Origin of the sequence: Candidatus Glomeribacter gigasporarum BEG34 (assembly GCF_000227585.1) — a bacterium.
Lineage (GTDB): Bacteria > Pseudomonadota > Gammaproteobacteria > Burkholderiales > Burkholderiaceae > Glomeribacter > Glomeribacter gigasporarum_B.
In genome coordinates this window covers 1-56053 of record NZ_CAFB01000039.1, presented here as the reverse complement: position 1 = coordinate 56053, position 56053 = coordinate 1, and the positions used below count along the sequence as shown (strand labels likewise).

At 56.1% G+C, this 56053-nt stretch carries 59 protein-coding genes and 2 pseudogenes (1 of these 61 cut by a window edge); 22 read left to right on the top strand and 39 right to left on the bottom strand.

The window, feature by feature from the left end:
* Both rho and trxA read right to left on the bottom strand, forming a co-directional pair.
* Window positions 1-461, bottom strand: partial view of a transcription termination factor Rho gene (gene rho, locus CAGGBEG34_RS03805; protein WP_006682538.1) — the start only. 802 nt of this gene lie to the left of the window's left edge; only the first 461 of its 1263 coding nucleotides appear in the window; the start codon lies at window positions 459-461; its stop codon lies off the left edge, out of view.
* A 143-nt stretch (window positions 462-604) separates the two neighbouring features.
* Window positions 605-940, bottom strand: coding sequence for a thioredoxin (gene trxA, locus CAGGBEG34_RS03800; protein WP_006682537.1), 336 nt, complete (start codon window positions 938-940; stop codon window positions 605-607).
* A 102-nt stretch (window positions 941-1042) separates the two neighbouring features.
* On the opposite strand from trxA, the gene CAGGBEG34_RS03795 reads away from it, so the two are divergent.
* The 11 genes from CAGGBEG34_RS03795 (at window position 1043) to lysA (ending at window position 12211) form a co-directional block, all read left to right on the top strand.
* On the top strand, window positions 1043-1951 hold the full coding sequence (locus CAGGBEG34_RS03795) for an NAD kinase (protein ID WP_006682536.1): 909 nt from the start codon (window positions 1043-1045) through the stop codon (window positions 1949-1951).
* Window position 1952: 1 nt separating this feature from the next.
* Entirely contained in the window at window positions 1953-3614 is a 1662-nt protein-coding gene (recN, locus tag CAGGBEG34_RS03790; protein ID WP_006682535.1) for a DNA repair protein RecN, read from the top strand.
* Between the two features lie 24 nt (window positions 3615-3638).
* On the top strand, window positions 3639-4454 hold the full coding sequence (gene pyrF / locus CAGGBEG34_RS03785; RefSeq protein WP_006682534.1) for an orotidine-5'-phosphate decarboxylase: 816 nt from the start codon (window positions 3639-3641) through the stop codon (window positions 4452-4454).
* 42 nt (window positions 4455-4496) lie between these two features.
* Window positions 4497-5237, top strand: coding sequence for a carbonic anhydrase (locus tag CAGGBEG34_RS03780; protein ID WP_238984952.1), 741 nt, complete (start codon window positions 4497-4499; stop codon window positions 5235-5237).
* A gap of 31 nt (window positions 5238-5268) precedes the next feature.
* Window positions 5269-5652: a flagellar biosynthetic protein FliO gene (fliO, locus tag CAGGBEG34_RS03775; RefSeq protein WP_006682532.1), complete on the top strand. Its 384-nt coding sequence runs from the start codon at window positions 5269-5271 to the stop codon at window positions 5650-5652.
* A 249-nt stretch (window positions 5653-5901) separates the two neighbouring features.
* Entirely contained in the window at window positions 5902-6603 is a 702-nt protein-coding gene (locus CAGGBEG34_RS03770; RefSeq protein WP_006682531.1) for a Bax inhibitor-1/YccA family protein, read from the top strand.
* 284 nt (window positions 6604-6887) lie between these two features.
* A complete protein-coding gene (gene rpoD, locus CAGGBEG34_RS03765) occupies window positions 6888-8984 on the top strand; it encodes an RNA polymerase sigma factor RpoD (RefSeq protein WP_006682530.1) in 2097 nt (698 codons plus the stop codon).
* 69 nt (window positions 8985-9053) lie between these two features.
* Complete coding sequence (locus CAGGBEG34_RS03760; protein ID WP_006682529.1) at window positions 9054-9461, top strand: PaaI family thioesterase; 408 nt, start codon at window positions 9054-9056, stop codon at window positions 9459-9461.
* The gene (locus tag CAGGBEG34_RS03755) at window positions 9433-10146 is read left to right on the top strand and encodes a biotin--[acetyl-CoA-carboxylase] ligase (protein ID WP_006682528.1); all 714 of its coding nucleotides are present in this window, start codon (window positions 9433-9435) and stop codon (window positions 10144-10146) included. Before CAGGBEG34_RS03760 ends, CAGGBEG34_RS03755 begins: the two co-directional genes overlap by 29 nt.
* Entirely contained in the window at window positions 10110-10733 is a 624-nt protein-coding gene (gene yihA, locus CAGGBEG34_RS03750; RefSeq protein ID WP_006682527.1) for a ribosome biogenesis GTP-binding protein YihA/YsxC, read from the top strand. Before CAGGBEG34_RS03755 ends, yihA begins: the two co-directional genes overlap by 37 nt.
* Window positions 10734-10870: 137 nt before the next feature.
* Window positions 10871-12211, top strand: coding sequence for a diaminopimelate decarboxylase (gene lysA, locus CAGGBEG34_RS03745; protein ID WP_006682526.1), 1341 nt, complete (start codon window positions 10871-10873; stop codon window positions 12209-12211).
* 4 nt (window positions 12212-12215) lie between these two features.
* Here lysA and rpsT read toward each other — a convergent pair whose 3' ends face one another.
* From rpsT to CAGGBEG34_RS03725, 4 genes are read right to left on the bottom strand one after another with little or no spacing between them, the layout of a single operon-like run.
* On the bottom strand, window positions 12216-12497 hold the full coding sequence (rpsT, locus tag CAGGBEG34_RS03740; RefSeq protein WP_006682525.1) for a 30S ribosomal protein S20: 282 nt from the start codon (window positions 12495-12497) through the stop codon (window positions 12216-12218).
* A gap of 50 nt (window positions 12498-12547) precedes the next feature.
* A complete protein-coding gene (gene proC / locus CAGGBEG34_RS03735; RefSeq protein ID WP_006682524.1) occupies window positions 12548-13360 on the bottom strand; it encodes a pyrroline-5-carboxylate reductase in 813 nt (270 codons plus the stop codon).
* Window positions 13357-13839: a Dps family protein gene (locus CAGGBEG34_RS03730; RefSeq protein ID WP_006682523.1), complete on the bottom strand. Its 483-nt coding sequence runs from the start codon at window positions 13837-13839 to the stop codon at window positions 13357-13359. The genes proC and CAGGBEG34_RS03730 overlap by 4 nt, the downstream gene beginning before the upstream one ends.
* A 12-nt stretch (window positions 13840-13851) precedes the next feature.
* Window positions 13852-14130 carry an HU family DNA-binding protein gene (locus CAGGBEG34_RS03725; protein ID WP_006682522.1) on the bottom strand — a complete coding sequence of 93 codons (279 nt, stop codon included), beginning with the start codon at window positions 14128-14130 and terminating at the stop codon, window positions 13852-13854.
* Between the two features lie 145 nt (window positions 14131-14275).
* On the opposite strand from CAGGBEG34_RS03725, the gene mutM reads away from it, so the two are divergent.
* Window positions 14276-15106, top strand: a complete 831-nt coding sequence (gene mutM, locus CAGGBEG34_RS03720; RefSeq protein ID WP_006682521.1) for a bifunctional DNA-formamidopyrimidine glycosylase/DNA-(apurinic or apyrimidinic site) lyase — start codon at window positions 14276-14278, stop codon at window positions 15104-15106.
* Between the two features lie 287 nt (window positions 15107-15393).
* On the opposite strand, the gene CAGGBEG34_RS03715 is transcribed toward mutM, so the two are convergent.
* Window positions 15394-16956, bottom strand: a complete 1563-nt coding sequence (locus CAGGBEG34_RS03715) for an ABC transporter substrate-binding protein (protein WP_238984951.1) — start codon at window positions 16954-16956, stop codon at window positions 15394-15396.
* The gene (locus CAGGBEG34_RS11235) at window positions 16953-17285 is read right to left on the bottom strand and encodes a hypothetical protein (RefSeq protein ID WP_006682519.1); all 333 of its coding nucleotides are present in this window, start codon (window positions 17283-17285) and stop codon (window positions 16953-16955) included. Before CAGGBEG34_RS11235 ends, CAGGBEG34_RS03715 begins: the two co-directional genes overlap by 4 nt.
* 155 nt (window positions 17286-17440) lie before the next feature.
* On the opposite strand from CAGGBEG34_RS11235, the gene dusA reads away from it, so the two are divergent.
* On the top strand, window positions 17441-18445 hold the full coding sequence (gene dusA, locus CAGGBEG34_RS03710) for a tRNA dihydrouridine(20/20a) synthase DusA (RefSeq protein WP_006682518.1): 1005 nt from the start codon (window positions 17441-17443) through the stop codon (window positions 18443-18445).
* On the opposite strand, the gene rsgA is transcribed toward dusA, so the two are convergent.
* From rsgA to CAGGBEG34_RS03670, 8 genes are all read right to left on the bottom strand, one after another.
* Window positions 18403-19311 carry a ribosome small subunit-dependent GTPase A gene (rsgA, locus tag CAGGBEG34_RS03705; protein ID WP_006682517.1) on the bottom strand — a complete coding sequence of 303 codons (909 nt, stop codon included), beginning with the start codon at window positions 19309-19311 and terminating at the stop codon, window positions 18403-18405. The two genes, dusA and rsgA, sit on opposite strands and share 43 nt — an antisense overlap.
* Window positions 19312-19320: 9 nt before the next feature.
* Window positions 19321-20292, bottom strand: a complete 972-nt coding sequence (locus CAGGBEG34_RS03700) for a CobD/CbiB family protein (protein ID WP_006682516.1) — start codon at window positions 20290-20292, stop codon at window positions 19321-19323.
* 87 nt (window positions 20293-20379) lie between these two features.
* Window positions 20380-20748 carry a 50S ribosomal protein L19 gene (gene rplS, locus CAGGBEG34_RS03695; RefSeq protein WP_006682515.1) on the bottom strand — a complete coding sequence of 123 codons (369 nt, stop codon included), beginning with the start codon at window positions 20746-20748 and terminating at the stop codon, window positions 20380-20382.
* On the bottom strand, window positions 20735-21523 hold the full coding sequence (gene trmD, locus CAGGBEG34_RS03690) for a tRNA (guanosine(37)-N1)-methyltransferase TrmD (protein ID WP_006682514.1): 789 nt from the start codon (window positions 21521-21523) through the stop codon (window positions 20735-20737). The genes rplS and trmD overlap by 14 nt, the downstream gene beginning before the upstream one ends.
* 30 nt (window positions 21524-21553) lie before the next feature.
* The gene (gene rimM, locus CAGGBEG34_RS03685; RefSeq protein ID WP_006682513.1) at window positions 21554-22162 is read right to left on the bottom strand and encodes a ribosome maturation factor RimM; all 609 of its coding nucleotides are present in this window, start codon (window positions 22160-22162) and stop codon (window positions 21554-21556) included.
* Complete coding sequence (gene rpsP / locus CAGGBEG34_RS03680; RefSeq protein ID WP_006682512.1) at window positions 22159-22443, bottom strand: 30S ribosomal protein S16; 285 nt, start codon at window positions 22441-22443, stop codon at window positions 22159-22161. Before rpsP ends, rimM begins: the two co-directional genes overlap by 4 nt.
* A gap of 200 nt (window positions 22444-22643) precedes the next feature.
* Window positions 22644-23708, bottom strand: a complete 1065-nt coding sequence (locus CAGGBEG34_RS11610; protein WP_006682511.1) for an OmpA family protein — start codon at window positions 23706-23708, stop codon at window positions 22644-22646.
* Between the two features lie 70 nt (window positions 23709-23778).
* On the bottom strand, window positions 23779-25092 hold the full coding sequence (locus tag CAGGBEG34_RS03670; protein WP_042688010.1) for a YadA family autotransporter adhesin: 1314 nt from the start codon (window positions 25090-25092) through the stop codon (window positions 23779-23781).
* A gap of 211 nt (window positions 25093-25303) precedes the next feature.
* Here CAGGBEG34_RS03670 and CAGGBEG34_RS03665 point away from each other — a divergent pair, with 211 nt between their 5' ends.
* The 3 genes and pseudogenes from CAGGBEG34_RS03665 to CAGGBEG34_RS10610 form a co-directional block, all read left to right on the top strand.
* On the top strand, window positions 25304-26812 hold the full coding sequence (locus tag CAGGBEG34_RS03665) for an amino acid permease (protein WP_006682510.1): 1509 nt from the start codon (window positions 25304-25306) through the stop codon (window positions 26810-26812).
* Between the two features lie 12 nt (window positions 26813-26824).
* Entirely contained in the window at window positions 26825-27394 is a 570-nt protein-coding gene (dcd, locus tag CAGGBEG34_RS03660) for a dCTP deaminase (RefSeq protein ID WP_006682509.1), read from the top strand.
* Window positions 27391-27534 (top strand): annotated as a pseudogene (locus CAGGBEG34_RS10610) (carbamoyl-phosphate synthase small subunit); the annotation flags it as partial. The gene dcd and the pseudogene CAGGBEG34_RS10610, both read left to right, overlap by 4 nt.
* 21 nt (window positions 27535-27555) lie before the next feature.
* Here the strand turns inward: CAGGBEG34_RS10610 and CAGGBEG34_RS03655 are convergent.
* Window positions 27556-28887 carry a type II toxin-antitoxin system HipA family toxin gene (locus tag CAGGBEG34_RS03655; protein ID WP_006682508.1) on the bottom strand — a complete coding sequence of 444 codons (1332 nt, stop codon included), beginning with the start codon at window positions 28885-28887 and terminating at the stop codon, window positions 27556-27558.
* The gene (locus tag CAGGBEG34_RS03650) at window positions 28884-29189 is read right to left on the bottom strand and encodes a helix-turn-helix domain-containing protein (RefSeq protein WP_006682507.1); all 306 of its coding nucleotides are present in this window, start codon (window positions 29187-29189) and stop codon (window positions 28884-28886) included. Before CAGGBEG34_RS03650 ends, CAGGBEG34_RS03655 begins: the two co-directional genes overlap by 4 nt.
* Window positions 29190-29276: 87 nt before the next feature.
* Here CAGGBEG34_RS03650 and CAGGBEG34_RS11935 point away from each other — a divergent pair, with 87 nt between their 5' ends.
* The gene (locus CAGGBEG34_RS11935; protein ID WP_275226124.1) at window positions 29277-29408 is read left to right on the top strand and encodes a hypothetical protein; all 132 of its coding nucleotides are present in this window, start codon (window positions 29277-29279) and stop codon (window positions 29406-29408) included.
* Window positions 29409-29629: 221 nt separating this feature from the next.
* On the opposite strand, the gene radC is transcribed toward CAGGBEG34_RS11935, so the two are convergent.
* Window positions 29630-30343, bottom strand: a complete 714-nt coding sequence (gene radC / locus CAGGBEG34_RS03645) for a RadC family protein (protein WP_042688075.1) — start codon at window positions 30341-30343, stop codon at window positions 29630-29632.
* A gap of 87 nt (window positions 30344-30430) precedes the next feature.
* Here radC and CAGGBEG34_RS10050 point away from each other — a divergent pair.
* The 5 genes and pseudogenes from CAGGBEG34_RS10050 to CAGGBEG34_RS03620 form a co-directional block, all read left to right on the top strand.
* A pseudogene (locus tag CAGGBEG34_RS10050) lies at window positions 30431-30688 on the top strand (FKBP-type peptidyl-prolyl cis-trans isomerase); the annotation flags it as partial.
* Between the two features lie 46 nt (window positions 30689-30734).
* Window positions 30735-31676, top strand: a complete 942-nt coding sequence (gene ispH / locus CAGGBEG34_RS03635; protein WP_081463729.1) for a 4-hydroxy-3-methylbut-2-enyl diphosphate reductase — start codon at window positions 30735-30737, stop codon at window positions 31674-31676.
* A 26-nt stretch (window positions 31677-31702) separates the two neighbouring features.
* A complete protein-coding gene (locus CAGGBEG34_RS03630) occupies window positions 31703-32119 on the top strand; it encodes a phage holin family protein (RefSeq protein ID WP_006682504.1) in 417 nt (138 codons plus the stop codon).
* Window positions 32120-32237: 118 nt separating this feature from the next.
* Window positions 32238-33026 (top strand): hypothetical protein, encoded by a 789-nt coding sequence (locus tag CAGGBEG34_RS03625; RefSeq protein WP_006682503.1) that lies wholly within the window; start codon window positions 32238-32240, stop codon window positions 33024-33026.
* Complete coding sequence (locus tag CAGGBEG34_RS03620) at window positions 33010-34632, top strand: ABC transporter substrate-binding protein (RefSeq protein ID WP_081463728.1); 1623 nt, start codon at window positions 33010-33012, stop codon at window positions 34630-34632. The genes CAGGBEG34_RS03625 and CAGGBEG34_RS03620 overlap by 17 nt, the downstream gene beginning before the upstream one ends.
* A gap of 80 nt (window positions 34633-34712) precedes the next feature.
* Here the strand turns inward: CAGGBEG34_RS03620 and bfr are convergent, their stop codons facing one another.
* The 20 genes from bfr to CAGGBEG34_RS03520 all read right to left on the bottom strand — a co-directional run.
* Window positions 34713-35189 carry a bacterioferritin gene (gene bfr / locus CAGGBEG34_RS03615; RefSeq protein WP_006682501.1) on the bottom strand — a complete coding sequence of 159 codons (477 nt, stop codon included), beginning with the start codon at window positions 35187-35189 and terminating at the stop codon, window positions 34713-34715.
* A gap of 122 nt (window positions 35190-35311) precedes the next feature.
* A complete protein-coding gene (ubiE, locus tag CAGGBEG34_RS03610) occupies window positions 35312-36043 on the bottom strand; it encodes a bifunctional demethylmenaquinone methyltransferase/2-methoxy-6-polyprenyl-1,4-benzoquinol methylase UbiE (protein ID WP_006682500.1) in 732 nt (243 codons plus the stop codon).
* A gap of 168 nt (window positions 36044-36211) precedes the next feature.
* The gene (locus CAGGBEG34_RS03605; protein ID WP_006682499.1) at window positions 36212-37279 is read right to left on the bottom strand and encodes a PDDEXK family nuclease; all 1068 of its coding nucleotides are present in this window, start codon (window positions 37277-37279) and stop codon (window positions 36212-36214) included.
* Between the two features lie 12 nt (window positions 37280-37291).
* Window positions 37292-38107 (bottom strand): DNA-methyltransferase, encoded by an 816-nt coding sequence (locus CAGGBEG34_RS10045; RefSeq protein ID WP_006682498.1) that lies wholly within the window; start codon window positions 38105-38107, stop codon window positions 37292-37294.
* 115 nt (window positions 38108-38222) lie between these two features.
* Window positions 38223-39380: a cell division protein FtsZ gene (gene ftsZ / locus CAGGBEG34_RS03595; protein WP_042688063.1), complete on the bottom strand. Its 1158-nt coding sequence runs from the start codon at window positions 39378-39380 to the stop codon at window positions 38223-38225.
* A 75-nt stretch (window positions 39381-39455) separates the two neighbouring features.
* Entirely contained in the window at window positions 39456-40688 is a 1233-nt protein-coding gene (gene ftsA / locus CAGGBEG34_RS03590) for a cell division protein FtsA (protein WP_006682496.1), read from the bottom strand.
* 22 nt (window positions 40689-40710) lie between these two features.
* A complete protein-coding gene (locus CAGGBEG34_RS03585) occupies window positions 40711-41487 on the bottom strand; it encodes a cell division protein FtsQ/DivIB (protein ID WP_006682495.1) in 777 nt (258 codons plus the stop codon).
* On the bottom strand, window positions 41477-42451 hold the full coding sequence (locus CAGGBEG34_RS03580; protein WP_006682494.1) for a D-alanine--D-alanine ligase: 975 nt from the start codon (window positions 42449-42451) through the stop codon (window positions 41477-41479). The genes CAGGBEG34_RS03585 and CAGGBEG34_RS03580 overlap by 11 nt, the downstream gene beginning before the upstream one ends.
* Window positions 42432-43865 carry a UDP-N-acetylmuramate--L-alanine ligase gene (gene murC, locus CAGGBEG34_RS03575; RefSeq protein WP_006682493.1) on the bottom strand — a complete coding sequence of 478 codons (1434 nt, stop codon included), beginning with the start codon at window positions 43863-43865 and terminating at the stop codon, window positions 42432-42434. The genes CAGGBEG34_RS03580 and murC overlap by 20 nt, the downstream gene beginning before the upstream one ends.
* Complete coding sequence (gene murG, locus CAGGBEG34_RS03570) at window positions 43862-45019, bottom strand: undecaprenyldiphospho-muramoylpentapeptide beta-N-acetylglucosaminyltransferase (protein WP_006682492.1); 1158 nt, start codon at window positions 45017-45019, stop codon at window positions 43862-43864. The genes murC and murG overlap by 4 nt, the downstream gene beginning before the upstream one ends.
* Window positions 45020-45165: 146 nt before the next feature.
* The gene (gene ftsW, locus CAGGBEG34_RS03565) at window positions 45166-46368 is read right to left on the bottom strand and encodes a putative lipid II flippase FtsW (RefSeq protein ID WP_006682491.1); all 1203 of its coding nucleotides are present in this window, start codon (window positions 46366-46368) and stop codon (window positions 45166-45168) included.
* Window positions 46365-47996, bottom strand: coding sequence for a UDP-N-acetylmuramoyl-L-alanine--D-glutamate ligase (gene murD / locus CAGGBEG34_RS03560; protein ID WP_006682490.1), 1632 nt, complete (start codon window positions 47994-47996; stop codon window positions 46365-46367). The genes ftsW and murD overlap by 4 nt, the downstream gene beginning before the upstream one ends.
* Before the next feature lie 5 nt (window positions 47997-48001).
* A complete protein-coding gene (gene mraY, locus CAGGBEG34_RS03555) occupies window positions 48002-49171 on the bottom strand; it encodes a phospho-N-acetylmuramoyl-pentapeptide-transferase (protein ID WP_006682489.1) in 1170 nt (389 codons plus the stop codon).
* A 4-nt stretch (window positions 49172-49175) separates the two neighbouring features.
* A complete protein-coding gene (locus CAGGBEG34_RS03550; protein WP_006682488.1) occupies window positions 49176-50582 on the bottom strand; it encodes a UDP-N-acetylmuramoyl-tripeptide--D-alanyl-D-alanine ligase in 1407 nt (468 codons plus the stop codon).
* Entirely contained in the window at window positions 50579-52207 is a 1629-nt protein-coding gene (locus tag CAGGBEG34_RS03545; protein WP_006682487.1) for a UDP-N-acetylmuramoyl-L-alanyl-D-glutamate--2,6-diaminopimelate ligase, read from the bottom strand. The genes CAGGBEG34_RS03550 and CAGGBEG34_RS03545 overlap by 4 nt, the downstream gene beginning before the upstream one ends.
* Window positions 52204-53973, bottom strand: a complete 1770-nt coding sequence (locus CAGGBEG34_RS03540) for a peptidoglycan D,D-transpeptidase FtsI family protein (protein WP_006682486.1) — start codon at window positions 53971-53973, stop codon at window positions 52204-52206. The genes CAGGBEG34_RS03545 and CAGGBEG34_RS03540 overlap by 4 nt, the downstream gene beginning before the upstream one ends.
* Window positions 53970-54305, bottom strand: a complete 336-nt coding sequence (ftsL, locus tag CAGGBEG34_RS03535) for a cell division protein FtsL (RefSeq protein WP_006682485.1) — start codon at window positions 54303-54305, stop codon at window positions 53970-53972. Before ftsL ends, CAGGBEG34_RS03540 begins: the two co-directional genes overlap by 4 nt.
* A 16-nt stretch (window positions 54306-54321) precedes the next feature.
* Window positions 54322-55293 carry a 16S rRNA (cytosine(1402)-N(4))-methyltransferase RsmH gene (rsmH, locus tag CAGGBEG34_RS03530; RefSeq protein WP_006682484.1) on the bottom strand — a complete coding sequence of 324 codons (972 nt, stop codon included), beginning with the start codon at window positions 55291-55293 and terminating at the stop codon, window positions 54322-54324.
* Between the two features lie 6 nt (window positions 55294-55299).
* A complete protein-coding gene (gene mraZ / locus CAGGBEG34_RS03525) occupies window positions 55300-55728 on the bottom strand; it encodes a division/cell wall cluster transcriptional repressor MraZ (RefSeq protein ID WP_006682483.1) in 429 nt (142 codons plus the stop codon).
* Window positions 55729-55849: 121 nt separating this feature from the next.
* On the bottom strand, window positions 55850-56053 hold a 204-nt coding region (locus tag CAGGBEG34_RS03520; RefSeq protein WP_042687996.1), incomplete at its 5' end, for a tyrosine-type recombinase/integrase.

Sequence of the window (56053 nt, the reverse complement as noted above, 5' to 3'; positions counted from 1 at the left end):
TCGCCGCGCAAATCGCGTTCGAGAATCAAAGGCGTATCTGGATGCAGCGGTGTGAGGTTCTCAAACATGATTTTATGTTTTGAGGCCTCAGGCGGAAAACCGTTGATCTTGTCAACCTTGACCAGCGCGAAATAGCGCTCGCCGTCTTTAGGCGTGCGCACTTCGCCCTCAATCGTATCGCCGGTATGCAGATTAAAGCGCCGGATTTGCGACGGGCTGATATAAATATCATCAGGGCTTGCCAGATAGGAAGTTTCCGGCGAACGCAGAAACCCAAACCCGTCGGGCAGAACTTCAAGCGTGCCATCGCCGAAAATGGTCTCGCCAGTGCGCGCGCGTTTTTTCAGAATGGCAAACATCAGTTCCTGTTTGCGCAGGCGATTGGCGCTCTCGATCTCCAAGCGATACGCCATTTCGATCAATTGCGACACGTGCAAAGACTTCAGCTCGGATAAGTGCATAGAATTGGGCAGGGAAGATGGAGGGAAGAAGATAGAAAAAGAGAACCGAGCGAGCGCTCGAAATTCAGAATAAACAGAATTCTACCGCTGGGCACAAACAGGAACAAGAAGTAGCAGCATCCGATGAAATCAAGCAGCCGCCTTTATAGCGATAAATGCTGCTCAAGAAAAGCCTCCAGTTTGGCCTTTGAAGGCGCGCCTACAATCTGTTCGACAACTGCGCCGTTCTTGAACAGGATGAGCGTTGGAATGCCGCGCACGCCAAATCGCGCCGCCGTGGCTGGATGCTGTTCAACATTGATTTTCGCGATCTGCACGCCTTGATAAGTCTGCGCAAGTTCTTCAAGAATGGGGGCGATCTGCTTGCAGGGAGCGCACCACTGCGCCCAGAAATCCAGCAGAACGGGCTGGCTGGCCTGGAGCACATCACTCTCAAAGGAGGCATCACTGACGGTTTTAACCGCGTTGTGTTCACTCATAGTATTCCGTTTTTTCACTCGTAAGCAGATGAGATAAATCTATCACAATACATCCATACAATACATCAAAAAAGCTCTGAAAGGCATGGCTCATGCAGAGAGATGAAAAACATCCGTTCGTTTAAAACCATTGCACTCATTGGCCGCGCCGATATTCCGGATTTGCGCGAATTGCTTATCCTGCTTGCGCGTTGCATCCGGAAGCGCGGATTTGAAGTGGTGTGCGAAGCGCAAACTGCACAGGCCGCCCGCCTGACTGAGTATTCCCTGCTTTCAGCCAGCGAAATCGGCACGCGCGCGGATGTGGCAGTGGTCATTGGCGGAGATGGCACGATGCTGGGAATGGGGCGTCAGTTGGCGCCGTATGGCACGCCATTAATTGGCGTGAACCGCGGACGGCTCGGCTTTGTCACCGATATTCCAATCCGTGACATGTTGCGCGTGGTGCCCGTTATGCTCGAAGGGCGGTTTGAGCGCGAAGAACGCACGCTGCTCGACGCGCGCGTGCTGCGCAAAGGCAGCCCGGTTTATCATGCGCTTGCTTTTAATGATGTCGTCGTGAACCGCAGCGGCATCTCCGGCATGGTGGAACTCAGCGTATATGTGGACGACTGCTTTATGTATCGGCAACGTTCGGATGGACTGATTGCCGCAACGCCGACGGGTTCAACCGCCTATGCCTTATCGTCGCAGGGGCCAATTCTGCATCCGCAGTTGGCGGGCATTGTACTGGTTCCAATTGCGCCGCATACTTTATCGAACCGCCCGATCGTCTTGCCAGATCATGCGCGGATTGCGATCCAGATCGTCGACGGGCGCGAAATGAACGTGAATTTCGATACCCAATCGTTGACTCAACTTCAGCTGAAAGATGTGGTGGAAGTAAGCCGCTCGCGTTATACCGTGCCCTTTCTGCATCCGGCCGGCCATAGTCATTACGCCACCCTGCGCAACAAACTGGGCTGGCATGAACATCCTGCGCGCGGGGCGCGTTGTCCCGATTTGAACTGACATGCTGCGCCGCCTATCGATTCAGGATTTTGTGATTGTGACCGCGCTTGACATGGAATTTGAGGCGGGATTGACCGTATTCTCCGGCGAGACGGGCGCGGGCAAATCCATTCTGATCGATGCGCTTTCTCTCCTCTGCGGCGCGCGCGCCGAAGCCGATGTCATCCGCGCAGGCTGCGCGCGCGCGCAATTGAGCGCGGAGTTTGAGCTGACTGAACCGGCCCGCCGCTGTCTGGCCGCGCAGGCGCTGGATACAGAGACCGAGCCTAACGCCATTCAATTGCGGCGCGCAATTGACTGCAATGGCCGTTCGCGCGCGTTCATCAACGGCACGCCGGTGGCGCTCGCACAACTGCGTGAAATCGGCGCTTTTCTGGTCGATATTCACGGCCAGCACGCGCATCAGCAGGTGCTGCGCGCGCAGGTGCAGCGCGCGCTGCTGGACGATTATGCGAATGCGTGGACGCTCGCGGAGGAAACGGCCCATGCGTGGCGCGCCTGGCGGGCGGCGCTTGACGCTTTGCGGCGCGCCGCCGACGCGGTGCGCGAGACACAACTGGAACGCGAGCAGCTTGTCTGGCAATTGTCTGAACTGGACGCGCTCGCGCCCGCTCCCAACGAATGGGAGACGGTCAATGCCGAGCACCGGCGTCTATCGCATGCGGCGGATTTAAGCGCCGGCCTGCACGGCGCGCTCGATGCGCTTTCCAATGCCGATCACGCGCTGCTTGCGCGCCTGGGCGCATGGATTGCGCGCATACGCGAACTGGCGCAGATAGACGAGGCATTGAATGAGGCGCTCGCAGCGCTGGAGTCGGCTGAAATCCAGTTGCGCGAAGCGGTCTATGTATTGAGCCATTATTCGCGCCGCGTCGAACCCGATCCGCAGCCACTCGCGCAACTGAGCGCGCGGCTTGAGGCGCTTCATATGTGCGCGCGCAAACTGCGCATACCGCCAGGAACACTGTCCGCCGAACACGCGGCGCGTCGGGCGCGTCTGGCTGTGCTTGACGCGGCGGTCGATACCGATGCGTTGCAAACGGCGTGCACGCAGGCGAAGGAGCGGTACAACGCAGTTGCCCAACGTTTATCCAATGCACGCGCGCAGGCTGCACGCACGTTAAGCGCAGCCGTGACCCAGAGCATGCAGACGCTCGCAATGCCCGGCGGATGCTTTGAAGCGGCGCTGATTCCGCTGCCCGAAGGCAATGCGCACGGGCTGGAACAGATTGAGTTCCGCATCGCCGCGCATCCAGGCGCGCCGTTGCGTCCACTTGCAAAAATCGTGTCCGGCGGCGAACTGGCTCGCATTGGTTTGGCGCTGGCGGTGATTGCCCGTTCTGTCAATCCAAACCCGACGCTGATCTTTGACGAAGTCGATAGCGGTATCGGCGGCGCCGTCGCTGAAGTCGTAGGACGATTACTGCGCCAGCTCGCGCAGCGCCAGCAGATATTATGCGTCACGCATCTGCCGCAGGTCGCGGTGTGTGCAGATACGCATTGGCGCGCCGCCAAGGAACGCGCAGACGGCCAAACGGTCAGCGATATCGTCCGGCTAGACCAAAGCGGACGGATTGAGGAAATCGCCCGGATGCTCGGCGGCATCCAGATCACTCAAACGACTCGCCAGCATGCGGAAGAAATGCTCAGAGCAGGGAAATAGCAGCCATTTATGAAATGACTTCTCATGAACTTTATTCAAATGCTTAATGCAGCATGGCGGCGAACCGACTCCATGCTATGCGTCGGTCTTGATCCGGAACCGGCGCGTTTTCCGCCGCCGCTCACGGGCCGCGCCGATACCATTCTTGAATTTTGCCGCGCCATTGTCGATGCAACCGCCCCCTATGCATGCGCCTTCAAGCCGCAAATCGCGTATTTCTCGGCGTATCGCGCCGAGGCGCAGTTAGAGAAACTGATTGCGTATATCCATACGCAATACCCAGGCGTTCCGGTCATTCTGGATGCGAAACGCGGCGATATTGGCAGCACGGCGGCGCTCTATGCGCGCGAAGCCTTTGAACGCTACCGCGCTGATGCGCTCACGGTGAATCCCTATCTGGGCACAGATTCAATCGCGCCGTATTTTGCGCATCCGGATAAAGGGGTCATTGTTTTATGCCGCACCTCCAATGAGGGCGGCGCTGAGGTACAGTTGCAAAGAGCGGGGAATGCTTACATTTACCAGATCATTGCACAGCGCGCGGTTAAGCAGTGGAATGCGAACGGGCAATTGGGCTTGGTCATGGGCGCCACTTTTCCCAAAGACATCGCTATCGTACGCCGGATTGCGGGCGATAAGGTGCCGCTGCTGATACCGGGCGCCGGTGTGCAAGGGGGAGAGATCAGAGCAGCGGTTCAGGCGGGTTGCACGCGGCAGGGAAACGGTCTGTTGATCAATGCGTCGCGCGCAATTCTGTATGCGGGAAATGACGCAGACTTTGCGCTTGCCGCCGCGCGCGCCGCGCAACGGATGCGCGATACGATTAGAAGCCATATTTGATTTGCACACTTGCCAATAGGGAGAACTGTTATGCACTCTGTGATGTCATCCGTTTCCCGCCGCCATTTCCTGCTGACAGGCGCGGCTGCTCTATCCGTCTCTGTGTTGCCCTTAGGCCGCGCTTTTGCGGCGCAAGAAGAAGGCTCGACGCCGCAAAATGCAATCACAACGGATGCGGCCTTGCAGCGCTTAATGGAAGGCAATGCGCGTTATGTGTCGAACATATCGAAGCACAAGGACTTTTCTGCCGGTCGCGCCGCCCGCGCGAAAGCGCAGCATCCGATTGCGGCGATTCTGGCGTGCGCTGATTCGCGCGTTGCGCCTGAGCTGATGTTTGATCAAGGCCCAGGAGATCTTTTTCTGGTCCGTCTGGCGGGCAATTTTGTGAATGAGGATGGCCTGGCCAGTCTGGAATATGCGATCCAGTTTTTATCCGTCCCTCTGGTGATGATTCTGGGACATAGCAACTGCGGCGCGATCAAGGCGGCCCTGCAAGTCATCCAGGAGAATACCGCGCTGCCGGGACACTTGCCTCATCTGATCCAGTCCCTCAAGCCAGCGGTCAGGAATGTAAAAAAAACAGACCCTTCCGCGCCCGATCTGGTTGAACGCGCAATAGTTGAAAATGTCCGGCTGAATGCGCAACGTCTCAAAACCGCCGAACCGGTCTTCAAGCGCTTTGTGCAGCAAGGGAAGGTGAAAGTGGTCGGGGCTGTGTATGATATTGGAACAGGCAAAGTCAATCTGATGGATGCGGCGGCGCATCAGCGCCCTTCGTCTTGATGGGCCATTTGTCGCGCTTCAATTGTGCTGCATGCTCAAACTCCTGTCCAAATTTTCGTCCTGCTGGAAAATAGGCGCGCTCAGCGCCTGCCTTTTTTCATCTCCCCTCCTTGCCGAGCCATCCAGCGCGTTGATGGTTGAAACAGGCGCCGGCGCAATGGTACGCACGGTGATTGGCTTATTGACCGTATTGGGGCTGATTTTCGTCTGTGCATGGATAGTGCGCCGTTTCGGGCTCCGGCCTGGTTTGCGGCGCACCGGCCTTATCAAATGGATAGACGCAATGGCACTCACGCAGCGGGAAAGGGTCGTGATCGTCGAAGTGCGCAACACCTGGCTGGTGCTGGGCGTTGCCCAGGGCAGCGTCCGTCTCTTGCATCAGTTTCCAGCCGCGCCGGAGCATAAAAATGGATAGAAATCATTTCATCAATAGACGAAAGGCTGTCAATGACTTCTGAGAACCTGTTCACGATCTGTGACGAGCGCCTGTCAGCCAAGGAGGACGGAGCGCAGGAACCGGAGCATATACGTAATATGTGAGGATTCCGAGCACCGCCCGACGCGGGCTCACGGGCGCGCAGTAAGATCGTGAACAGGTTCTGAGATTGGAAATTGGATTGAGAACAAGGTATGCTGCGTCATTATATTTTTGTGAGGAGGGGAAATGAGGAATGATCAAATCTATGATCTAAGCGGCAATGGCGTGATCTCAAACGTCACTGCGCGTAATACAGTATTGCGGAATACCTACTGGTTGTTGGCTGCTTCGATGGCGCCGACCGTTTTCGGCGCGTGGCTCGGCGTCTCGGCCGGGTTTTCCCTGCTATCCGCCACAAGCCCAGGCATGAGCATGCTGTTGTTTATGGGCATTGCGTTCGGTTTCATGTTTGCGATTGAGCGCTTTAAAAATAGCGGCATTGGCGTTGCCTTATTGCTGGGGTTCACTTTCTTCATGGGCCTGATGCTCTCACGCCTGCTCAGCTTCATACTGGGTTTTTCAAATGGCGCATCGCTCATCATGCTGGCATTTGGCGGCACCGGCGCGATTTTTGCAACGATGGCAACCATCGCAACCGTTTCAAAACGGGATTTTTCCGGCCTGGGTCAATGGCTCTTTATGGGCGCGATTGTGCTGATCATTGCCTCTGTCGCCAATATCTGGCTGAAGCTGCCCGCTTTAATGCTGACGGTATCGGTGATGGCCATCGTCATTTTCTCCGCTTTCATGCTGTTCGACGTGCAGCGCGTCGTCAGTGGCGGGGAAACAAACTACGTGCGCGCAACGCTGGCGATCTATCTCAATCTATATAATGTATTCACCAACCTGTTGGCGCTTCTGGGCATTTTCGGCGGCCATCGCGAATAAATACGATACATAAATCTGGTAGACATAGAGGGCCTGAGCACAAGCCCTCTTCATGTATAGCCAAGCGCATTTCATCTGATACGGCGGCTTCAAAGCTCGCCGTATTTATATACTGTCTTCGCGGCTGCTTCCTTGTCTCAAATTAAATGCGCTTGGCTATAGCAATGGGCGCCGCCTTAAAGTCATGCAATCTCTACAGAATAAACCACTCTCAATAGCGCGCGCATGTTATACTTTGAAAATTTTGATGGGCAGCGCATTATTTCGGGTCAGGGCAGATCGCAATGGCAAAAACGGCGGATGGAAAATTAGCGCAAAGGAGCGCGGCGGGTAAAACGCGCGTTGCGCGTCATACTGTGTTGAAAACCGCCAAAAGCGCCGCAGCCGCGGGGCATCCGGTTAAAGCCGCTAAGGATTCAAAAAAGGGCGCGGACATCAAGCGGCGCGCGCGCTCCAATATACCTGCAAAAACTGAAAAATTAAAAGCGCGGGAACGGCGCGCCCGTGAAAAGGCGCTTCTAAAAGAAGCATTCGCATTGCATGCAGCGAACAACGCCGCCGGACTTGAGGAGCGGCGCGCCAAATTACGCGCCCTAATCAAGCTAGGGAAAGAACGTAGCTTCTTGACCCACGCTGAAATCAACGATCACTTGCCGGAAGATATTGTTGAAACTGAAGCGATCGATACAATTATCGGCACATTCAGTGATATGGGCATTGCCGTGGTCGATCAAGCGCCCGATGCTGAAGCATTGCTGCTCAATGATAACGCGCCCGCGGCGACCAGCGATGATGAGGTTGAGGAAGCCGAAGTTGCGCTGACTCACGTCGACTCGGAATTTGGACGAACGACCGATCCAGTGCGCATGTACATGCGCGAGATGGGTTCTATCGAACTGTTGAACCGGGAAAGCGAGATCGAAATCGCCAAACGCATCGAAGACGGCCTGAAACATATGATTCAGGCGATTTCCGCATGCCCGACCACCATCGCCCAGATTCTCGAACTCGCCGCGCATGTCAAACAGGACCAACTACGCATTGAGGAACTGGTCGACGGTTTAATCGATCTGGAAGAGGATGCGGACGGGTTCTCGGCTGACTTCTCGGAAGATGAAAATGAGGACGATGAAGAGGCGGCTGAACGCGCCAATGCCGCGCAACTGGCCGAATTGAAGCGCGTCTCGCTGGATAGATTCACTCGCGTCGGCCGCTGGTTCGACAAAATGCGCCGCGCGTACGAGAAAGAAGGTTATCAATCCAAAGCGTATTTAAAAGCGCAGAAGACCATTCAGAATGAACTTGAATTGATCCGCTTTACTGCGCGCACCATTGAACGTCTGTGTGATACCTTGCGCGCGCAGGTGGAGGAAGTGCGCGTGATCGAACGGCGCACCCTGCATACCGTGGTCGATAAATGCCGGATGCCGCGCGATGAATTTATCGCCAGCTTCCCGGACAATGAAACAAATCTTGACTGGGCGCCTTCGCTGATTCATGCCCGCCGCCCTTATAGCGTCGCGCTTGAGCGCTATCTTCCGGAAATTCATGAGCATCAGCAAAAGCTGATTGAACTGCAAGCGCGTATCGTGTTGCCGCTGAAAGATCTGAAGGAAATTTCGCGTCAAATGAACGCCGGGGAATTAAAGGCGCGTCGGGCGAAACGCGAAATGATCGAGGCGAATCTGCGTCTGGTGATTTCCATTGCAAAAAAATATACCAACCGCGGTCTGCAATTTCTCGACCTGATTCAGGAAGGCAACGTAGGCTTGATGAAGGCGGTCGATAAATTTGAATACCGTCGCGGTTATAAATTCTCAACCTATGCCACCTGGTGGATTCGCCAGGCCATTACGCGCGCGATTGCCGATCAGGCGCGCACCATCCGGATTCCGGTTCATATGATCGAAACGATCAACAAAATGAACCGTATTTCCCGCCAGATTCTTCAGGAGACGGGGGCTGAACCCGATTCTTCGACGCTGGCGGCGCGCATGGAAATGCCGGAAGACAAAATCCGCAAAATCCTGAAGATCGCAAAAGAGCCGATCTCGATGGAAACCCCAATCGGAGATGATGAAGACTCGCACCTGGGCGATTTCATTGAAGACACCCATACCGTTGCGCCAGCGGATGCCGCGTTGCAGGCGGGTCTACAGGATGCTGTGAAGGAACTGCTCGAGACGCTTACCCCGCGCGAAGCGAAAGTATTGCGGATGCGCTTCGGTATTGAGATGAGTACAGACTATACGCTCGAAGAAGTCGGCAAGCAATTTGATGTCACGCGCGAGCGGATTCGTCAGATTGAAGCCAAGGCGATGCGTAAATCGCGTCATCCAAGCCGTTCTGATAAATTGAAGCCTTTTCTCGAAGGCGGTTAAGCGCCTGTTCACGATCTATATCCGAGCGCCCGGAAGCCTGGAGGATGGAGCGCAGGAAGCGGAGCTATTATGGCGCTATCGATTCACATCTCAGACGAAAATTCATTTACAGAAGCGCTCGGCATTCAGTTTCTGCGCGCTGAAAATGGCGAGAGCGAATTGATGCTGATGCTCAAGGCACATCATATGAACAGTTTAGGCATAGCACACGGCGGCGTGATTATGTCTGTGCTTGATTGCGCGCTTGTCGCCGCCGCAAGTAGCCTTTCAGTCACGCACGCCAATGTGGTTACCGTTGAACTGAAAACGAATTTCATGCAGCCTGGGCAAGGGTGTCTGCACGCGCTGGCGCGCGTGTTGCATAAAACCGCCACGCTGGCTTACTGTGAAGGCGAAGTGCGCAATCCCCAGAAAGCATTGATCGCAAAAGCGCTGGGAACGTTCAAATATGTACGGAAGCGCCGGGCGGAGCATTGATCCAGACCGACTGGCAGCGCAACTTACCGCGCTTCCACATCCTTTCAAGATTGAAATCGTTCCCGAAACAGGTTCGACCAATACGGATTTAATGACGCGCCTTCGCGCATCCAAAATGCTTGAACAACCCATTGCGCGCATTGCCTACCGGCAAACCGCCGGGCGCGGCCAGCGTGGTCGGCGGTGGCTTGCGCAAAGCGGTGACGCGCTGCTTTTTTCAGTTGCATTCTCCATACCCCGCCCGGTCAATACATTGGCTGGGCTGAGTCTGGCCGCAAGCGTGGCGGTTCTGAACGGATTGCGCGCGCTCCCGCTGACCGAACCGCGCCGGCTTGCGCTGAAATGGCCGAATGATCTTTTGCTCGACGGCGCAAAGCTTGGGGGCATCCTAGTCGAAACGATCCAGGTCACACACAAGGCCAGTATCGTAGTGATTGGCGCAGGTATCAATATGGACGGCGAACACGCGCTTGCCGCGCAACTCGACGCGCGCGCTCGTCCGCCGGCGGCGCTCAAGCGCATCCTGGCGGACATCGATTTTACCCAGGCGCTCGCGCACGTGCTTCATGCACTCGCCGACATGCTCGAAATTTTCAGCGCGCATGGTTTTGCGCCTTTTCAACGCGCATGGCGCGCCGATTGCGAATCATGTCCCCTGCCCTGCTCCATACCGCCCGTTTTCTGATGTCGGTAAACCATCCGCACGGCCTTCCAACCTCGGAAGCGCCGGAAATCGCCTTCGCCGGACGCTCAAACGCCGGAAAGTCCAGCGCAATCAATACGCTTTGCCAGCAGAAGCGGCTCGCTTTTACCAGCAAAACCCCAGGTCGAACGCAGCAGATCAATTATTTTTCGCTTGGCGGCGCAGATCGCATTGCCGGGCATTTAGTCGATCTGCCCGGCTACGGTTATGCGCGCGTTCCCGCTGCCGCGAAAGCGCACTGGGCGCAATTGCTGAGCCATTACTTGCGGACACGCAGTCAGTTACGCGGACTGATTCTGCTGATGGATGCGCGTCATCCCTGTACCGCGCTCGATACGCAAATGATCGAATGGTTCATCCCCACTGGAAACCCCATTCATATCCTGTTGACCAAGGCCGATAAACTCAGCCGGCAGCAGGGACTGGCGGCGCAGCGTGCCACGCAACAGCGCCTGGATAAATATGCGCGCTCCGATACACGCAGCATGCTCAGCGTGCAACTCTTTTCCGCTCTGAAGCGCTCCGGCCTGGACACGGTATATCAGGTGATTGAGCGCTGGCTTGCTTAAGCAGGCTTTTCGCACAGCCGCTCTGGCGGCGTTGCGCCTCCTTGCCGTACTGACTTGTACTGTCTGCGTCGGCGCGCCTTGCCAGCGCGGCTGTGCGAAAAGCCTGCCCAGAATTCATTCGCAACTATCCAAATTCTATGCCTTCCGATTTTTTCCGCTTCATCAACGGTCATTTGAGCGTTGAAGATCTCCCGCTCGCGCCGCTTGCCGAACGGTTCGGCACGCCTTTGTACATTTATTCGCGCGCCGCGCTGACCCATGCGTATTGCGCGTATGCCCGCGCATGCGCGGGCCGCAATGCGCGCATTTATTACGCAGTCAAAGCGAACAGCGCCCTGGCCGTGCTGGATGTTTTCGCGCGTCTGGGCGCGAGCTTTGATATCGTATCGGGCGGAGAGCTCGCGCGCGTGCTGGCGGCGGGCGGACGCGCCGGTCAGATCGTGTTCTCAGGCGTTGGCAAACAAAGGCATGAGATACGCGCCGCGCTGTGCGCGAAGGTGCAGTGTTTTAATGTTGAATCCGCGCCGGAACTGCATCGCCTCAATGAAATCGCAGCGCAAACGGGCGCGCAGGCGCGCGTTGCGCTGCGCGTGAATCCCGATATCGATGCGCGCACGCACCCGTATATTGCAACCGGGCTTAAAACCGATAAATTCGGCATCGCTTTTGATGAAGCGCGCGCCGCCGCGCGCATTACCGCCGCGCTTTCCCATCTGACACTGGTTGGACTGGCCTGTCATATCGGCTCGCAAATCACGGCAACCGCTCCCTATCTGGATGCGCTCGACAAAATGCTGGCGCTCATCGAAGCGATTGAAACAGACGGCGCCGCGCTCTCCCATCTCGATATCGGCGGCGGACTGGGCATTCATTATCGCCCCGCAGGAGAGACAAATGCAGAACCGCCGCCTGGAATTGAACATTTCGTCTCGAGCGTGCTCGATCATGTTGCACAACGCGGTCACGCGCACCGCACGCTTTTATTTGAACCAGGACGCTCGCTGGCGGGAAATGCCGGCGCGCTTCTGACGCGGATTGAATATTTAAAGCAGAGTGGAGAAAAGCGTTTCGCGATTGTCGATGCAGCGATGAATGATTTAATGCGTCCAGCGATGTATCAAGCGTACCATGATATCACCCCCGTGATTCAACGGAAGGACGCAATGCCAGCCCTGTACGATGTCGCTGGCCCTATCTGTGAGAGCGGCGACTGGCTGGGGCGAGCGCGGCGGCTCGCGGTACAGCCCGGCGACCTGCTGGCCGTGCACGGCGCGGGCGCTTACGGTTTTGTGATGAGTTCCAACTACAATACACGTCCCCGCGCGGCAGAAGTGATGGTAGACGGCGCACAGGCGTATCTGATACGGGAAAGAGAGACCGTTGAACAGTTGTTTGCGGGCGAGGCGCGTTTACCGGCAGACGCGCTGAGCTATAGCCAAGCGCGACATCACGCCGCACAAGCCGCTAAAATACTCTAGCGCTTCAGGCAGCATTCGCTGCCGGCAAACAACGCTTCAACGCCGCCGCAAGCCGGCTTTTATGGCGCGCCGCCTTATTTTTGTGAATGATATCTTTGTCCGCAATGATATCGATGGTCTTGCAGCTATGTCTGAATACTTCAGACGCTTTAGATGTATCACCCGCTTCTATGGCGCGCCGCGTCGCCTTGATGGCAGTGCGCAGTTTTGAACGCAGCGCGGAATTGTGGACATTGGCCTTGGCAGCCTGGCGCGCGCGCTTACGCGCTTGTGCAGAGTTAGCCATAAAGAATTCCTTGGATTAAAACGTGAAATTGTAACAGTCTGGGGGAAATTTTAATCCTGGCCGGGCGCGCTGGCAATTTCAATGGCGCGCTGGTGCGCCGCCAGAACGCCGCGCACTATGGCCTCTCTCATCCGCTTCGCGTCAAATAAAGCGAGCGCGGCGGCAGTCGTGCCATTTGGCGGGCTAACCTGCGCACGCAAAGCGGAGGCGGCGGCGCCGGACTGCGCGGCGAGCGCTGCCGCGCCAGTGAAGGTCGTCCGCGCCAATGTACGCGCCCGGGTATCATCGAATCCGAGCCGGCGCGCCGCGTCTTCAAGCGCCTCGATAAAATAAAATACATAGGCTGGGCCGCTGCCGCACAGCGCAGTCAAGGCATCCAGCTGGTCTTCGTCCAGGCACCAGACGATTTGGCCGACGCCCGACAGGATACGCTCTGCACAAGCGCGATCTGCCTCCCGCACACTGGGCAGCGCGGCCAGCCCCGTGATGCCAAGACCAATAGAAGCGGGAAGATTCGGCATCGCGCGCACAATGCGCGAATAACCGCCGAGCCAGCGCGCAAGCGCGGCAATCCGGATACCCGCTGCAACGCTGATCACAAGCTGCGTCTGCAAATACGGCGCAATTTGGCGCGCAACATCTGCCAATATATCAGGCTTCACCGACAGAATGAGCGCCTGAACGGCGCGCAGCCCCGCATCTGGCGCTGAGCCGCAATGCAACTTCAACCTCTGTTCAAGCTGCGCGCGCACCCGCTCGTCCGGATCGATGGGAATCAGATGCGCATCGGAAATGCCGCTCTTCAATAGCCCAGCGAGCAACGCGCAACCCATATGGCCGCAGCCAATCACCGCGATTTTCATTCAAGCATTGAGCGCAGCATCCAGGCGGTTTTCTCATGAACCTGCATTCGTTGTGTCAGTAAATCCGCGCTCGGTTCGTCATTGGCAGCCTCGACAAGCGGGAAGACTGCGCGCGCCGTGCGCACGACGGTTTCCTGGGCTTCGAGCAATTGCCGGACCATGTGTTCAGCGCGTGGGACGCCTTCGGCTTCCGGAATCGACGAGAGCTTCGCATACGCCCGATAGCTGCCTGGCGCAGGAAAACCGAGCGCACGGATGCGTTCGGCGATGACATCAACCGCAACGGCGAGCTCAGTGTATTGGGCCTCAAACATCGCATGCAGCGTATTGAACTGCGGGCCGGTCACGTTCCAGTGAAAGTGATGCGTTTTCAGATACAGGGTATAGGTATCGGCCAGCAGGCGGGACAAACCCTCAGCGATATTTTTACGATCCATCTCCCGAATGCCGATATCAATGGCGGGGGCAGTGTTTTGCATGGGACTCTACGCCTAGCGTTTATTGACCGCATCCTTAAATGCCTTGCCGGCAGTAAATTTGACCGTTTTGCACGCAGCAATGCGGATAGACTCTCCGGTTTTGGGATTACGTCCGGTACGCGCGGCCCGTTTACCCAGCGTATAGCTGCCAAAGCCAACCAGCTGCACTGGATTTCCTTTGGAGACGGACTTTTTGATCGTTTCCAGCAATGCGTCCAGTATTTCACCCGTTAAGGCTTTGCTGGCGCCCGTTTTTGAGGAAATGGCTTCGATGAGTTCCTGTTTGTTCATACAATTTCCTTATTCCTTATCGGTGGTTTAAACGACGATCATTCTAAACACTCTCGGTGGCGCAGCGCAGCCGCATGGAGGATTCATATTGCTGCGCCTGTGCAACATCTCAATACGCTGGAAGACTGATGCTCAAGTTTAGCTCATGCCTGAATTGCCAGAAGTCGAAGTGATCCGAAATGGGATTGCAACGTGTCTGATTGCACAGCGCGTTGAACGGGTCATTGTACGCACTGCCCGGCTGCGCTGGCCAATTCCTCCGCAACTGGGTCTGCTGATGACAGGCGAAATTATCCAGGATGTCGGGCGCCGCGGCAAATACCTGTATGTCGAATGCAGCCAGGGTTATCTGCTGATCCATCTTGGCATGACCGGCACGCTGCGGATATGGCCGCGCCATGCGCAGGCCGTCACGGATCGGCACGATCATGTGGACTGGATATTTGAAGATTGCCTCTTGCGTTTCCGGGACCCGCGCCGCTTTGGCGCGCTCTTATGGCATCCGCGCAACGCGGGCGATATTCTGCTGCATCCGCGCCTTTCCAGCATTGGGGTCGAACCTTTATCCGCCGCCTTTCACGGCGTGCATCTTTATCAGCATACGCGTGCACGCCAGATCTCGATCAAGCAAGCGCTACTGTCCGGGAAGATAGTTGCCGGCGTCGGGAATATCTACGCATGCGAAAGTCTGTTCCGCGCAGGTATTCATCCGGCAAAGACCGCTGCGCGCATTTCAGCGCCTCGTTATATAAAACTGGCCGGTGCGATTCGGGCAACGCTGGCGGAAGCGATTGAAAAAGGCGGCAGCACCTTGCGTGACTTTAAGGATAGCTTTGGGGAAGGCGGCTGTTTTCAGCTCGATTGTTTTGTCTATGGCCGCGCTGGACGACTCTGCCGACAGTGCGGCGCTGTGATCCGCAGAATCGTGCAGTGCCAGCGCGTTACTTATTACTGTCCGCGTTGTCAGCGGTTTTAAGATATGTTTTACATATTCACTTCTGCAGGTTGCCTGTTTCAGCACGATCAACCCATATTTTCCTCTGTGTCCCTTTATCCAGATCAAGTTGACGATAGCCACCTGGGCACTCTGTTTTGAACATTGAATCTGGGGGGAAATATGGACTTTCTGCTTGCATCCCTCATTCATCAATATTGGCATGAAGAGGATGTAACGTTTGGGAACCGAATACGCGCAAGGTTTAAGCAAGATTTTTTTAGAGGCTTCACAAATTGAGGCGCTTTGGAAAAATGAAACGCTGGAAATTATTTCAGGCCAACCCCGGAAAAAATCGTCGGGCCAAGCGGATTGATTTTGAAGCCCGTCACATGCTTGTTGACAACCTGGTAGTTGATCGCGTAGGCGAGGGGGGTAACCGGCTGCTCGCGTTTCAACAGCTTTTGTGCTTGTGTATAAAGCTGAGAGCGTTCAGCAATATCCAGTGTTTGAGCGGCGCGCTGAATCAAGTCGTCGAATGATGAATGACACCATCTTGATAGATTAAAACCATGACCTATTTCAGTGCAACTGAACACTTTCAACAGGTTTTCAGGATCAGGAATATTGCTGATTATTCCGATAAGCAATACATCGTGTTTGCCATTGATTGCGCGCTTAATAAACTCTCCCCATTCATAGCCGACGATTTTTGCTTCAACACCCATTTCCTTCCAGTCTGACTGAATGATTTCGGCTGTCAACCGTGGATTTACATTCGTCCCAATTGAAGAATGCGGTATCCACAAAGAAAATTTAAATCCGTTCGGGTAGCCCGCTTGCGCTAACAGGGCTTTTGCCTGTTTCAGATCACGCGGCGCATCTTGCAATGTTTTGTCATACGACCACTGCAACGGCGGCAGCGGCGCAACGGCAATTTGCGCGCGCCCTTCATACACTTGATTTATAAGGGCTTTCTTATCAATTGCCATCTCCAGTGCACGGCGCACCCGCACATCATCCAAAGGTTTATGGGCGGTGTTATATATCAGATAGCGGACATTGAAACCTGGCTGACTGAGCGCCCGAAGACCTGGATCATGTTTAAGCACGGGGATATCCGTCGAACGCAAGCTCGTCACAACCTGACACTCATTCGCCTTGAGCTTCTGCGCACGCACAGCGGCATCTGGCACGATATCAAAGATCAGCCTGGACAACTGCACCTCATCGGGTTTCCAGTACTCAGGGTTGCCCCTAAACCGAATCGTTGCATCCTTTATGTATTCCTGAAAAATAAACGGGCCTGTGCCAATCGGTTTCCAACTGATATCAGAGGGGTTGCCCTCCTTCAGCAATTTCGCGGCGTATTCAGCAGAGAGAATTGAGATCACAGGCGCTGCCAGCTTCACTAAAAAGGGCGCATGCACAGTATTCAAAGTAAATCGTATGGCGTGCCCTTCATCCAGCGCTTCAATCCTGGAAATGAGGTTGTCTAAACCAAGATGATGAAAATCCGTAAATTCGACCGGATAGGCTTTACGGAACGGCATATTCGGATTGCGCATCCGCTCAAAAGTGAAGAGCACATCCTCTGCGTTGAATTCGCGCGTTGGCTTGAACCAGGGCGTACTGTGAAATTTTACGCCGCGTCGTAGATGGAATGTGTAGACTTTCCCGTCCTTTGAAATGTCCCAACTTTCAGCAAGGCCCGGTTCAAGCTTCGTCCCGCCGCGCTCAAATTCAAGCAATCGGTTATAAAGGCTCACCGAGCTTGCCGTGTGATCCGGAATGGTTCTGGCCTGGTTCGCGTCGAACCCTATCGGGCTAGCCTCAGAGCAATAGTTGAGGGTTTTATCCGGTATTGCAGCGATGCTGTTCGATGTATTCATAATGGATGTTTTGTTATAAGAATTTTGTTCTCTATTTTTCTGTGCCATTGCACGGCATTTTTGTGATTGGATAGAATGATTTGGTTTAAATTCAGATTTCTATGACTTGTTTTATTTATCCAGAGGTCATGTCGCTTCATTCCAATAATTTGATCAGTAGATTGCGCTCCACAAAGACTAGCCATGTAATAGTTGACGCATAGATATTTATCTGAACGTGCATCTCTTAGATTGCATGACTCTGGAAAAACTTTTACGAAATCATATAAAAGACTACCGTCAAGACTGATCCGTCTTCTTAAATCCTCAGAATCTAAAACAGTATTCATAGGGAGTGCCTAACCGATGAAAATTCTTTGAGCTGTTGAGGCTACTCCCATTTTTTAGTAATGTTTCAACTTATCATTCAATAATTAACTTTTTGAGTAGAAAAAAGAATGGTTTTACTCTCAATATCTTCTTTCTCTTCTTCCGTACCGACCTGATGCGTCTTTGCATCGCGCCAATGATGGGCTGGACCGACCGGCATTGCCGCTACTTTCACCGATTGCTGACCCGCCGCGCATGGCTTTATACGGAAATGGTGGCGGTGGGCGCATTGTTGCATTCAGACGCGGCCCGTCATCTTGCGTTTGACGAAAGTGAGCACCCGGTCGCGTTGCAGTTAGGCGGCAGCAATCCAGATGAACTGGCTGATTGCGCCAAGCGCGGTGAAGCGGCGGGTTACGATGAAATTAACCTGAATTGCGGCTGTCCTTCCGCGCGCGTGCAACGCGGGGTATTCGGCGCGGCGCTGATGGCACAGCCCTTGCGCGTTGCCGAGTGCGTGCGCGCGATGCGCGATGCAGTGTCGATTCCAGTCACGGTCAAACACCGGATCGGGCTCGATGATATTGAAGAATACGCCTTTGTGCGTGATTTTATCGGCACGGTCGCACACGCGGGCTGCCAAACCTTTATCGTGCACGCGCGCAGCGCCGTATTGCATGGCCTCAATCCAAAAGAAAACCGGAGCGTGCCGCCGCTCCGCTACGAGGTCGCGTACCGGCTCAAGCGCGATTTTCCAGCTCTTGAAATCATTCTGAACGGCGGTGTCACGACGCTTGCGCAGGTTGAACGCCATCTCGCGCATATCGATGGCGTTATGCTGGGCCGCGCGGCGTATCACAACCCGTGGTTACTGGCCGGGATTGACCACCGTTTTTATCAGGCCAATGCGCCAGTTGCGCAGCGCGCGGATGTGATTCCAGCGCTCAAAGCCTATTATGCGCGCGAAAGCGCGCGCGGAGCGCCTTTGAAGGCGGTGACCCGCCACATTCTCGGCCTGTACCACGGCGTGCCCGGCGCGCGCCGCTGGCGGCGCACTTTATCCGACACAGAGCGATGGACAGATGGACCCGCACCATTGCTGGATGCAGCGGCGGGTTTGCAGATCAATCCTGACCGTCAGAAACGAGTCAATTGCGCTTCGCGCAGCAGTTGCGCGTAGAGGGCGTACCTCTGTGTATCGATTTTCCGCGCTACAACCGCAGTCCGCACAGCGCACTCCGGTTCATGCAAATGACGGCAATCCGAAAAACGGCATTGGGATACAAAAGGCTGGAATTCGGTAAAAGCCTGTGCGAACACCTTTTCAGACACATGATGCAAACCAAAGTTTTGAAAGCCGGGCGAATCGATGAGCGCGCCGCCGTTCTTCAGCGGATAGAGCCGCGTAAACGCCGTGGTGTGTTTGCCTGTACGCAGGGCAGTGGAAATCTCTTGTGTTTTGGCCTGCGCGCCGGGCGCGAGCAGATTCACCAGGGTGGATTTTCCCGTTCCGGAGGGGCCGAGCAGAAGCGTGATCTGATGTTTCAGCCGGATTTCAAGTTGTGAACGGGCCGCTTCCGGCTGCGTTTTTGCTGAAATTTCAAGCGCCGTATAGCCGAGACTCCGATACAGATCAAGACGCGCACGGGCAACCCGCGCAGCCGCTTCAAGATCGGTTTTGTTCAACACGATCAACGCACGCACGCGATGCGCATGCGCGGCAACCAGCGCGCGGCCAAGCAGCATTTCGCTCACCCGGGGAACGGCAGCGAGCACAAACAGGAGCTGGTCGAAATTCGACGCAAAGATTCTGGATTTAAACCGGTCTGAACGGCACAGCCAGGCGCGGCGCGGCAAAATTTTGATGATGACGCCTTGATCGCGCGCGCGGCGTTCGATGCTGACGCAGTCACCGACGGCCGCTTCGCTTTTTTTTCCGCGCGGGAAACAATGTAGAAATGGACAGGCGGATTCCGAACGAGCGGGAGCAACCAAATAATGACGGCCATGCGCAGCCACCACAAGGCCATCTTCGCGCGCCGTCATGCAGAAAGGCTACCCAAGCCAGACCGCGCACGTCAACATCAGCAACAATACCATCCACAGAACCACGGCGCGCCAGACCAGACCTGCCGCCCGTTGCAGTGCAGCGGGGGAGTACGTTGCATCGGGAAGCGGTGAGGATACCCATCCGATGGGAAGCGCATCCATATCTGGATACTCAGCAGTATGCGGCGCAGTCAGCGGCGCGCCCAACGCGCCGCCGCCGACCGTCGCCAGAACCGTATCGTTTGCAGCAATCCAGGGCTGGCGCAGAGTGCGCCATGTATGAACGGCATCCTCAAAATTACCCACTACTGCAAAACCGAATGCCGTTAAACGGGCCGGGAGCCAATCGATCCAATAAAAGGCCCGTTGCGCAAAGCGGGAAAATGAAGCGGAGGGCGGCGCGTTCGTGTCATGTGGTGTCAATAAAGCGCCGGAAGGTTTGCTCCATGTGCGCGCCAGAGTCTCCGCAATTCGATACAGGACCGCGCCCGCAGGTCCAAGCGGCATCAGAAACCAGAAAAAAACGCCAAATACGTGGCGGTGTACGGCAATCACAGCATGCGCCAGGGTTTGACGGACAATTTCAGACGCTGGCATATCGCTGATCTTTATGCCTGTCCATATGTGCAGAGTCTCGCGCGCACGCCCGATATCGTCATGATTTAACGCGCGCTGAATATCGGTGAAGTGATGACTGAATTTTCTAAAGCCGAGCGTGAAATACAGAATGACAACATTCCACGCAAAAGCGAACAGAAAATGCAAACGGTACAGCGCGATGTAAATCAGCGCGGCAGCGAGCGTCCAGGGCAGCGCGACGCTTAACCACGCCATCGCCTCATATTTGGATTTGCCAACATCCAGCGCTTGCCGGATGCGCAGCGCGTGGTAGCGCAACAGTCCAGTCACAGGATTATTGAACGGTAATGCGCGCTTCTGCTCAAGAATGAGGGCCAGCAAGACAGATAGGAAAGTCATTTGAATATTCCTAATGGATAGAATCTATTCCGAGCGCCGCCCTACGCAGCATGCTGCCCGCCGCGCAGTAAGATTGTGAACAGGCTCTTAGGCGCGGCGCGGCAATTTCTCCTTAATGCGCGCAGCTTTACCGGAGCGGTGACGCAAATAATACAGTTTCGCGCGGCGCACATCCCCCCGGCGCTTGATCACGATGCTCGCCAGAAGCGGCGAATAGGTCTGAAAGCTGCGTTCGACACCTTCGCCCGAAGAGATTTTCCGGACAATAAACGATGAATTCAGGCCGCGATTGCGTTTTGCAATCACGATCCCTTCATATGCCTGAATACGTTTGCGATTCCCTTCAACCACATTCACGTTAACCACTACGGTATCGCCCGGCGCAAAGTCCGGAATTGATTTGCCGTTTGTCAGGCGCGCTATTTCTTCCCGTTCGAGTTCTTCAATCAAGTGCATTTTCATATTCCCCATTAGGCGCTATTCCACTGCATTGTCCCAACCATGCCTCGTCCGTTTGAGTCAAGCGGCCCTGTACGCGCGCCGCTCTAATCAATTCGGGCCGCCTGAACTGCGTATTGGCCAGCGCCCGTTTGCGCCGCCATTGTCCGATGCGCGCATGATGTCCGCCAAGCAGCACTTCAGGAACGCACATGCCATTGTATTCCTGCGGGCGCGTGTAGTGCGGACAATCGAGCAGCCCATCGCTGAAACTGTCCTGTTGCGCCGATTGTGCATCATTCAGCGCGCCGGGCAATAAGCGGATGACGGCGTCCATCAGCATCATGGCCGGCAGCTCTCCGCCTGACACCACAAAGTCACCGACGCTGATTTCGTCTGTGATCGCGCCATCGATCAAACGTTGATCGATGGCTTCATAACGTCCGCATACCACAATCCACCCGGATTCCGCCGCCAGTTGTACGACATCCGCGTGCGTGAGCGGCTTGCCTTGCGGGCTCATCAAAATGACGCGCGCCGCAACATTGCCGCTTGCCGCTTGCGCGTTTTTTGCCGCCTGAATCGCTGCGGCGAGCGGGGGCGCCCGCATGACCATGCCAGGCCCGCCCCCGTAAGGACGGTCATCCACTGTCCGATGCCGATCCTGTGTGAAATCGCGCGGATTCCAGGTCCGCAAATGATAGCGCTGCCGCTGCGCCGCGCGTCCGGTCACGCCCCAGCCAGTCAACGCGCGGAATATGTCCGGAAAGAGGGTAATGGCATCCAGTTGCATGGTTGAATATCACAGGCGCCTGTTTCTTTCCTATCCATCCCAATCGCTCCGCCAATCCACAATCATCTGATGATGACCTAGATCAACTTCCAGAATATAGGCATTGACAAATGGAATCAGTAATTCCCGGTTTTGTCCAGCGCTGGCTGCGTTGGACGCATGCGGTTCGACGCATAACACCGCATGCGCGCCATGATCGAGTAAATTGCGCACAATGCCGAGTATTTCCCCTGCAGTATTGATGACCTGAAGCCCGATCAAATCGGTCCAGTAATATTCATCCTTTGGCAATTCCAGGAAATCAGCCCGGCGCACGAACACCCTCCCGCCCTTCAGCGTAAGCGCAGTCTCGCGTTCGGCGCATTCAGCGAACTGCGCAATCAGGGCGTCGTGGCGCGGTTTTGCGTTCAATACCGTAACCCTGGAGCCTGTCCACGCATCTACTGCGCGGGCGCTGTGCTGCGCCGGGCGAAGCGGACGCTCTTTGATCAGTTGCCAGCGCTTGGCCGCGAGGAGCGCGCGACCGCTTAAATGGCGCGCTGCATAAGGCTTCACCTTGACCCATCCCCGTATGCCGTACGCGCCGGTAATCCTGCCGACCTCAATGAAGCGATCCGCGCGTGTTCCAGTTGTGTTCAATCCCCTGTTTCAGGCACGCAAACTTCGGATGAAGCCGCCGCTCTGCGCGCCTGTTTCACCAGACGCGCTACCGTTTCGGATAACTGCACCCCGGTATTTTTCCAATAGGCAAGGCGATCTTGCGCAAGGCGCAGTGCGCAGTCGTTTTTGCTTGCAAAGGGATTATAAAAACCGATCCGTTCGATAAAGCGGCCATCGCGGCGGTGGCGCGAATCGGTCACCACAATATTGTAAAAAGGACGTTTTTTTGCGCCGCCGCGCGCAAGGCGAATGGTTAGCATGAAAACTCTTTCGTGTGTTGCATGAATGAAATGGATCGCGGAATTATATCGGATTGCTCAAGAAAAAGCGCCGCATGGCACAATGCCATCCGGCGCTCGAAGCACGCACGTTAGAGCATTTTTCAGCGGCTTGCACTTGTCACTTCGCGCTTTTGCTCCTGTGCAATCTCACTGAAAAATGCTCTAGAACCTGTGCAAGCTTATTCAGAAGCGCTTTTCGTTCCAACCACTTCCACTTCCACCCGGCGATCTGGCGCAAGGCAGGCAATCAACGCTTGACGCTGCGTTTTCAGATTCTGATTGCAGCCCGTCGTCACCGGATTGCGTTTGCCTTTTGCTTCGGTATACGTGCGTTTCGCATCGATGCCTCTGTGGACCAGATAGGCTTTCACTGCCTGGGCGCGCCGCGCAGAAAGCCCGTCATTGTATTTGTCGGTACCAATTCGATCAGTATGGCCCGTCGCCACAATGACTTCAAGATCAATGCCTTTGATTTTTGCGGCAAGATCATCGAGTTTCGCCCGGCCTTCCGGTTTCAGCATGCTTTTATCAAAATCAAACAGGGTCTCCGCCTGATATTTGACTTTCTGGCTGGTGATTGGAGATGGCGGAGGCGGGGCGGGCGGCGTGCAGCTTTGCAGTTCCTGTTCGGCCTGCTGGAGCATCTGTTCAGCCGTGGCAACCCGTTTTTCCGCCGCGGAGAACAAACGCGACCAGGCTTCGTGTCCCGCGTGCGACAGGACAACTTCCGTGCAGGCTAGCGTGCGCTGCGCAGGCAGGCAATCCCGCATTTTGGGATCCTGTTGCAATTGCTGGATTTTCGTCCACAGATCCGGGCGCACCTGCCGGACGGTGCGCAGCGGCGGGTTGCTGAGCTCAGGACTGCGACCGCCTTCCATCGCGGAGATCAGACGGTCGGCTTCGCCCAGCGCTTCCTGCACAAAGCCCCACTGGTTGCGCACCGCGCGTTCAGCGCGCGCCGCGTCAATCCAGCACTGCGCCTTGGCAGAGAAATATGCGGCATCAGGATATTTGGCTTTGAGCGCATCCCAGCGCTGCTGCATCGCGGAAATCGAGCCGGCGGGAACGGAGGTGCCGTATTTGTCAAACCAGACGCGATCGGGCGCGCCGGCTTCAAAACTCTGTTCCGCGCCGAAGCCTCTTTGCAGGACTGTGGGGTCGGTAATCCCCAGCGTGTCCCGGGCCGTTGCGTGCGTAGCGCAGAGCGCCAGCGCGCAGGCCGTGGAAATCAGGGTTCGTTTCATTGGAAATCTCGCTATGAAATAACGGCCCGGCCTTTAGCCGGGCCGCTGGAGGGCCTATGGATGTGCAAAATTATTGTCCAAGCGTAAAGGCAAGCCCGACTCTGACAACGGTATTCGGGCCTCTGGCATGACCTGCGGCCGCATTAAAGTTCACATTGCCTTTTGGACTCCAGTATGAAAGGCCAAGACCGACCGCCTGCTGACCGCGGTAGGTTGCGCCATTCACGCTGACCACAGCGCGGCCAGGCAGATAGGGCGTGACGCTTTGCAGAACCGCAGCCGCCGCAATCCCGCGCCGGGTGTTTCTATCCAGATCAAGCAGGCGATTGTCGGTGTCCTTGAGCACTGCATTTAATTGATCCATATTCGCCGCATCGGTGCCTTGAACGCCCGGCGCGACATTGGAGATGATCCGCTCATGATCTTTGGAACCGACCGAAACCGTGTTGGGACGGTCCGCGACCGAGCCTTGACCCAACGCGACCGAATCCTTCGCGGTTGCCTGTGCGCCCTGGCCAAAGGCGGACGCATTCTTGCCAGATGCGGTTGAATCGTTGCCAACAGTCATGGAGCCATCCGGGCCATTACGCACTCCCCAGCCAATATTGCCGCTGCCCTTACCTTTATTACCGCTGTCCTCACCTTTATTACCGCTGTCCTCATCTTTATTACCGCTGTCCTTGCCGCCGCCACCACCGCCACCGCCGCCCTGCTGTAGCTTGCCAATATCCTGCGTGTTTTTGGCCACCTGGGCCGTGAGGCTGGTGATATCTTTCAAGCCCTGGGTCAGTATGTTGTTGACACCGATCAGTGCAGCGCCGACATCGTGAAAGTTTTCGTTGCCGATGATATAGGTCGGCGCATGGATCGCACCGTCTTTATCGATCGCCGCGCCGCCGCCCAATGCCGTGAGGATGCCGCGCAGCTGACCGACGTTGACAGCATCCTGATCCTCGGTACCGTTCTTCAGTTTGGTAATTTTGTTGTCATTTAAATTCACATCGTAGTAGAAAGTACTTGGAGCTCTGACGTTGAGCTGATTTGTGTTGATCTCAATCCTGTCTTGATAGCCCAGGATCCGCGAAGCGGCAAGGGTAGGGTCGCCCGTGCCATTTGCATTACCGTTCGTTTTCAAAGCAAACTGCGGTGACGCCTCCTTACATTCCAAGGTGACTGTGTGGTCTGCGCCGTCGGGTCCAATTGCTTTTCCTTTTGAGTCTGTTCCGCATAACTGCAATCCCCCATTGGAGGCTAGCGGGGCTGGCTGCGCGGATGCAATCCCCGGCAAGCTCAGCGCGCCTGCGCCTGCCATCCAGGCCGCGATGACGGGAATCGCGCGTAATTTAAAGGGAAGCGCGCCGCGTCCAGAATTCAGTTTTCTCATTGTCAATACCTCGTCCTTTCAAAGTTGATCAATCAAAAATACGTTTAAAACGCACAGGCATCATACGCAATTTATTGCTCAATATGTGCTGAATGCGCACACGGGCGTTGTTGTTAAACAACAGAGACCGCCTGCTGCGCATGAGTCATAATTCGGATGATGCATATTTTGCATTTTCCCTGCGCGTTCACCCATACCTCTTTTCTTGTATATGAAAACACTCTGGCAAAAAAAATCCATTCCAGCATTGGAAACTGAGACGCTAGAAATGCCTGAAGCGTTGTCCGGCGCTGATTCGGCGCACCGGATGCGGCGCACTTTATCGGGTCTGGATGTGGTACTGCTCGGCATTGGCTGCGTGATTGGCGCGGGGATTTTTGTGCTGACCGGACATGCGGCAGCGGCTTTTGCAGGGCCATCGATCATGCTTTCCTTTGCGCTCGGCGCATTGGTCTGCGCGCTTTCCGGCCTGTGCTATGCAGAGATGGCCTCGATTGTGCCAGTCTCAGGCAGCGCCTATACCTATGCCTATGCAACGCTCGGTGAGTTGGTTGCCTGGATGATTGGCTGGGATCTGATTCTGGAATATTGCCTCGGCGCAACGACGGTCGCCATTGGCTGGTCGGGCTACGCGGGAAGTATTTTGAGGAATTTCGGCATTGTATTGCCTGAACGGTGGTCTGAGTCTCCATTTGTCTACGATGCGGTGGCCGGATGGAGCCGCACGGGCGCCTGGCTGAACGTGCCCGCGATGCTGATTGTAGCGGCGGCGACACTGCTGCTGACCCTGGGGGTGCAGGAGTCGACGCGCGTGAATAACTGGATGGTCGTGATCAAAGTGGCGATTGTGCTGATTTTTATCGCGGCAGGCATTGGATATGTGGACACTGCCAATTGGGTGACGCCTTCCAACCCAAATGGCGCCTTTATTCCGCCGAATAGCGGGCAACTCGGCGAGTTTGGCTTCAGCGGCGTACTGCGCGGCGCGGCGGTCGTATTCTTCGCCTATATTGGTTTCGATGCCGTGTCCTGCGTTGCGCAGGAAACAAAAAATCCGCGCCGCAATATTCCGGTTGGACTGCTCGGCTCGCTTGCGATCTGCGCGGTTCTGTATGTGCTCGTGTCCTATGTATTGACCGGGGTGGTGCCCTTCAACCGGCTGCACGTGCCGGACCCGATTGCGGTCGGCATCGATGCCATCGGCATGCCCTGGTTATCGCCATTGGTCAAGCTGGGGGCGCTGGTCGGGCTGAGCTCGGTGATTCTGGTGCTGATTATGGCGCAATCGCGCATTTTCTATGTGATGGCCCAAGATGGGCTATTGCCGGAATTCGCCGCGAAAATTCACCCGCGTTTCCATACGCCTTATTTGACGACATTGTGGATTGGCGCGGCGGTGACAGCGCTGGCAGGCATCTTACCTATCGGGTTGGCGGGCGAACTGGTCAGTATTGGCACTTTATCCGCCTTTGTTCTGGTATGTATCGGCGTTCTGGCGCTGCGCATCAGGCAGCCTGAATTGCCGCGCGCCTTCAGAACGCCGGCGATTTATCTGGTTGCGCCAATGGGCGCGCTCTCGGCGCTGTTTCTGATGTCTGGTCTGCCCGCCGATACTTGGATTCGGCTCGTGCTCTGGATGGCGCTTGGACTGTCGATCTATTTCGCATATGGCCGCCACCATAGCGCGCTGAACACGCATTGCTTGAAGGCTGCTGCTTAAAATGAGGCGCAAATGAGTATCAAATCCGATCAATGGATCCGGCGCATGGCGCACGCGCACGGGATGATAGAGCCATTCGAGGCGGAGCAAGTCCGCGTCGCCCCGAACGGACAAAAAATGATCAGTTATGGCACCTCAAGCTATGGCTACGATATCCGTTGCGCCGATGAATTCAAAATTTTCACGAATATCAACTCGACGATTGTTGATCCTAAGTTCTTTGACGAAAAATCCTTTGTCGATTTTCGCGGTGATGTCTGCATCATTCCGCCGAATTCGTTCGCGCTCGCGCGCACGGTTGAATATTTCCGCATTCCCCGCGATGTGTTGACATTGTGCGTTGGCAAGTCAACCTATGCGCGCTGCGGCATTATCGTCAATGTGACACCTTTCGAGCCTGAGTGGGAAGGCTACGTCACGCTGGAGTTTTCCAATACCACCCCGCTGCCTGCAAAGATTTATGCCAATGAAGGCGTCGCGCAGGTGCTGTTTCTTGAAAGCGATGAAGTCTGCGCGGTGTCGTATCAGGATCGCGGCGGTAAATATCAAGGGCAAAATGGGGTGACACTGCCAAGAACCTAGAGCATTTTTCAGTCGATTTGCCCGCGGAGCGAGCGCGAAGACAGTATGGGGATCGATGCGGGCGGAGCAGGTCTCTATCGCGCAGCGATGGAGGCGACCCCGCAGCGATCCCGAATACACAGAACGGCGAAGCGACATAGGGAAAATCAGTGAAAAATGCTCTAAGCAAATCTTCGCGGTAATGCGGACCTAAGCAGCGCGATGCCATCGATGCGCGCCAGGATTTTCATGCGCAACTCATCCGGTACAGGCAAATCCTTTAACGCCGCCGGCCATACATCACAGATGCGCTCCAGCGTTTGTCTGATCTCCCGCGCAACGGCGCGGGGCGCGAAATGCGCCGCTTTGGCAACGCGCAGAAAATCGTCCAGGCTCATGCTCTGATACATTTTTTCAACCTCTTCGTTCAGCGCATATCGTCCAGCGCCGAGATAGGCAATCACCGGCACCATATCGTATGCGGGAGAAAGGCGGGGATAGCGGCCATCCGGATAAATAAAGGAAAAATTTTTCAAATGGGCGTCGGTATTTCCCATCATCACATTGACCACCTGCCGACGGAAAAACTGCGCCGCATCTTCGTACCGGTTGGGCGAATAGGCGTGAAGGGCTGCCAGCGCGGCGATGTAGGCGGACTGCGGCCCGTATTTGTCTTTGGGGCGCCGGCCGTTGACCTGACACCAATCTTCGATATGAACCGGCGACTGACCGGCAACGCGGTCGAAGCGCGCAACGGCCAGAAAATAGTCGGATGGACATAGTTGCTCAATGCCGCCGATATCGAGGGTATCCGTGCGCTCGATCCAGAAGTCGGGCACATTCACGTGCGCGAGCCGAGCAAGGCGCATCCCCGCGTATTCCACTTCCACGCTGTCGCGGCGCGTAAGCGAAGGCAATTTCGCGACGATCTCCTGGCCAGTATCGGCATGCGTCTTTAAGGTGTAGCGCCGGCCCTTCTCGACCATAGACAGGGCCAGTTTCATTTGTTGGCCGGCCAGGCTGAACGCGCCTTCGACCGGCGCTGCCACCGGCGTTGCAACCACATCGCGGCGGCCGCCTTCCTGCAGGGCGGCTGCGTGACGTTCAAGCCGCGCGCCAAGGCGCTCTATATCGCTGGGCCGGATCACGAGCGCGCCTGGCAGCGAACTTCCGGTCGCCGCCAGAAGCTCGAATGCGTCGTGCGTCGAGACCTGCCGCTGGTCCGCAATCCAGTCGAGCAGCGCGCCCTCAGGCAGCAGGTTCTCAAAGAACGCGGGCACAGCGCCGAGCGAGCGCGTCCAGCGCGTGCCCGATTTGGTGAAAATCTCGCGCGTATCCGCGTCTCCGGTGATCTCGTCCAGGCTGTTGTAGGAAAGCGAAAGCGTGGGACGATGGGGATTTTCCAAATAAGACTCATCGCCTAAAAATTGCACAATATCGCCCGTCTTCGATAGACGGCCAACCAGCGTCGCGCCGAGATACACATCGAGGAACTGAAACCGCACGCTCATCATTTACCGCGTCTGGAAAGCGCGCGTTCAAGCGCTGACGGGGTTTGTTCAACCGCCATCAGCGAGGCGTGGGAAGACAGCAACGACTGCACCAGCGCAACCGATTCTTTCGGGACCACCATGACCCTGGCGTCAAGCGCATCCGCCAGCGCTTCGACGCTGCTCAGGCGCAGGTCAACGGCCTTTGGCCGGTTAAAAATGACCGAAAGCCGAGGCAGTGCAAAACCGGTCCGTTTTTCAAGCGTGGTTAAGCTGAATCCTAAATCCGAGCGGCGCCGGCGGAGCTGCTCGATGAGAGTGCACATGATCGAATTGAATAAGTTTCAAAGAAATCTTATTCAAAAATATAAGGAGAAAACCTTGGAGAGTCAATATAGCCAAGCGACTTTAATTTGAGACAAGGAAGCAGCCGCGAAGACAGTATGGGGACCGATGCGGGCGGAGCAGGTCTCCATCGCGCAGCGATGGAGGCGACCCCGCAGCGGGACCATACGGCGAGCGGCGATGACGCCGGATCGAACTAAAGTCGTTTGGCTATATGGGATCGATGCGGGCGGAGCGGCGAAGTCACAACGCTATGCAAGCCGCTGAAAAAGGCTCTAAGAACCTGTTCACGATCTTACTGCGCACCCGTGATACAGGGTCGGGCGGTGCTCGGAATCCTCACATATATCAAATATGCTCCGGTTCCTGCGCTCCTTCCTTCCCTGTCTGACGGGCGCTCGTGACAGATCGTAAACAGGTTCTAAAGCATCTTCTGTTCGACAAAGGACATGATCGAATTCGCCGAAACAACGAAATGGTCCAGCAATCGAATATCAAATAACGCGAGCGCGGCTTGAAGTTGTTTGGTCAAGTGGAAATCGGAGGGACTCGGCTCAGCGTTTCCAGACGGGTGGTTATGGGCAACAATCAGCGCCACGGCATTGCATAGCAGCGCTTGCCGCGCAATCTTCTGCGGGTAGACAGCCGTGTGCGTCAGCGTGCCGTGCGACGATTCTTCTGCGCGGATCAAACAGTGACGCGCGTCCAGATATAAGCATACAAATACTTCATAGGAACGCGTGCCAATCAGAAGTTTTAAATAATCCCGCACGACATCAGGAGAATCAAAGGATGCGGTGCTGCGCAGCTCCTCCGCGAGCGCGCGCTGGGTGAGCGCTCCGATTGCATGCAATTGGGCAATTTTCGCGGGCCCAATCCCGCGCACCGCGTTCAGTTCATCGCTGGGCGCGGACAGAAGCGCGCGCACTGAGCCAAAACGGCTGATCAAGGCGCGCGCAAGGTCAACCGCACTTTGGCCTTCCACCCCAACGCGCAGGAAAATCGCCAGCAATTCCGCATCCGATAAAGTGCTTGCGCCATTCGTTGCAAGTTTTTCGCGCGGGCGTTCGAGCTTCGGCCAACGGTCAATGGTATGGTTTTGATGCGCCTTCTTGCGCCTGCGCTCATTTACAATGCCATGCGCCTGCGCTTGAGCAGCGCGCCTTTGCTGACGCGCCGCGCTATTGGAGCGCGGATTGACTTCTGGATGTTCGTGCACATCATGATCCGCTCCCGCCCGTTTAAAATCGAACCTGGTTCGCACGTCACCCTTCATGACCGCCTCTCTTTTTCAAGGGGCGCGGATATTCTTCATACCTTTGGGCGCCACCCCGCAACGCTGCTATCAGGCGCGGGACAGTTGGCCCCTTTTCTTGAAGATATTCTGCCGGGGATGAAAGCGGGCGACCATTCGACCGTTCAGCTAAGGCCGGAACAGAGGTTCGGCATGCCTGAACACCCGCTCGCCGGCCAGCGGCTGATTTTTGAAGTACACATCATCGCCGTTCTCCAGATGCGTGATTGCCATGCCAGAATTTTCCTCCACCGACCCTGAGGTTCTGCTCGCGCAGCCGCGCGGCTTTTGCGCCGGCGTGGATCGCGCGATTGAAATTGTCGAGCGCGCGCTCGCGCGTTTCGGCGCGCCGGTCTATGTACGGCATGAGATTGTCCATAACACGGTGGTGGTCAATGAGCTGCGCCGCAAGGGCGTGATTTTTGTGGAAGCGCTTGAGCAGGTCCCAGCAGGCGGCATGCTTATTTTCAGCGCTCACGGCGTATCAAAAAAAATTCAGAAAGAAGCCGAACATCTTGGATTACGCGTATGGGATGCCACGTGCCCGCTGGTGAAAAAAGTACACGTTGAAATCGCAAAAATGCGCGCGGACGGCGATGAAATTGTGATGATTGGCCACCCAGGACATCCAGAGGTTGAGGGTACGATGGGCCAGGTCCAGGACGGCGTTTATCTGGTTGAGGATGTGCACGATGTGGCGGCGCTCCGTATTGCTGATCCCAAGAAACTGGCGTATGTGACGCAGACGACTTTGTCCGTTGATGATACGTGGCGGATTATTGCAGCGCTCAAGGCGCGCTTTCCAGAGATTCGCGCGCCTAAAAAACAGGATATTTGTTATGCCTCTCAAAACCGGCAGGACGCGGTCAAATGGATGGCGCCGCTATGTGATATGGTCATTGTCGTTGGCAGCCCGAATAGTTCAAATTCGAACCGTCTGCGCGAAGTAGCTGGAAAACGCGGCATTCCAGCGTATCAGATCGATGCGCCGGAACAGATCAATCCAGGCTGGCTGACAGGTAAACGCCGGATTGGACTCACGGCCGGCGCGTCAGCGCCCGAAGCGCTTGCGCAGGCGGTGATTCAACGGCTGCGTGAACTGGGGGTTAAGCGCGTGCGTCTGCTGCAGGGCGTGGAAGAAACGATATCGTTTCCATTACCGCGCGGGCTATAGACATAGATTTTGTTTTGGACAATGCGATGAAATGCCTCTTCCGCCATTCATGGCGTCGATGGATCGTCCATTCCGCGATCGGCGCTTTGTATCTGCTCGGTTGCGCGGCGCTGATTGGCTTTATCCGGCGGCGGTGGTTTGGAGTTGAAGCGCTGGGCGCCATGCATTTCGATGATCACGACAAAACGCTGCTGACGTTGGCGGGCGTGGGCGCGGCGATTGCTTTCGGTAAAGTGCTCGCAGGCGGAGAACAAGTCACGCTGCGCTTGATCGCCGGGCGTCTGATCATCGGCGCGGGACTCTCCATGGCAGCGGCAACTGCATTCATGATGATTCCCAATGTACCGCCGGCAGCGCTGGTCGGTCTTGGCTCGGCGCTGGGGGTTCTGGGTCAATCCTTTCTGGAACGGCTGGTTCAGCGTTATTGGAAGAATCCGCAATGAAAGTCACTATTTTCAACCAGAAAAGTGAATTATAGAATGAAGTAGAGCATCCATTACAGAAAAACAGGATTATCCTTAATCGATGACAGCATTTTCATTGCATCGGTTGAGGAAGCTTATGGATACAGCGCAGATTCTGCATGATTTAGGAAGCATCCGTTTTAACGTTAGTTTTTTATATGATCTTGTAGAGCATTTAAACGGATGCGCTCATATAAAAGACGCACAGACAGGAAAATTTATTTATAGCAACTATTCTAATGCAGCCGCTCTAAAACTTGATTCCGTGGATCATCTAATAGGATTAAGCGCTGCAGACATCCTTTCTCAGGATTGTCGTTTTTATGGCAATCTTGATTTGAACGCAAATATATTGTCCTGGATAGATTGTGAGTTAGCAAATACTGAAAAGATCGACCATCAAGTCAAATCAACCAAACGCGCGCTTCAAATTAAACACATTTATTTCACGGTCGGCGGTGCCCTTCAATTTGAGCGCTCTATAAAATTCCCCCTTCAAGATCAGAAGAATCAAAAAACCATTGCGATTCTCACTTATTCTGAAGATATGACCAGCCGACTTGGACTGCATAAACTCCTTCAGTTCTATCAGCAGTTTTATCATGGAAAGGAAGCAATTAAAAAATTCTTGCAGCATCTGAAGATAGATATTTACTTTCATCCATACGACCTACCCACACTCAAAGAAATCCGGATTTTATGCACAATGCGAGCAGACAACTCTATTAAATATGTGGCTCGCGCGATGGATACCTCTCCTGCAACCGCTACGAATCATATTTCCCAATTAAGAAATAAATGTTTGCAACCGCATTATTTGCACGAGATCATCCTCAAATTACGTTCACTGCCAACGGAGGCTGGCCGATATGCGCCGTTTATCTAATCTCGGCGTCATGCTGGGCCTCATCTGTAAGACTTCCCTATTGAGTGCACATACCACATTACCCAATAAGACACTCGTCTATTGCTCTGAAGGCAGCCCGGCAGGCTTTGATCCAGGCCGATACTCCAGCGGAGTGGAATACTCGGCAGTTGCGGAAACCGTTTTTAACAGACTGCTCGACTTTGATCTCAATAGCGAGACGCCGAAAATCCAGCCCAGTCTGGCTGAACGCTGGAAAATTTCAAAAGAGGGACGCGTCTATACCTTTTGGTTGCGTCACGGCGTGAAATTTCACGTCACGCCCTGGTTTATGCCCAGCCGTGAATTCAATGGCGAGGATGTCGTTTTTACTTTTGAACGCATGCGTAACCTGGAGATGCCATTCCGTAAAGCGTATCTGGCTGAGTTTCCGTATTGGCATTACACAGGCTTTGATCAACTGGTTGAGAAAATCGAACTGCCGGATCGGTTCAATCCATATATCGTGCGTTTTACGCTCAAGTCTCCCAACGCCGTTTTTCTATCGAATCTGGCTGCGCCCCCCGCATCGATTCTCTCCGCCGAATATGCGGCGCAATTGCTCAAGTCTGGCGCGCCTTCCGACATGAACCGCAGGCCGGTTGGGACCGGCCCTTTTATCTTCGAAAAATATGTGAAAGATGAATCCATACGCTATGCGGGAAATCCAGAGTATTGGAAACCGGAGGATGTCAAACTGTCGAAACTCGTTTTTTCCATTATCCCCGAAGCCGCCGTGCGCGTACAGAAACTCAAAAGCAATGAATGTCAAATCAGCGTCTATCCGCGTCTGGTCGATATTGCCGCGCTACAGTCTGATCCGAATATTGAAGTGCTGAGCAAACCGGCCTTCGGGATGAGTTATGTCGCCTATAACGTCACGCATCCACCTTTGGACAAGGTTTTAGTGCGTCGTGCGCTGGATATGGCGATCAATAAGAAAGCCATAATCGACGCAGTGTATGAAGGCCGCGCACAAGCAGCGGTCGCGCCCATGCCGCCCGTGCAATGGGCTTACGATAAAAGCTTGAAGGATGCGCCGCGCAATTCTAAACGGGCAAAAGCCTTTTTAACGCAAGCCGGCTATCCAAACGGGTTTAAAATAACGCTGTGGGCGCCTTCTCTACAGAGACCTTATAACCCGAGCCCAAAGCTGATGGCTGAAATGATTCAATCAGACTGGGCAAAGATCGGCGTCAAGGCGGACATCGTTCAGCGCCATGATTTTGCAGATTACATCAAACGCACCGGGAAAGGCGAGCACGATGCAATGCTTGCCGGAAAAATTATTGATAACGGCGATGTTGATAATTGGCTCGGGGAATACGGTTGCCGGGGAGTAGGCACTGCAAATTATTCGCTCTGGTGTTATAAACCCTTTGATGATCTAGTACAACAAGCGGTACACATCACCGATCTCCATCAGCGCACTCAGCGCTATTTAAAAGCACAGAAAATCTTCAAGCAAGAACAGCCGTTTACGCCAATCGCTTACCCCATTGTCTACCAGCCCATCCGAAAGAACGTGACCGGATTCAGAATTCATCCCTTTGGGCCTACACAGTTTAATGGCGTCAGCTTGAGATAGAGCATTTTCAGCGGCTTGCACGGTGTCGCTTCGCGCTCGCACCAGTGGCAATCTTACTGAAAAATGCTCTATAGTCAGGATCAGACGGGCGCACTCATCCCTGACTGCAGATAATTCTGGAGACCCAGCTTGTCCACCAGCTCAAGCTGCGTTTCAAGCCAGTCTATATGCTTTTCAGTATCGTTGAGAATGGCCGCGAAAAGATCGCGCGTCACAAAATCGCGCACCGATTCGCAATACGCAACGGCCTCCTTGCAACAGGCTTGAGACGCTTGCTCAAGTTTTAAATCACAGCTCAAAATTTCGGGAACGTCTTCGCCAATGAGCAGCTTGTGCAAATCCTGAAGATTAGGCAAACCATCAAGCACAAAAATACGCTCAATCAACTGGTCCGCATGTTTCATTTCGCCAATCGACTCCTGATATTCACGCTGTCCCAATTTTTCAAATCCCCAGTTCTTGTACATTCTGGAGTGCAGAAAATACTGATTAATCGCCGTTAATTCATTTTTGAGCTGTGCATTCAAATGTTCAAGGACTTTGGAATCGCCTTGCATAAAATTTCTCCTTCTTCTCGCTAGAAAGGGCTTCAGAAAAGGGCTTCAGAATTAGAGCATTTTTCAGCGAGATTGCACAAGGAGCGAGCGCGAAGCTACCCGTGCAAGCCGCTGGAAATACTCTAATATTTGGTTGCTGTGTGTAACGCTGTAATCCCCGCGGACAGATTGTGATAACGCACATGTGCAAGCCCAGCCGCTTCCATATGCGTTTTCAATATCTGTTGATCGGGATGCCGGCGAATCGATTCAGCCAGATAGCGGTAACTTTGAGCATCGCGCGCAATTTTTTCACCGAGCCAAGGGAGTATTTTGAACGAATATACATCGTAGAGTTGAGTCAGCGGCGCCCAGATTTTGGAAAATTCAAGTATCAGCAATTTGCCGCCTGGTTTGAGTACGCGACGCATTTCCGCGAGCGCGCGCTCTGGGCACGTCATATTGCGCAGGCCAAACGCAACGGTGACCACATCAAAATAATGATCGGCAAATGGAAGCCGCTCAGCATCGCACTGCGCGATTGGCATCATCCAGCCTTGATCAAGCAGCCGGTCGCGACCCATACGCAACATCGACGCGTTGATATCGGTCAGCCAGACTTCTCCGCATTCGCCCGCCTGTTTTGCGAATGCTTTTGCCAGATCGCCGCTGCCGCCTGCGACATCGAGCACCTTGAAGCCCGCGCGCACGCCGGCCTGGGCAATGGCAAATGCCTTCCAGCGCCGATGCAGCCCGGCGGACATCAGATCGTTCATCAGATCATATCTGGACGCAACCGAGTCAAACACGCGACCAACCAGACGGCTTTTTTCCTCTTCATCTACGGTCTGAAAACCAAAATGGGTTTTAGGCATGCATCACAGCCTTAGAGCATTTTTCAGTGAGATTGCACAAGGAACAAGCGCGAAGTGACGTAGTGCAAGCCGCTGAAAAATGCTCTAATCCGCCTGTTTGCGCAAAAAAGCCGGAATATCATAGGTATCCACGCCCAATCTAGATTTAATAGAAAGAGTCGACATTTTTTAAGTTCCTTGCTCTTTTTTAATATCATGGATAAATTGAGACATCGGCCGGACATAATCTTTCATGCCAAGATGATTCCGCGCACTTTCTAAACGGCGGCTATTATCCGGCAAATAGAAAACATGTCTCTGGATTCCCAATAAAGTTAATTTATCGTCGCTTAAATCTTCATCATAAGTAATTAAATGCCACACTTGCCATATTTTAAATTTGTTCAGTACATCATGATGAGCGCTAGAGACTTGCTTCCACCTTTCACGCAGCGTCCTTTTACAGGAAATACCGATAAGCCATTTGTCTCTGCGGAGTATCCACTTATCAATTTCAATATCTGCTTGAAAATGATCAGGCTTATTTTCAGCCTTAATATTGAAATATTTAAATAAGAAACTTGTCACATCTTCAAGACTTCCGCCTGCTCTACCTTTACGTTTTTGTCCCAGTCGCCTTTCGAATTCTTGCACATAGGCTGTCAGAACCGTATCGGATTCATGCTCAGACATGTGTCGAATACTCTGACGTAAATGTGCAAACCCTTGAACAATGCAACCGCGCTCTGCATTCAAGCATCCTATTACACCTGCGTTATCCCATAACTGAACCACTGTAGACAAAGCATCATTACCTAACCGATCAAGATATGCCTTTGCAACCTCTTCCGTATAGATTTTATCGTCATTCGGAATACTTTCCAACGCTACATTAATAGGAATTAAAATATTTTGTACGGTTAAAATGAATACTTTTATATCGCAGATATCTTTTAACTTGACGAATAAATCTTCAAGAAACAATTTGATACGTTCAGTTTTGGCCGTCTTCCTCGAAAACCTTTTTTCGAATAAATTTTGAATAATATTTTTAGATAGCTCAAACTTAATATCTTTGCTCTGAGCTGGCCCTTCAACAATTTGCTGTAAAGCAATACAAACCTCGGTTAGAAATTTACTCTGCCGGCCAATTGCCCCGTATTTATCTCCATTAATTAACATCCTCGCGAACCAATAGGCATTTTCCCATGGATTTTGATTCATTTCTTCTGAAATGGCACGATGTTTCTGTAGCATTTTATTTAGCTTTTAAACTCTCCATGGCTCGCCTCTTAAACGCTTCTCAGACATGATGCAATATTCTTCTGAAATATCAATACCAATAAAATTCCTATTCAGTTTTCTTGCCGCCATCGCGGTTGTTCCGCTGCCCATAAAAGGATCAAGAATAACTTTTGCATATGTGCTGCTAATAATCCTTTCTATCAGGGGTTGAGGGAATGGCGCAGGATGCGGGTTATTCATATCTTGCGCAAATTCCCATATATCGCCATGGGAATTCGCTTTTGGTGCCAATCTGAATTTTGACTTCGCGATTAGATAAATCACTTCATAAGTAGGCAGAAAATATCCGGCGTTAAAATTTATACCTCCTTTACGCCGCCAGATAATAATCTGGCGTACCGGGAATTGACCCACAATATCGTGACGATCTTGCAACAAACCATCCTGAACTCTCCATTTATGATTATAAAAAATGGCGCCGTGTTCAGGAAGAAGCCTGAGCATTTCTATCAGACAAGCGCGTTGCCAAGCGACGTATTCCCCATAAGGCATATTGTCGTGATGACTTGCATACCCATTTATAAGCCGAGCATGCTGCCATTTTCCGCCTCTGCCGTCTTTTAAACCATTCCCCGTAGAGTTTTTCAAATTGTAGGGCGGCGAAGTGACAACAAGATCAATGCCGGCATCCGGAATTTGGCGCATAACCGCTAAAGCATCGCCGCAAATAAAGCGATCAAGATATGCATTCAATGCGCCTCGAGCTTCTTTAATGTTCAGCGTTGAACGTTCTTGAGGCAATATATGTTCAGGTGAACTTGTAAAAGCCTGAGGAATCATTGGGTACTTCAAAATATCGAAAGCTCATTACAAAGGAAATAGAACACAAGCTCTACAGAAAAATGCTTAGGCTCTGTCGTTCAACAGAGCATATAATACATTGTTTGACGAACTTTCAATCCGCCTGTTTGCGCAAAAAAGCCGGGATATCGTAGGTATCCACGCCCTTCTCCTGCAACACGCTGACGTGCGCCGAGGCAGTTTCGCGCGCGCTGCGCCAGACCGCCGGGGTATCCAGCGCGCCGTAGTCCAGTCCAGCGCCGGTTGAATGATCGGTCCCTGTGTGGAGCAAGGTCATGGACACCTGATGCGTTTTTTTCGCCGAACGCCCCAGGCCGGTCGCGACCACGGTCACGCGCAGTCCATCGCCCATCGCATCATCGTAGACAGCGCCCAGAATTACGGTCGCGTCGTTCGCGGCGTAGTGCTTGATCGCATTCATCACTTCGCGCGTCTCGGCCAGGCGCAATGTGCGGCTCGCGGTAATATTGACCAGCACGCCGCGCGCGCCGGACAAATCGACGCCTTCGAGCAACGGGCTGGCCACCGCCTGTTCGGCAGCCAAGCGCGCGCGGTCGATGCCGGACACGGTCGCCGTGCCCATCATCGCTTTGCCCTGTTCGCCCATCACCGTTTTGACATCTTCAAAATCCACATTCACCAGCCCTTCAACATTAATAATTTCCGCAATGCCCGCGACCGCGTTATGCAATACATCGTCCGCGCACTGGAAGCATTTCTCCATTTCAGCGTCGTCACCCATCACTGAAAAGAGCCGTTCGTTCAACACCACAATCAGCGAATCCACATGCTCCTCAAGCTGCGCCGCGCCCGTTTCGGCAATCCGCATCCGTTTGCCGCCCTCAAACTCAAACGGCTTTGAGACCACGCCAACGGTCAGAATGCCCATTTCTTTCGCAATCTGAGCGACGACGGGCGCCGCGCCGGTGCCAGTGCCGCCGCCCATTCCCGCCGCAATAAAGACCATATGCGCTCCGCTCAGCGCATCGCTGATTCGCCCGCGCGCTTCTTCCGCCGCCGCGCGCCCCATTTCAGGTTTGGCGCCCGCGCCCAAACCCGTTTGCCCCAATTGAATCAGCATTGCGGCTTTTGAGCGTCCAAGCGCTTGCGCATCGGTATTCATGCACAAGAAATCCACGCCCTGCACGCCGCGGTTAAGCATATGCTGCACCGCATTTCCGCCCGCGCCGCCGACGCCGACGACTTTGATGATTGTGCCGCTGGTTTCCGTTTCTAGTATTTCAAAGTCCAGTTCCATTATTTGCTCCCCGTCAATCGATCGAAATTGATTTAACCCAGTCAAAATATCCCCCCCATCACTTTTTTATTAGAAACTCTTTACAAACCACTCTCTCATCCGCTTCCAGATCTGCCTGGCGGAATTCAGGCGCACTGCCTTCCTGCGCCCGCGCGATTGCTGCGCCTGCGCCTCAAGCAAGAGTCCCATTGCGGTGGCAAAGCGCGGATTGCGTACAACGTCCGCCAGCCCGCCCGCGTATTGCGGCATGCCCACCCGCACCGGCTTTAAAAAAATGTCTTCGCCCAGCTCGATCATGCCGGGCATCGAGGAGGCCCCGCCCGTCAACACGACGCCCGAACCGAGCACGCCCTCATAGCCCGATCCGCGCACCGCGTTTTGTATCAATCCGAACAATTCTTCGATGCGCGGCTCAATCACCGCGGCCAATGCCTGACGCGACAACATGCGCGGCCCGCGTTCGCCCAGCCCCGGCACTTCAATCATCTCGTCGTGTGCAACCAGCGCCTGCTTGGCAATGCCATGCCGGATCTTGATGACTTCTGCGTCCGGCGTCGGCGTGCGTAGCGCCATTGCAATATCGTTCGTGATTTGATCGCCCGCGATTGGAATCACCGCGGTATGCCGGATCGCGCCCTCGCTAAATACCGCGATATCGGTCGTGCCACCGCCAATATCGACCAGCACAACGCCGAGTTCTTTCTCGTCCTCGGTCAGCACGGCCAGGCTCGATGCAAGCGGCTGCAGAATCAAATCATTCACCTCCAAGCCGCAACGCCGCACGCATTTGACAATGTTTTGCACCGCGGAGACGCCGCCGGTCACAATATGGACCCGCACCTCAAGACGAATACCGCTCATGCCGATGGGTTCGCGCACATCTTCCTGTCCGTCGATGATAAATTCCTGCGGCAGAATATGCAGCACCTGCTGGTCGGTCGGAATATTGATTGCTTTCGCCGTTTCCATCACGCGTGTCACATCGGCCGGCGTAACTTCCTTGTCCTTGATCGCGACCATGCCGCTGGAGTTGAAGCTGCGGATATGACGGCCCGCAATGCCGGCGTATACATGCGCAATCTTGCAATCGGCCATCAGTTCGGCTTCTTCGAGCGCGCCCTGAATCGATTGCACAGTCGCTCCGATATTGATCACGACGCCTTTTTTCAAACCGTTGGAATCGCTTTGACCGACACCGATCACTTCGTAGCCGCCTTCACCGCGCTGTTCGGCCACCATCACGGCCACTTTTGAAGTGCCGATATCAAGCGCGACCAATAAATCCGTATCATCCTGCTTCATTAAGAAATATCCCCTGTCCTTCCTATGCCCTAGAACCTGTGCTCAAAATGGCAAATCCATTCGGATAGCGCAAATCGACCCTTTGAATCTCCTCTCCCCATTGCGCGGTGACTGCCTTCCAGGCAGCGGCGAGCCGCCGGCAGCGCTGCTCGAGACCATCGCCGCGCGCCGCAAGCGCGCCTGCATTGCTTCCCCCTTCTCTTTCTTTATCGCGGCCCAGCTCAACGCGCGTTCCGTTCGACAACTCCACTGTCCAGGCGCGCCGCTCCGAAAGGCTGACCGAGACAGGCGCCAGGCCAAGCGGCGCAAACCAGCGCGCAAAATCCCGGTAACGCGCAACGACCTCCTTCTCGCTTCCCTCAGGGCCGCTTAAAGAAGGCAGCCCATCGCCCGCCTCGGCCAGATTCGCGGCAAACCGTTCGCCGTCCCTGCTGACCAGCCAGTCCGCGCGCCAGATGCCAAGCGCCTGGTACTCCGTCAGCGTGAGCGCAAGCTGATCCGGCCAGACCCGCCGCAGCGCCGCGCGCTGAACCCACGGCATCGCCTCAAAAATCGCGCGCGTCTCCTCCAGATCGAGATTGAAAAAATGCGTATATAGGCGGCGGTTTCTGAGCTGGCTCACTGCCGCGCGCACGCTCGGCAGATTCAGATGCGCCAGATCGCCGTCGATGCGAATCACCCGCAGCGCAAACATCGGTTGCCGCATCAGCCAGTGCCCCAGGGCGGCACACAACGCGAGCGTTGCGCCTGCCGTGAGCGCGGCAGCCAGTAAATTGAGCTGGCGCGGGTTATGCCACATTGCGCTTGCTCTCCATCTGCGCCGCATCAGGCAGTGTCAGCGCCAACAGGTGCATCACCAAATCCTCATATGAAATGCCAACGGCGCGCGCCGCTTTCGGCGGCAGCGAATGATCGGTCATGCCCGGCGCGGTGTTGATTTCCAGGAACCAGGGCTGGCCTTGTGCATCGATCATCAGATCGACGCGCCCCCAGTCCTTGCCGCCGAGAATCTCAAACGCGCGCCGCGCAAGTTGCTGGATGCGTTGTTCTTCCTGGGCGGCCAGGCCGCACGGAATCCGGTATTGCGTATCGTTGGCGATGTACTTCGCGTGATAGTCGTAGAACTCGCCGGCGGGCACGATGCGGATCACCGGCAATTCGAGCGTGCCCGCAATCGATACGGTGTACTCGCCGCCGCCTTCTATGCTTTTTTCGACCAATACGGTTGAGTCGTAGCGCGCCGCTGCGTCTACCGCGGCGGCCAGCGCCTGGACTGACTTGACCTTGGTCATGCCGACGCTCGAACCTTCGTGCACCGGTTTGACAAAGAGCGGCAAACCGAGCCGATCCGCCATTCCATCCGGTCTCCAGCCTGCATTGGCGGCGCACTGCACAATCTCAAACGGCGGCGTTGGAATGCCGGTTTGCTGCCAGATGAGTTTGCTGCGCCATTTATCCATCCCCAGCGCGCAGCCCAGCACACCCGTACCGGTATAAGGAATACCCAACATATCCAACGCGCCCGCCAGTTGGCCGTTCTCGCCAGCGCCGCCGTGCAATGTATTAAAGACGCGCGCAACACCTTCCTGCTTCAATTGCCATACCGGTTGCTCGGCGGGATCGAACGGATGCGCGTCAACGCCGCGCGCGCGCAGCGCGCCTAGCGCCAGTCGCCCCGAATTCAGCGACACCTCGCGCTCGGCGGAAGCGCCGCCGAGCAGCACCGCAACTTTTCCAAAAGCTTCAGGATGGATTAAATACATCTCTTTTTTTCATTTCTAACGTATGTTGTTTTAATTGCGCTGCCACGCCGCCCATCGACCCCGCCCCCATTGTGATGACCACATCCCCATCCCGCGCAATGCGCATGACCGCCTCCGGAATTTCTTCGACCGTCTCGACAAACAGCGGCTCGACTTTGCCCGCGACGCGCACCGCGCGCGCCAGCGCATGCGCATCGGCGGCAATCAGCGGCGTTTCGCCCGCGGAATAGACCTCGGTTAACACCAGCGCATCGACGCTGGAGAGCGCCTTGACCAGATCGTCGAAGCAATCGCGGGTGCGCGTATAACGATGCGGCTGGAACGCCAGAACCAGACGGCGTCCGTCAAAAGCGGCGCGCGCGGCGGCGAGCGTGGCCGCAATTTCAGCCGGATGATGGCCGTAGTCGTCGATCAACGTGTAATGCCCGCCTTCAGCGGCTGGAATTTCTCCATAGCGCTGGAAACGGCGATCCACGCCGGTAAAGCGCGCCAGCGCGCCGAGAATCGCCTCATCCGCCACTTCCAGCTCGCTCGCAACCGCGATTGCGGCCAGCGCATTGCGCACGTTATGCAGACCCGGCAGATTCAGCTCGACCTCAAGCGGCGCGGCGGGCGCGCCGTTCTGGCGCAATACCGAAAAGCGCATCCGCGCGCCCTCCACCCGCACATTCACTGCACGCACCTGTGCATCTTCCGCCAATCCATAGCGCACGATCTGCTTGTTTGAAACCCCGGGAAGAATGTCGCGCACATGGGGATCGTCGATACACAGGACAGCGATGCCATAAAACGGCAAGCGCTGCGTAAAATCGATGAACGCCTGCTTAAGCTGCGCAAAGTCGTACGCATAACGCTCCATATGGTCAGCGTCGATATTGGTAATGACCTCAATCACCGGCGACAGCGTTAAAAACAAGGCATCGGATTCATCCGTTTCAACAACGATAAATTCACCCGCGCCGAGCCGCGCGTTCGCGCCCGCGCTATTGAGCCGTCCGCCAATGACGAAAGTCGGATCAAGGCCGCCTTCGGCCAGCGCGCTCGCAATCAGGCTGGTCGTGGTGGTTTTGCCGTGCGTGCCTGCCACCGCAATGCCCTGCCTTAAGCGCATCAGTTCGGCAAGCATCAGCGCGCGCGGCACGACCGGAATACGGCGCGCGCGCGCGGCAAGCACTTCGGGGTTGTCTTCACGCACAGCGCTCGACACGACGACGGCGTTCGCGCCTTCGATATGCGCCGCATCGTGACCGTGCGCAATGCGCGCGCCCAAACGGGTCAGCCGTTCGGTTGCCGTATTGCCAATCAAATCGGAGCCGCTGACGCGGTAGCCCAGATTCAGCAGCACTTCGGCGATGCCACTCATGCCGGAGCCTCCGATGCCGACAAAATGTAAATGCTTGACAACGTGTTTCATCCGGACGCTCCACGGCGCGCAGCGATTTCAACGCAGATCTCCGCTACGCGTTCAGCCGCGCCCGGCATGGCAAGCGCGCGCGCCTGCGTTGCCATTTCCAGAAGCCGTGCGCGCGGATGCGCGCGAATCCAGTCCGCCAGAAATGAGGGCGACAATTCGCTCTGCTGCACCAGCGCCGCTGCGCCGCGTTCGGATAAAAAAGCCGCGTTGCGCGTCTGATGATCGTCAGCCGCATACGGGAACGGTACAAACAGCGCGGCCACGCCCGCTGCGGAGATTTCAGCGACTGTGCTCGCGCCCGCGCGGCAAATGAGCAGATCGGCTTTGCAATACGCATCCGCCATATCGTCGATAAAAGGGATTAAGTCAATATTGGCGTTTTCGGCATCGGGAGAAAAACCGGCGGCGGCGTAATGCGCGCGCAAGGCGTACAAATGCTGAACGCCGGATTGATGAACGACAGAAGGCAACGCATCGCGCGGCAGCAATGCCAGTGCGCGCGGAACAATCGCATTCAACGCAGCCGCCCCCAGACTCCCGCCGACGACCAGAATCCGCAGCGGCCCGCTGCGCTGCGCAGTGCGGACGTGTGGCGGCGGCAAATGCACAAAAGCGCTGCGCACTGGATTGCCCGTCCACTGCGCGCGCGGCAGCGCATTTGGAAAAGCAACGAGCGCGCGGCGCGCGATTTTGGCAAGTAAACGATTCGCCAGTCCAGCAATCGCATTCTGTTCATGAATGATTAGCGGACAACGGCGCGCCAGCGCCATCAATCCAACCGGAACGCTGATATACCCGCCCATTCCAAGCACGATATTCGGCCGGATGCGCGCGAGCAGCCGCGCGCTCTGCACGCACGCGCGCAATAAATTAAACGGCAACAGCAGAATGGCGCGCAGCCCTTTGCCGCGCACGCCGCCAAAATCGACCCGCTCCATCGCAACGCCGTGTTTTGGCGCCAGCCTCGCCTCCATTCCTAATGGATTGCCGATCCAGACCACATTCGCGCCGCGCGCTTTAAGAGATTGCGCGACTGCCAGCCCCGGAAACACATGTCCGCCGGTGCCGCCCGCGGCAATGAGTACCGTTAGAGGGCGCGATGCCGGCGCACCGCTGCAAAAAGCCCTAGAGCCTTTTTCAGTGAGATTGCACAAGGAGTAAGCGCGAAGACAGTATGGAGCTCGATGCGGGCGGAGTAGGTCTCCATCGCGAAGCGATGGAGGCGACCCCGCAGCGATCCCGAATACCGAAAACGCAGAAGCGACGCCGGGCAAGCCGCTGAAAAAGGCTCTAGCGTTCATCATCTTCCTCCGCGCATCACTACCCGATTCTCATAATCCACCCGCATCAGCAGCGCCAGAGCAATGCAGTTCATCACAATGCCGGAGCCGCCATAGCTGAGCAGCGGCAATGTGAGGCCCTTGGTCGGCAACAGACCGAGATTGACCCCCATATTGATGAACGTCTGTACGCCAATCCACAGTCCGATGCCCTGGGCGGTCAGCGCGGCAAAGACGCGATCCAGCGCGAGCGCCTGCCGGCCAATCGAAAAGGCGCGCCGCACCAGCCATGCAAATAGCAGCATCACGCCTGAGACGCCGACAAATCCCAGTTCTTCCCCAATCACCGCGAGAATGAAATCGGTATGCGCTTCGGGCAGATAATTCAGTTTTTCCACGCTATTACCCAGACCGACGCCGAACCATTCGCCGCGCCCGAAGGCAATCAGCGAATGCGTAAGTTGATACGCCTTGCCTTGCGCGTAGCGCGCGTCCCACGGGTCAAGATACGCAAAAATGCGCGCGCGCCGCCACGGCGAGAGCCAGATCAGCAGGCCGAACGTGGCGGCGACCGTCAATGCCAGCCCGCTGAACCATTTGAGGTTAATCCCGCCCAGGAACAGCACGCCCATTGCGATCACCGCAATCACCATAAACGCGCCCATATCGGGTTCGAGCAGCAGCAGCGCGCCCGCGCAGCCGATTGCAAGCGCCATTGGCAGAAAGCCCTCGCGCACGCTGTGCATCACCGCCTGTTTACGCACCGTGTAATCCGCCGCATAGAGCGTTGCGGCGAGCTTCATAAGCTCGGACGGCTGGATATGCGCAATGCCGAGCGAAATCCAGCGATGCGAACCGTTGACGCCTTTGCCAATGACTGGCGCAAAGACCAGCGTAAGCAGTACCAGCGCGCCGATAAAGAGCTTCGGCGCGGCTTTTTCCCATTGCGTCATCGGCGCCTGAAACGCGCACCAGGCGAGCGTAAAGCCCATCATCAGCGCGGCTAAATGCCGCACCAGAAAATGATGCCCCTGGTAAGCGGCGTATTTTGGCGCGGCGGGCAGTGCAATCGATGCCGAATAGACCATCACGAGCCCAAAACCGAGCAGCAGGAGGCTGACCCACAGCAGCGCCTGATCGTAACTACGCATCGCGCGGCGCGTGCGGAGATCGCCCGCAGCGCCTGTGAATCCCGCTGCAAACTGTCGTATTGAATGGATCATGATGATTTAGAGCATTTTTCATCGGCTTGCCCTGCGTCACTTCGCGCTCGCCGTATTGTGCATACTGTCTTCGCGTTCGTTCCTTGTGCAATCTCGCTGAAAAATGCTCTAGGTTCTAGCGCTTCAACCGCGCTGTGGAACACTTCAGCGCGATGCCGGTAATCGCGGAACATATCGAAACTGGCGCACGCCGGCGATAACAGCACCGTATCGCCAGGTTCGGCGATGCTTGCCGCAGCGCGCACCGCTTCTTCAAGCGTTGCATATTCGGCGATGGATACGCCCGACGGTTCAAGCGCGACGCGCAGCAGCGACGCATCCCGGCCAATCAGCATCACCGCGCGGCAGACGCGCGCGACCGGTTCAGCGAGCGGGCTAAAGTCTTGCCCTTTGCTGACTCCGCCCGCGATTAACACAATCTTTTGAGCTTCAGCGCCCTTCAATGCCGCAAGCAACGCGCCGACGTTTGTACCTTTGCTGTCGTCAATAAAATCGACGCCATTGATGCGTGCGATGCACTGGAAGCGGTGCGGCTCGCCGCGATAATCGCGCAATCCATGCAAGAGCGGCGCGAGCGGTATATCGAGTGCGCGGCACAGCGCGAGGGCGGCAAGCACATTTGAAATATTGTGCTTGCCGCGAATTGCCAGCGCTGAAGCGGGCATTAAGCGTTTTATAACGATTCCGGATGGCGCGTGATCCGCCGCGCGGCGCGCGCGTTTTGCCGCCGGGGATATTTCCGCGCACGTTTCAGCCGCTTCAGCCGCTTCAGCCAGCGCCAGCCACGCCGCGCCATCTCCAGTCTCCATCCATCCGTATTCGCCCGCATGTTGCGGCGCGCTTAGGCCAAAAGTGAATTGCCCCACGTCCGTTTGACCCGCGCGATTGAGCGCGAACCGCATCGAATGCGCATCGTCACGGTTCAGGATGCGTACCGCGGATGCGCCGAAGATGCGGCCTTTGGCCGCTGCATAGGCATCAAAATTGCCGTGCCAGTCGAGATGATCGGGCGTGATATTGAGCGCCGCCGCCACATCCGGCGCAAACGTCTGATTGCTCTCCAACTGGAAGCTCGACAATTCCAGCACCCAGATATCCGGCATTTTCTGCTTGTCCACTGCCACGCCAAGCGCATCGAGCAGCGCCATACCGATATTTCCGGCAACACAGCTCTGATAGCCAGCGCGTTTGCATAATCGTCCAACGAGCGCAGCGGTGGTGGTTTTGCCGTTCGTGCCGGTAATGGCAATCACTTTGGATTGACCATAAGCGGTGACTTCCGTTGCGCGCAACGCCTGCGCAAAAAATTCCAGCTCGCCCCAAACGGGGATGCCGCGCGCGCGCGCCTCGGCCAGCAGCAGCGCAATTTCGGCAGCGCGCGGCGACAGGCCGGGGCTGATCGCGAGCAGTTCAATTCCGTCTAGCAGCGCGGGTCTCAGTGCGCCTGTGATCAATTCCGCATCCAGCCCTTCCGCGCGGAGTTGCGGCAGATTCGGCGGCGTCGCGCGCGTATCGGCAATCCGCAGCCGGCAGCCATGACGCGCGCACCAGCGCGCCATCGACAGACCCGAAATGCCGAGTCCGAGAATCAGTGTCTCTGGTTGATTGAGTGTGCCAAATACAGTCATTTTTCTTAACGTAACTTCAGCGTTGAAAGCCCAACCAAAACCAGCATCAGCGTGATAATCCAGAAGCGCACGACGACCTGCGTTTCTTTCCAGCCGGCCAGCTCAAAGTGGTGATGCAGCGGCGCCATCCTGAACAGGCGGCGGCCTTCGCCATAACGCCTGCGGGTATATTTGAACCAGACGACCTGCAGCATCACCGAAAGCGTTTCGGCGACAAACACGCCGCCCATTACAAACAGCACGATCTCCTGCCGGACGATGACGGCAATCGTCCCCAGCGCGCCGCCGAGCGCGAGCGCGCCGACATCGCCCATAAAAAGCTGCGCCGGATGCGTGTTGTACCAGAGGAATGCCAGGCCCGCGCCGCCCATCGCCGCGCAGAAAATCAGCAGTTCGCCCGCGCCCGGAATATGAGGAAACAACAGATATTTCGAGTACACCGCGTTGCCCATCACATAGGCGAAAACGCCGAGCGCGCCGCCTGCCAGCACAACCGGCATGATGACCAGGCCATCGAGTCCATCGGTGAGATTGATGGCGTTACTCGCACCAACAATCACGAAATAGGTCAACGCGATAAAGCCCGCCGCGCCGAGCGGATAGCTGATGGATTTCATGAATGGCAATTGCAGATTCGTATGCGCGGGCAGCGTCATCGAAAATCCGCCGCGCCACCATGCAATCAGGCGCTCGATCATCTCAGCCGCACCCGGTTCAGAGATCGCGAACATCAAATAAAACGCGGCGAGCGCGCCAATCAGCGATTGCCAGCCATATTTCTCGCGCGCGGACATCCCGCGCGGATTTTGATGGACAATTTTGCGGTAATCATCGACCCAGCCAATCCATCCAAATCCCATTGTCACCGCCATCACAACCCAAACGAAACGATTGTCCAGATTCGCCCAGAGCAGCACCGATGCGGCAATGCCAATCAGTATCAGAGCGCCGCCCATCGTGGGCGTGCCCGATTTGGATAAATGCGCGCTGGGGCCATCGTTGCGCACCGTCTGCCCGACTTTGAGCGCGTGCAGCAGGCGAATCACCCGCGGCCCGCACGCAAGACCCATTGCCAGCGCCGTCAGCGCCGCCATCACCGCGCGAAAGCTCAAATAATTGAATACGCGCAGCAAGTGGAAATCGCCTTGCAACCATTGCGCGAGCGCAAACAGCATGGCCTTAATTCCCTGTCCGGGTGTGGAGCGGATCGGTCAATGCATTCACCACCCGCTCCATCTTCATAAAACGCGAGCCTTTGACCAGAATCGTCGCGCGCGCATCCAAACCCGCCCGCAATAAATGCTCGACCAATGCAGCCGCGTCGTCGAACGCATGCGCGCCCGCTCCAAACGCGGCGCATGCGCCGCGCGATGCCTCGCCGAGCGCATAAAGCGCATCGATGCCCCGCGCGCGCGCATACGCGCCGATCTCATGATGAAAGGCTGCGCCGTCCTCGCCGACCTCGCCCATATCGCCCATCACCAGCGCGCGCGGCGGTGAACACACAGCCAGTACGTCGATTGCCGCGCGCAGCGAATCGGGATTTGCGTTATAGCTGTCATCAATCACCGTTGCGCCCGCCAGCGGCGCAACGCATGCGATTTTTAACGTCAGACGTCCCGCGACCGGCTCAAATGCTTCGAGTCCTTTCTGGATGATTTTCAGATCATCAACGCCGGACGCCAGCGCCGCCGCCGTTGCGGCAAGGGCGTTGCGCGCGTTATGCCGGCCCAGCGTGCGGAGTTTGAGCGCGCACGCCCCGATTTCAGTTTGAATCGAAAAAGGCTCTAATTGACTATCTGGCTGCCAAATACCGCGCACCGCGGCGCCGGCCGTTTCATCATCGAGCGCGAAATCAATCACGCGGCGCGCGCCCGCCGCCTTCCGCCACAACGCGGTATAAACGTCATCGGCGGGAAATACCGCAACGCCCTCAGCAGGCAATGCCTCAATCGCGTCTGCGTATTCGTGCGCAACGGCCTCTACGCTTTTCATAAAGGCCTGATGTTCGCGTTGCGCGTTGTTCACCAGCACAATCGTGGGTTCAGCAATCTCCATCAGAACCGCCGTTTCGCCGGGCGTGTTCATTCCAAGTTCAACCACGCCCAACCGGTGCATGGGATTCAAACGCAGCAATGTGAGCGGCAGGCCGATCTGGTTATTCAGATTGCCATACGTGGCAAAGCATGCTTCCATGCCAACCGCCGCGGCGAAAATCGACGCGATCATTTCCTTGACCGTCGTCTTGCCGTTGCTGCCGACCACTGCCGTCAACGGCAGCGCGAACCGCCGCCGCCAGCCGCGCGCGAGCAAACCGAGCGCCGCGCACGTATCGGGCGCTTTCAAAGCGGGCAGCAGTATTTCCGGGAAGTCGCGGGAGACCAGCGCGGCGACGGCGCCGCGCTTGACCGCCTCCGGCAGAAAATCGTGCGCATCGAAGCGTTCCCCTTTCAACGCGACAAAGAGTTCGCCCGGCGCAACGGTCCGGCTATCGGTGCTGACGCGCTCGAAACGCACACTGGCATCGCCGATGATGCGCGCGTCTGGAATCAACGCCGCCGCTTCGCGCAGTGAAAACAGGCTCATCGCTGTACTCCCTGTACGCCTAAAGCATTCTTCAGTGGCTTGCCCGGCGTCAAACGATCTGGCCCAGCCGTCAATGCGCCGGTGATGCGCGCATCTAGCGCCAGTCGAACATGATCATGGTCTGAAAAAGGCACTTTCTTACGGTTGATGTCCTGCATCGTTTCATGACCGCGCCCCGCGACCAGCACCACGTCTTCCGGCGCGGCGGTGCGGATTGCTTGCAGAATCGCGCGCGCGCGGTCTGCAAAGCGCTGGATGCGCGCAGGCTCCGAAATGCCCTTCACAATATCATCGATGATGGCCTCCGGCGGTTCGCAGCGCGGGTTGTCGCTCGTCAGCACAAGCCGGTCGGCGAGCCGCCCGGCGATGCGCCCCATCAATGGCCGTTTGCCTGGGTCGCGGTCGCCGCCACAGCCAAAGACGCAGACCAGCGCGCCGCCGCGCGCGCGTGTAACAGGTTGCAGAGCGGTGAGCGCCGCGCCCAGCGCACCGGGCGTATGCGCGTAATCGATGACCGCCAGCGGCGCTCCATTGCGTCCGCCAACGCACTGCATCCGGCCGGAAATGGGCGCAAGCTTTGGCAACTGCGCGAGCGCCGCCTCAAATGGCACATCCGCGGCGAGCAGCGCGCCGCAGACCGCGAGCAGATTGTGAATATTGAACGTTCCCAACAGATGGGTTTCCACTTCGCCGCGTCCCCAGTCGGAGATCAGCATAAACGCGCTTCCGGTGGCCGTTGTGCGCGGCGCGGTTGCGCGCAGCACGGTATCGGCGGGCGGCGCGCCGCCTGGTTCGCCAATGCCATAGGCAATTTTCCGTACCGCGCGATTTGTCTGCAAACGTGCGAGGATCCGCTGGCCGACTGGGTCGTCACGGTTCACGACCGCCGTTTGCAAATCCGGCCCCTCGAATAAATGCGCCTTGGCGGTTTCGTAGGCTTCAAGCGTGCCGTGATAATCGAGATGATCGCGCGATAAATGGGTAAACACGGCGGTATCGAAGATAACGCCGTTCACACGCCTCTGATGCAGCGCATGCGAGGAGACTTCGAGCGCAACGGCGCGAGCGCCGCACTGAACCAGTTGCGCAAGATTGCGCTGCATTTGCGGCGCATGCGGCGTGGTAAATCCCATTGCGGTCAATTGATCGGGCATGCCGAAGCCGAGCGTTCCGCTGGTCGCGCAAGGCGTGCCCGCCGCCGTCAAGGCGCGCGCAATCCAATGAGCGCATGAGGTTTTGCCGTTGGTGCCGGTGATGCCAATCACGCGCATCTTCCGGCTCGGCACGCCATACCACTGGCGCGCAATGAAGCCGGCCAGATCGGGTAAATCAGACGCCTCGAAATTGGGAACAGTCCATGCGGGCGCTGCATGTTCAGAAGACGGTTGCCAGATCACCGCCGCTGCGCCGCGCGCGATCGCGTCATCGATATAAGTCCGGCTATCCGCTCCCTGCACCGCATACGCCAGATACGCATCGCCTGGCTGGATCGCCCGGCTATCCGCATGCAGATTGGCCGCGCTGGACACATGCTGGCTGAGCCATGCCAGCGCATGCTGAACGGTGCGCGCCCTTATTCCATTTTCAGACGCACAGCGCGGTTGCGCGGCATGCGCGGCATTCATGGCGCAACTCCAGGCGTGCGCTGCGCGCTGACCACAAGCTTTTGGCGCGCAGACTGAATGGGCTTATCAGGCGCAATATTGAGCGCGCGCAAGGTATCGCCCGCAATCCGCGCGAAAACCGGCGCAGCGACCCGGCTGCCGAAATGCTGGCCCGCGCGCGGCTCGTCGATGGAAATCGCCACAATAATGCGCGGCGCGGACATCGGCGCGATGCCGACAAAGGAAGCACGATATTTGGATTTGTCGTAGCCGCGACCCGTATATTTGTACGCCGTGCCTGTTTTGCCGCCCGCGCGATAGCCTGGAATTTGCGCCAACGGCGCGGTGCCCTCCGGACTCACCACTGCTTCAAGCATGCTACGGACTTGTTGCGCGGTGCGCGGGGAAATAATTTGCGGGCCGTACACCGGTTCGTCGTCATTTTTGAAGATCGTCACAGGCAGCAATTGCCCATCGCGCGCAAGCACCGTGTAGGCGCGGGCAATCTGAAAGAGCGAGACGGAAACGCCATAGCCGTAGGACATCGTGGCCTGTTCAATGCGCCGCCAGCGTTTCCACGGGCGCAGCCGGCCAGCGACCGCGCCCGGAAAATGAATATGCGGCGCTTGGCCGAAGCCGACGCCGCTGAACATGTCCCACATTTCCTGCGGTTTGAGCATCAGGCCGATTTTGGCCGTGCCGATATTGCTGGACTTCTGAATCACGCCGAAAACGGTGAGCGTTCCTTTATCGTGCGTATCCGTAATCGTTGCGCCATCGATGGTGTAACGGCCTGGCGAAGTATGAAACACAGTGGATGGCGTGACGCGACGTAGCTCAAGCGCGCGCGCGATGACGATTGGCTTCGTGATTGAACCCGGCTCGAAGGTATCGGTCAGCGCTCGATTGCGCAGTTGTTCGCCGGACAGCCGTGAGCGGTCATTGGGGTTATAGGTCGGGACGTTCGCCAGCGCGAGCACCTCGCCGGTGCGCACATCCAGCACCACCACCGCACCCGCTTTGGCCTTATTGCGTTTCACCGCCTCTTTCAAACCGGTATAGGCAATATATTGCAAGCGGTTGTCGATGGACAGGCTTAACTCTTCCCCGTCACGCGGTGCAATCATTTCCGGCACATCTTCAACGATGCGTCCGAGCCGGTCCTTGATCACGCGGCGCGAGCCCGGCAGGCCCGCCAGTTGCGGCTGCATGCTCAGCTCGATGCCTTCCTGGCCTTCATCTTCAACGTTCGTGAAACCGATCAACTGCGCGGCGATTTCGCCTTCGGGATAGTAGCGTCTGTATTCCTTGCTCTGGTAAATCCCTGGAATTTTGAGCGCCGCGATTTGCTCCGCTACATCCACTGGAATCTGCCTTTTGAGATAAAGGAAGCGTCTGGATTGCGCGAGCTTGGCGCGCAACAGGGAAGGAGAAATCCCCAGCAATGCCGCCAGCGCCTTCATTTTGGAGGCGGGCGTAGCTGCGTGAACGTCTTCAGGAATCGCCCAGATCGCGCGCGCTGACAGGCTGGTGGCCAGCATCCGTCCATTCCGATCCAGAATTTTCCCGCGCGTTGCAGCCAATTCAAGCGTTCTCTGATAACGGGTTTTGCCCTGCTTCTGATAAAAATCGTTGCTCAACCCTTGAATCCAGGCCGCGCGCGCCGCCAGCGCGGCAAAGGCGGCGAAGAATGCGAACACAAGAAATTTTGAACGCCACAGCGGTAAGCGCGGCGATAAAGCGGTGCGCGCCGTGCGGGAGAGATGTTGGCTCAAACTGCGTTTCACTGCATGCCTCCACAGAACGCAGCCACTGTTTTAGAGCATTCTTCAGCGGCTTGCACTGCGTTACTTCTTTTAGACACGCCTAAATATTGGGTCACGACATTCGTGACCGGGACCATGTTGAGCCGATGCGTCGCAAGGCGTTCAATGCGCGCTGTTTTTGAGAGCGCTCTTTGCTGGTAGTAAAGCTGCGCGCCTTCCTGCTGCAACTGTTGCTGCTGCGCGCGCGCGCGTTCAAGCGCAATGAATAAACGTCTTTGCTGGTACGCCGTATGGACTACGGATAAGGCGCATCCAATCAGCGCGACCAGCAACACAATATTGAGACGGCTCATAAACAGTGACAGTTTTCTATCCCAGCTTCTCGGCGCTGCGCATCACGGCAGAACGCGCGCGCACGTTCGCTTTGCGTTCAGCATCGCGCGCGCGGATGCGCGGCCCCAGCTTAAGCGCGGGCGCTGGCTCTGCGGGCGCGCGCAGCGGCAAATAACGCAGCGCAGCGCCGGGTTGCGGCGCGCGCGCATGGGTCTGCATAAAGCGTTTGACAATTCGGTCTTCAAGTGAATGGAAGCTCATCACGACTAACCGTCCACCTGGCTCCAGGATTTCCAGCGCTGCGTCCAGCGCTGCGCTTAACGTCTGAAGCTCTTGATTGAGGTAAATCCGTATAGCCTGAAAGGTGCGGGTCGCGGGATGGCGCCCCAGCGGGCGGGTTTTGACTGCACGCGCCACGAGTTCAGCCAGTTCGCGTGTGCGCGCGAGCGGCCCATATCGATCCGATTGCATCCGGCGAGCTGTAATCGCCTTTGCAATCTGCCCAGCAAACCGCTCTTCTCCATATCTTCGTATAACCTCAGTCATTTCCTGTTGTGATGCGCGCGCGAGCCACTGCGCCGCGCTTTCTCCCTGCCTCGGATCCATGCGCATATCCAGCGGGCCGTCGGCGCTAAAACTAAAGCCGCGCGCGGGATTGTCCAGTTGCGGCGAAGAAAGACCCAAATCCAGCAAAACCCCCGATACGCGCGGCGCGTTGCGTTGGTTCAACTGCTCGCGCAGCGCGGCGCAGTCGCCATGAACGATTTCAAAACGCGCATCGGTGATCAATTGCGCCGCTGCGCATGCCTCCGGGTCCTTGTCGAAGGCCAGCAACCGTCCGCCGGGCGCCAGCCGCGCCAATATGGCCCGGCTATGTCCGCCTCGCCCAAAGGTGCCGTCAATATAAAAACCGTCCGTTCGCCACACGAGCGCATCCACCGCCTCATTGAGCAATACAGGACGATGTTCATACCGATTCCCTTCCGAGCCCCGCCCCGTGTTTTCCATACCCTGTCAAAAAGTGAAGTGCTTCAAAGCGTCCGGCATTTCCTGCGTCATCGCGATGCGCTCTTTGGCGATATAGGTGTGTGCATCCCAAATCTCAAAACATCCGCCCATCCCCAGCAGCATCACCTCTTTATCCAGCGCCGCCGCGCTTCGCAATTCGGAAGAAATCAGCACGCGGTTCGATCCGTCAATTTCCACTTCGGATGCATTGCCTAGAAAAATCCGGCGCCACCAATGCGCATCCATCGGCAATGCGGCAATCTTGTGGCGGAATGTTTCCCAGGCCGCCGCCGGAAACAACAGCAGACAACCGTCGGGGTGCTTGGTCAGCGTGATGCGCCCTTCCGCCTGCGCGTTCAACGCCTCCCGGTAGCGCGCGGGAATCGACATTCGTCCTTTTGCGTCGAGTGAAAGCGCGGATGCGCCCTGAAACACTTTGCCGTCTCCCTGAATGCCCGATTCAAGCCAGAAGTCTACACATAATTACACTTCAATACACTTTCTCCCACTTTATGGCAATGACAGGGCGTAGGTCAAGCGTTGCGACTTGAAGAGATCACTTCTGTTTTTTGGCGCGCGGATGAGTCTGGTCGTAAATCTTTGCCAAATGCTGAAAATCGAGCGCGGTATAGACTTGGGTTGCGGCAATGCTGGCGTGGCCGAGCATTTCCTGTACAGCGCGTAAATCACCGCTGGATTGCAGTACATGGGTTGCAAATGAATGACGCAACACATGCGGATGAACATGCGCGGGAACCCC

Coding starts and splice junctions, on each gene's coding strand:
- CAGGBEG34_RS03760 (WP_006682529.1), top strand. CDS start 9,054: ATGGCGCTATCGATTCACATCTCAGACGAAAATTCATTTACAGAAGCG.
- CAGGBEG34_RS03650 (WP_006682507.1), bottom strand. CDS start 29,189: ATGTGCACTCTCATCGAGCAGCTCCGCCGGCGCCGCTCGGATTTAGGA.
- trmD (WP_006682514.1), bottom strand. CDS start 21,523: ATGCAACTGGATGCCATTACCCTCTTTCCGGACATATTCCGCGCGTTG.
- CAGGBEG34_RS03630 (WP_006682504.1), top strand. CDS start 31,703: ATGAAATGCCTCTTCCGCCATTCATGGCGTCGATGGATCGTCCATTCC.
- murD (WP_006682490.1), bottom strand. CDS start 47,996: ATGACTGTATTTGGCACACTCAATCAACCAGAGACACTGATTCTCGGA.
- CAGGBEG34_RS03665 (WP_006682510.1), top strand. CDS start 25,304: ATGAAAACACTCTGGCAAAAAAAATCCATTCCAGCATTGGAAACTGAG.
- CAGGBEG34_RS03545 (WP_006682487.1), bottom strand. CDS start 52,207: ATGAATGCCGCGCATGCCGCGCAACCGCGCTGTGCGTCTGAAAATGGA.
- mraY (WP_006682489.1), bottom strand. CDS start 49,171: ATGCTGTTTGCGCTCGCGCAATGGTTGCAAGGCGATTTCCACTTGCTG.
- CAGGBEG34_RS10045 (WP_006682498.1), bottom strand. CDS start 38,107: ATGATTCCTCAGGCTTTTACAAGTTCACCTGAACATATATTGCCTCAA.
- ftsW (WP_006682491.1), bottom strand. CDS start 46,368: ATGATCCATTCAATACGACAGTTTGCAGCGGGATTCACAGGCGCTGCG.
- CAGGBEG34_RS03770 (WP_006682531.1), top strand. CDS start 5,902: ATGAGGAATGATCAAATCTATGATCTAAGCGGCAATGGCGTGATCTCA.
- CAGGBEG34_RS03755 (WP_006682528.1), top strand. CDS start 9,433: ATGTACGGAAGCGCCGGGCGGAGCATTGATCCAGACCGACTGGCAGCG.
- CAGGBEG34_RS11235 (WP_006682519.1), bottom strand. CDS start 17,285: ATGAATACTGTTTTAGATTCTGAGGATTTAAGAAGACGGATCAGTCTT.
- trxA (WP_006682537.1), bottom strand. CDS start 940: ATGAGTGAACACAACGCGGTTAAAACCGTCAGTGATGCCTCCTTTGAG.
- CAGGBEG34_RS03580 (WP_006682494.1), bottom strand. CDS start 42,451: ATGTATTTAATCCATCCTGAAGCTTTTGGAAAAGTTGCGGTGCTGCTC.
- recN (WP_006682535.1), top strand. CDS start 1,953: ATGCTGCGCCGCCTATCGATTCAGGATTTTGTGATTGTGACCGCGCTT.
- ftsA (WP_006682496.1), bottom strand. CDS start 40,688: ATGAAGCAGGATGATACGGATTTATTGGTCGCGCTTGATATCGGCACT.
- CAGGBEG34_RS03620 (WP_081463728.1), top strand. CDS start 33,010: ATGCGCCGTTTATCTAATCTCGGCGTCATGCTGGGCCTCATCTGTAAG.
- CAGGBEG34_RS03625 (WP_006682503.1), top strand. CDS start 32,238: ATGGATACAGCGCAGATTCTGCATGATTTAGGAAGCATCCGTTTTAAC.
- lysA (WP_006682526.1), top strand. CDS start 10,871: ATGCCTTCCGATTTTTTCCGCTTCATCAACGGTCATTTGAGCGTTGAA.
- mutM (WP_006682521.1), top strand. CDS start 14,276: ATGCCTGAATTGCCAGAAGTCGAAGTGATCCGAAATGGGATTGCAACG.
- yihA (WP_006682527.1), top strand. CDS start 10,110: ATGTCCCCTGCCCTGCTCCATACCGCCCGTTTTCTGATGTCGGTAAAC.
- CAGGBEG34_RS03670 (WP_042688010.1), bottom strand. CDS start 25,092: ATGAGAAAACTGAATTCTGGACGCGGCGCGCTTCCCTTTAAATTACGC.
- CAGGBEG34_RS03725 (WP_006682522.1), bottom strand. CDS start 14,130: ATGAACAAACAGGAACTCATCGAAGCCATTTCCTCAAAAACGGGCGCC.
- pyrF (WP_006682534.1), top strand. CDS start 3,639: ATGAACTTTATTCAAATGCTTAATGCAGCATGGCGGCGAACCGACTCC.
- murC (WP_006682493.1), bottom strand. CDS start 43,865: ATGAAACACGTTGTCAAGCATTTACATTTTGTCGGCATCGGAGGCTCC.
- rpsP (WP_006682512.1), bottom strand. CDS start 22,443: ATGCTAACCATTCGCCTTGCGCGCGGCGGCGCAAAAAAACGTCCTTTT.
- CAGGBEG34_RS03730 (WP_006682523.1), bottom strand. CDS start 13,839: ATGCAAAACACTGCCCCCGCCATTGATATCGGCATTCGGGAGATGGAT.
- proC (WP_006682524.1), bottom strand. CDS start 13,360: ATGAAAATCGCGGTGATTGGCTGCGGCCATATGGGTTGCGCGTTGCTC.
- CAGGBEG34_RS03655 (WP_006682508.1), bottom strand. CDS start 28,887: ATGATGAGCGTGCGGTTTCAGTTCCTCGATGTGTATCTCGGCGCGACG.
- ubiE (WP_006682500.1), bottom strand. CDS start 36,043: ATGCCTAAAACCCATTTTGGTTTTCAGACCGTAGATGAAGAGGAAAAA.
- ftsL (WP_006682485.1), bottom strand. CDS start 54,305: ATGAGCCGTCTCAATATTGTGTTGCTGGTCGCGCTGATTGGATGCGCC.
- rpoD (WP_006682530.1), top strand. CDS start 6,888: ATGGCAAAAACGGCGGATGGAAAATTAGCGCAAAGGAGCGCGGCGGGT.
- ispH (WP_081463729.1), top strand. CDS start 30,735: ATGCCAGAATTTTCCTCCACCGACCCTGAGGTTCTGCTCGCGCAGCCG.
- rsgA (WP_006682517.1), bottom strand. CDS start 19,311: ATGACGGCGCGCGAAGATGGCCTTGTGGTGGCTGCGCATGGCCGTCAT.
- bfr (WP_006682501.1), bottom strand. CDS start 35,189: ATGCAAGGCGATTCCAAAGTCCTTGAACATTTGAATGCACAGCTCAAA.
- rsmH (WP_006682484.1), bottom strand. CDS start 55,293: ATGGAAAACACGGGGCGGGGCTCGGAAGGGAATCGGTATGAACATCGT.
- rplS (WP_006682515.1), bottom strand. CDS start 20,748: ATGCACTTGATTGAAGAACTCGAACGGGAAGAAATAGCGCGCCTGACA.
- dusA (WP_006682518.1), top strand. CDS start 17,441: ATGCGTCTTTGCATCGCGCCAATGATGGGCTGGACCGACCGGCATTGC.
- CAGGBEG34_RS11610 (WP_006682511.1), bottom strand. CDS start 23,708: ATGAAACGAACCCTGATTTCCACGGCCTGCGCGCTGGCGCTCTGCGCT.
- fliO (WP_006682532.1), top strand. CDS start 5,269: ATGCTCAAACTCCTGTCCAAATTTTCGTCCTGCTGGAAAATAGGCGCG.
- CAGGBEG34_RS03795 (WP_006682536.1), top strand. CDS start 1,043: ATGAAAAACATCCGTTCGTTTAAAACCATTGCACTCATTGGCCGCGCC.
- CAGGBEG34_RS03605 (WP_006682499.1), bottom strand. CDS start 37,279: ATGCTACAGAAACATCGTGCCATTTCAGAAGAAATGAATCAAAATCCA.
- CAGGBEG34_RS03550 (WP_006682488.1), bottom strand. CDS start 50,582: ATGAGCCTGTTTTCACTGCGCGAAGCGGCGGCGTTGATTCCAGACGCG.
- CAGGBEG34_RS03585 (WP_006682495.1), bottom strand. CDS start 41,487: ATGTGGCATAACCCGCGCCAGCTCAATTTACTGGCTGCCGCGCTCACG.
- rpsT (WP_006682525.1), bottom strand. CDS start 12,497: ATGGCTAACTCTGCACAAGCGCGTAAGCGCGCGCGCCAGGCTGCCAAG.
- CAGGBEG34_RS03780 (WP_238984952.1), top strand. CDS start 4,497: ATGTCATCCGTTTCCCGCCGCCATTTCCTGCTGACAGGCGCGGCTGCT.
- dcd (WP_006682509.1), top strand. CDS start 26,825: ATGAGTATCAAATCCGATCAATGGATCCGGCGCATGGCGCACGCGCAC.
- CAGGBEG34_RS03715 (WP_238984951.1), bottom strand. CDS start 16,956: ATGAATACATCGAACAGCATCGCTGCAATACCGGATAAAACCCTCAAC.
- CAGGBEG34_RS03700 (WP_006682516.1), bottom strand. CDS start 20,292: ATGACTTTCCTATCTGTCTTGCTGGCCCTCATTCTTGAGCAGAAGCGC.